This window comes from Acidovorax sp. (genome assembly GCF_046314175.1).
GTDB lineage: Bacteria > Pseudomonadota > Gammaproteobacteria > Burkholderiales > Burkholderiaceae_C > Acidovorax.
In genome coordinates, this window is record NZ_JBKBXG010000006.1 from 1 (window position 1) to 56,109 (window position 56,109).

Annotated in this window: 51 protein-coding genes; 23 read left to right on the forward strand and 28 right to left on the reverse strand. The window is 63.7% G+C overall.

Annotation, left to right across the window (positions count from 1 at the left end):
• Positions 1-233: 233 nt before the first annotated feature.
• Together nirD and nirB are read right to left on the reverse strand one after the other, a co-directional pair.
• Positions 234-617 (reverse strand): nitrite reductase small subunit NirD, encoded by a 384-nt coding sequence (gene nirD / locus ACK4OE_RS02735; RefSeq protein ID WP_409882828.1) that lies wholly within the window; start codon positions 615-617, stop codon positions 234-236.
• Positions 618-688: 71 nt separating this feature from the next.
• Complete coding sequence (gene nirB, locus ACK4OE_RS02740) at positions 689-3,136, reverse strand: nitrite reductase large subunit NirB (protein WP_409882829.1); 2,448 nt, start codon at positions 3,134-3,136, stop codon at positions 689-691.
• Between the two features lie 575 nt (positions 3,137-3,711).
• On the opposite strand from nirB, the gene ACK4OE_RS02745 reads away from it, so the two are divergent.
• Positions 3,712-5,358: a methyl-accepting chemotaxis protein gene (locus tag ACK4OE_RS02745; protein WP_409882830.1), complete on the forward strand. Its 1,647-nt coding sequence runs from the start codon at positions 3,712-3,714 to the stop codon at positions 5,356-5,358.
• Positions 5,359-5,571: 213 nt separating this feature from the next.
• Complete coding sequence (locus ACK4OE_RS02750; protein WP_409882831.1) at positions 5,572-5,937, forward strand: hypothetical protein; 366 nt, start codon at positions 5,572-5,574, stop codon at positions 5,935-5,937.
• A gap of 126 nt (positions 5,938-6,063) precedes the next feature.
• On the opposite strand, the gene ACK4OE_RS02755 is transcribed toward ACK4OE_RS02750, so the two are convergent.
• Entirely contained in the window at positions 6,064-7,107 is a 1,044-nt protein-coding gene (locus tag ACK4OE_RS02755; protein WP_409882832.1) for a LacI family DNA-binding transcriptional regulator, read from the reverse strand.
• Between the two features lie 169 nt (positions 7,108-7,276).
• Between ACK4OE_RS02755 and ACK4OE_RS02760 the strand changes: the two genes are divergently transcribed.
• Genes ACK4OE_RS02760 through ACK4OE_RS02775 form a run of 4 tightly spaced genes read left to right on the forward strand, consistent with a single transcriptional unit; the run spans position 7,277 to position 10,721 of the window.
• Positions 7,277-7,837, forward strand: coding sequence for a gluconokinase (locus ACK4OE_RS02760; protein WP_409882833.1), 561 nt, complete (start codon positions 7,277-7,279; stop codon positions 7,835-7,837).
• A 3-nt stretch (positions 7,838-7,840) separates the two neighbouring features.
• Positions 7,841-8,356: a TRAP transporter small permease gene (locus ACK4OE_RS02765; RefSeq protein WP_409882835.1), complete on the forward strand. Its 516-nt coding sequence runs from the start codon at positions 7,841-7,843 to the stop codon at positions 8,354-8,356.
• 7 nt (positions 8,357-8,363) lie between these two features.
• Complete coding sequence (locus ACK4OE_RS02770) at positions 8,364-9,641, forward strand: TRAP transporter large permease (protein WP_409882837.1); 1,278 nt, start codon at positions 8,364-8,366, stop codon at positions 9,639-9,641.
• A 60-nt stretch (positions 9,642-9,701) separates the two neighbouring features.
• Positions 9,702-10,721, forward strand: a complete 1,020-nt coding sequence (locus ACK4OE_RS02775; protein ID WP_409882838.1) for a TRAP transporter substrate-binding protein — start codon at positions 9,702-9,704, stop codon at positions 10,719-10,721.
• Between the two features lie 179 nt (positions 10,722-10,900).
• Here the strand turns inward: ACK4OE_RS02775 and ACK4OE_RS02780 are convergent, their stop codons facing one another.
• The 5 genes from ACK4OE_RS02780 to ACK4OE_RS02800 all read right to left on the reverse strand — a co-directional run bounded on the left by ACK4OE_RS02780 (position 10,901) and on the right by ACK4OE_RS02800 (position 14,403).
• Positions 10,901-12,235, reverse strand: coding sequence for a hypothetical protein (locus tag ACK4OE_RS02780; RefSeq protein ID WP_409882840.1), 1,335 nt, complete (start codon positions 12,233-12,235; stop codon positions 10,901-10,903).
• 20 nt (positions 12,236-12,255) lie between these two features.
• Positions 12,256-13,143 (reverse strand): hypothetical protein, encoded by an 888-nt coding sequence (locus tag ACK4OE_RS02785; RefSeq protein WP_409882842.1) that lies wholly within the window; start codon positions 13,141-13,143, stop codon positions 12,256-12,258.
• A 225-nt stretch (positions 13,144-13,368) separates the two neighbouring features.
• Complete coding sequence (locus ACK4OE_RS02790; protein WP_409882843.1) at positions 13,369-13,662, reverse strand: DUF4148 domain-containing protein; 294 nt, start codon at positions 13,660-13,662, stop codon at positions 13,369-13,371.
• Positions 13,663-13,729: 67 nt separating this feature from the next.
• Positions 13,730-14,023 (reverse strand): DUF4148 domain-containing protein, encoded by a 294-nt coding sequence (locus ACK4OE_RS02795; RefSeq protein WP_409882844.1) that lies wholly within the window; start codon positions 14,021-14,023, stop codon positions 13,730-13,732.
• Between the two features lie 32 nt (positions 14,024-14,055).
• Complete coding sequence (locus ACK4OE_RS02800; protein ID WP_409882845.1) at positions 14,056-14,403, reverse strand: hypothetical protein; 348 nt, start codon at positions 14,401-14,403, stop codon at positions 14,056-14,058.
• A gap of 103 nt (positions 14,404-14,506) precedes the next feature.
• On the opposite strand from ACK4OE_RS02800, the gene ACK4OE_RS02805 reads away from it, so the two are divergent.
• Positions 14,507-14,947, forward strand: a complete 441-nt coding sequence (locus tag ACK4OE_RS02805) for a CBS domain-containing protein (protein WP_409882846.1) — start codon at positions 14,507-14,509, stop codon at positions 14,945-14,947.
• A gap of 75 nt (positions 14,948-15,022) precedes the next feature.
• On the opposite strand, the gene ACK4OE_RS02810 is transcribed toward ACK4OE_RS02805, so the two are convergent.
• The 4 genes from ACK4OE_RS02810 to ACK4OE_RS02825 all read right to left on the reverse strand — a co-directional run bounded on the left by ACK4OE_RS02810 (position 15,023) and on the right by ACK4OE_RS02825 (position 19,294).
• Entirely contained in the window at positions 15,023-15,862 is an 840-nt protein-coding gene (locus ACK4OE_RS02810; RefSeq protein ID WP_409882848.1) for an ABC transporter ATP-binding protein, read from the reverse strand.
• The gene (gene ntrB / locus ACK4OE_RS02815; RefSeq protein ID WP_409882849.1) at positions 15,859-16,821 is read right to left on the reverse strand and encodes a nitrate ABC transporter permease; all 963 of its coding nucleotides are present in this window, start codon (positions 16,819-16,821) and stop codon (positions 15,859-15,861) included. The genes ACK4OE_RS02810 and ntrB overlap by 4 nt, the downstream gene beginning before the upstream one ends.
• 77 nt (positions 16,822-16,898) lie before the next feature.
• Entirely contained in the window at positions 16,899-18,143 is a 1,245-nt protein-coding gene (locus tag ACK4OE_RS02820) for a CmpA/NrtA family ABC transporter substrate-binding protein (RefSeq protein ID WP_409882851.1), read from the reverse strand.
• Positions 18,144-18,667: 524 nt separating this feature from the next.
• Positions 18,668-19,294, reverse strand: coding sequence for an ANTAR domain-containing response regulator (locus ACK4OE_RS02825; RefSeq protein WP_409882852.1), 627 nt, complete (start codon positions 19,292-19,294; stop codon positions 18,668-18,670).
• 208 nt (positions 19,295-19,502) lie between these two features.
• On the opposite strand from ACK4OE_RS02825, the gene ACK4OE_RS02830 reads away from it, so the two are divergent.
• Together ACK4OE_RS02830 and tsaD are read left to right on the forward strand one after the other, a co-directional pair.
• On the forward strand, positions 19,503-20,663 hold the full coding sequence (locus tag ACK4OE_RS02830; protein ID WP_409882854.1) for a branched-chain amino acid ABC transporter substrate-binding protein: 1,161 nt from the start codon (positions 19,503-19,505) through the stop codon (positions 20,661-20,663).
• 102 nt (positions 20,664-20,765) lie between these two features.
• The gene (tsaD, locus tag ACK4OE_RS02835; protein WP_409882855.1) at positions 20,766-21,806 is read left to right on the forward strand and encodes a tRNA (adenosine(37)-N6)-threonylcarbamoyltransferase complex transferase subunit TsaD; all 1,041 of its coding nucleotides are present in this window, start codon (positions 20,766-20,768) and stop codon (positions 21,804-21,806) included.
• A 65-nt stretch (positions 21,807-21,871) separates the two neighbouring features.
• Here tsaD and ACK4OE_RS02840 read toward each other — a convergent pair whose 3' ends face one another.
• From ACK4OE_RS02840 to ACK4OE_RS02865, 6 genes are read right to left on the reverse strand one after another with little or no spacing between them, the layout of a single operon-like run.
• Entirely contained in the window at positions 21,872-23,323 is a 1,452-nt protein-coding gene (locus ACK4OE_RS02840) for an aldehyde dehydrogenase (protein WP_409882856.1), read from the reverse strand.
• A gap of 45 nt (positions 23,324-23,368) precedes the next feature.
• On the reverse strand, positions 23,369-24,079 hold the full coding sequence (locus ACK4OE_RS02845; protein ID WP_409882857.1) for an ABC transporter ATP-binding protein: 711 nt from the start codon (positions 24,077-24,079) through the stop codon (positions 23,369-23,371).
• Entirely contained in the window at positions 24,076-24,837 is a 762-nt protein-coding gene (locus tag ACK4OE_RS02850; RefSeq protein ID WP_409882858.1) for an ABC transporter ATP-binding protein, read from the reverse strand. Before ACK4OE_RS02850 ends, ACK4OE_RS02845 begins: the two co-directional genes overlap by 4 nt.
• The gene (locus ACK4OE_RS02855; protein WP_409882859.1) at positions 24,830-25,762 is read right to left on the reverse strand and encodes a branched-chain amino acid ABC transporter permease; all 933 of its coding nucleotides are present in this window, start codon (positions 25,760-25,762) and stop codon (positions 24,830-24,832) included. Before ACK4OE_RS02855 ends, ACK4OE_RS02850 begins: the two co-directional genes overlap by 8 nt.
• A complete protein-coding gene (locus tag ACK4OE_RS02860; RefSeq protein ID WP_409882860.1) occupies positions 25,759-26,637 on the reverse strand; it encodes a branched-chain amino acid ABC transporter permease in 879 nt (292 codons plus the stop codon). The genes ACK4OE_RS02855 and ACK4OE_RS02860 overlap by 4 nt, the downstream gene beginning before the upstream one ends.
• Before the next feature lie 4 nt (positions 26,638-26,641).
• Positions 26,642-27,853, reverse strand: a complete 1,212-nt coding sequence (locus tag ACK4OE_RS02865; protein ID WP_409882861.1) for an amino acid ABC transporter substrate-binding protein — start codon at positions 27,851-27,853, stop codon at positions 26,642-26,644.
• Between the two features lie 218 nt (positions 27,854-28,071).
• Between ACK4OE_RS02865 and ACK4OE_RS02870 the strand changes: the two genes are divergently transcribed.
• The 5 genes from ACK4OE_RS02870 (at position 28,072) to ACK4OE_RS02890 (ending at position 34,144) form a co-directional block, all read left to right on the forward strand.
• On the forward strand, positions 28,072-29,055 hold the full coding sequence (locus ACK4OE_RS02870; protein ID WP_409882862.1) for a helix-turn-helix domain-containing protein: 984 nt from the start codon (positions 28,072-28,074) through the stop codon (positions 29,053-29,055).
• A 271-nt stretch (positions 29,056-29,326) separates the two neighbouring features.
• Entirely contained in the window at positions 29,327-30,706 is a 1,380-nt protein-coding gene (locus tag ACK4OE_RS02875) for an efflux transporter outer membrane subunit (protein ID WP_409882863.1), read from the forward strand.
• Positions 30,707-30,774: 68 nt separating this feature from the next.
• Entirely contained in the window at positions 30,775-32,157 is a 1,383-nt protein-coding gene (locus ACK4OE_RS02880) for an efflux RND transporter periplasmic adaptor subunit (RefSeq protein ID WP_409882864.1), read from the forward strand.
• On the forward strand, positions 32,154-32,939 hold the full coding sequence (locus ACK4OE_RS02885) for an ABC transporter ATP-binding protein (RefSeq protein WP_409882865.1): 786 nt from the start codon (positions 32,154-32,156) through the stop codon (positions 32,937-32,939). Before ACK4OE_RS02880 ends, ACK4OE_RS02885 begins: the two co-directional genes overlap by 4 nt.
• Entirely contained in the window at positions 32,939-34,144 is a 1,206-nt protein-coding gene (locus tag ACK4OE_RS02890) for an ABC transporter permease (protein WP_409882866.1), read from the forward strand. The genes ACK4OE_RS02885 and ACK4OE_RS02890 overlap by 1 nt, the downstream gene beginning before the upstream one ends.
• A 90-nt stretch (positions 34,145-34,234) precedes the next feature.
• On the opposite strand, the gene ACK4OE_RS02895 is transcribed toward ACK4OE_RS02890, so the two are convergent.
• Positions 34,235-34,627 carry an Hsp20/alpha crystallin family protein gene (locus ACK4OE_RS02895; RefSeq protein WP_306554807.1) on the reverse strand — a complete coding sequence of 131 codons (393 nt, stop codon included), beginning with the start codon at positions 34,625-34,627 and terminating at the stop codon, positions 34,235-34,237.
• A 92-nt stretch (positions 34,628-34,719) separates the two neighbouring features.
• On the opposite strand from ACK4OE_RS02895, the gene ACK4OE_RS02900 reads away from it, so the two are divergent.
• Positions 34,720-36,066 carry a branched-chain amino acid ABC transporter substrate-binding protein gene (locus ACK4OE_RS02900; RefSeq protein WP_409882867.1) on the forward strand — a complete coding sequence of 449 codons (1,347 nt, stop codon included), beginning with the start codon at positions 34,720-34,722 and terminating at the stop codon, positions 36,064-36,066.
• A 31-nt stretch (positions 36,067-36,097) separates the two neighbouring features.
• Here the strand turns inward: ACK4OE_RS02900 and ACK4OE_RS02905 are convergent, their stop codons facing one another.
• The 6 genes from ACK4OE_RS02905 to ACK4OE_RS02930 form a co-directional block, all read right to left on the reverse strand.
• Positions 36,098-36,868, reverse strand: a complete 771-nt coding sequence (locus ACK4OE_RS02905; protein WP_409882869.1) for an ABC transporter permease — start codon at positions 36,866-36,868, stop codon at positions 36,098-36,100.
• Positions 36,865-37,857: an ABC transporter ATP-binding protein gene (locus ACK4OE_RS02910; protein WP_409882870.1), complete on the reverse strand. Its 993-nt coding sequence runs from the start codon at positions 37,855-37,857 to the stop codon at positions 36,865-36,867. The genes ACK4OE_RS02905 and ACK4OE_RS02910 overlap by 4 nt, the downstream gene beginning before the upstream one ends.
• A 152-nt stretch (positions 37,858-38,009) precedes the next feature.
• Positions 38,010-39,104 carry a lytic murein transglycosylase B gene (gene mltB / locus ACK4OE_RS02915; protein ID WP_409882871.1) on the reverse strand — a complete coding sequence of 365 codons (1,095 nt, stop codon included), beginning with the start codon at positions 39,102-39,104 and terminating at the stop codon, positions 38,010-38,012.
• 157 nt (positions 39,105-39,261) lie between these two features.
• Positions 39,262-41,286, reverse strand: coding sequence for a DUF3488 and DUF4129 domain-containing transglutaminase family protein (locus ACK4OE_RS02920; protein WP_409882872.1), 2,025 nt, complete (start codon positions 41,284-41,286; stop codon positions 39,262-39,264).
• A 71-nt stretch (positions 41,287-41,357) separates the two neighbouring features.
• Positions 41,358-42,416 (reverse strand): DUF58 domain-containing protein, encoded by a 1,059-nt coding sequence (locus ACK4OE_RS02925; RefSeq protein WP_409882873.1) that lies wholly within the window; start codon positions 42,414-42,416, stop codon positions 41,358-41,360.
• Positions 42,416-43,336 carry an AAA family ATPase gene (locus ACK4OE_RS02930; RefSeq protein ID WP_409882874.1) on the reverse strand — a complete coding sequence of 307 codons (921 nt, stop codon included), beginning with the start codon at positions 43,334-43,336 and terminating at the stop codon, positions 42,416-42,418. Before ACK4OE_RS02930 ends, ACK4OE_RS02925 begins: the two co-directional genes overlap by 1 nt.
• Before the next feature lie 101 nt (positions 43,337-43,437).
• Between ACK4OE_RS02930 and ACK4OE_RS02935 the strand changes: the two genes are divergently transcribed.
• From ACK4OE_RS02935 to ACK4OE_RS02970, 8 genes are all read left to right on the forward strand, one after another.
• Positions 43,438-44,343, forward strand: a complete 906-nt coding sequence (locus tag ACK4OE_RS02935; protein ID WP_409882875.1) for a histone deacetylase family protein — start codon at positions 43,438-43,440, stop codon at positions 44,341-44,343.
• A gap of 141 nt (positions 44,344-44,484) precedes the next feature.
• Positions 44,485-45,279, forward strand: coding sequence for an enoyl-CoA hydratase (locus tag ACK4OE_RS02940; protein WP_409882876.1), 795 nt, complete (start codon positions 44,485-44,487; stop codon positions 45,277-45,279).
• Entirely contained in the window at positions 45,279-46,622 is a 1,344-nt protein-coding gene (locus ACK4OE_RS02945; RefSeq protein ID WP_409882879.1) for a mechanosensitive ion channel family protein, read from the forward strand. The genes ACK4OE_RS02940 and ACK4OE_RS02945 overlap by 1 nt, the downstream gene beginning before the upstream one ends.
• 199 nt (positions 46,623-46,821) lie before the next feature.
• A complete protein-coding gene (locus ACK4OE_RS02950; RefSeq protein ID WP_409882880.1) occupies positions 46,822-47,571 on the forward strand; it encodes an electron transfer flavoprotein subunit beta/FixA family protein in 750 nt (249 codons plus the stop codon).
• Between the two features lie 12 nt (positions 47,572-47,583).
• On the forward strand, positions 47,584-48,516 hold the full coding sequence (locus ACK4OE_RS02955; RefSeq protein WP_409882882.1) for an electron transfer flavoprotein subunit alpha/FixB family protein: 933 nt from the start codon (positions 47,584-47,586) through the stop codon (positions 48,514-48,516).
• A gap of 94 nt (positions 48,517-48,610) precedes the next feature.
• Positions 48,611-50,401 (forward strand): acyl-CoA dehydrogenase, encoded by a 1,791-nt coding sequence (locus ACK4OE_RS02960; protein WP_409882884.1) that lies wholly within the window; start codon positions 48,611-48,613, stop codon positions 50,399-50,401.
• Positions 50,402-50,536: 135 nt separating this feature from the next.
• Positions 50,537-51,490, forward strand: coding sequence for an NAD(P)H-dependent flavin oxidoreductase (locus ACK4OE_RS02965; protein WP_409882887.1), 954 nt, complete (start codon positions 50,537-50,539; stop codon positions 51,488-51,490).
• Between the two features lie 266 nt (positions 51,491-51,756).
• Positions 51,757-52,893 carry an ABC transporter substrate-binding protein gene (locus ACK4OE_RS02970; RefSeq protein WP_409882888.1) on the forward strand — a complete coding sequence of 379 codons (1,137 nt, stop codon included), beginning with the start codon at positions 51,757-51,759 and terminating at the stop codon, positions 52,891-52,893.
• Between the two features lie 17 nt (positions 52,894-52,910).
• On the opposite strand, the gene ACK4OE_RS02975 is transcribed toward ACK4OE_RS02970, so the two are convergent.
• The 3 genes from ACK4OE_RS02975 to ACK4OE_RS02985 are packed head-to-tail and all read right to left on the reverse strand — an operon-like array spanning position 52,911 to position 55,928.
• A complete protein-coding gene (locus tag ACK4OE_RS02975) occupies positions 52,911-53,918 on the reverse strand; it encodes a cytochrome d ubiquinol oxidase subunit II (protein ID WP_409882889.1) in 1,008 nt (335 codons plus the stop codon).
• Positions 53,919-53,945: 27 nt separating this feature from the next.
• Positions 53,946-55,334, reverse strand: a complete 1,389-nt coding sequence (locus ACK4OE_RS02980; protein WP_409882891.1) for a cytochrome ubiquinol oxidase subunit I — start codon at positions 55,332-55,334, stop codon at positions 53,946-53,948.
• A 3-nt stretch (positions 55,335-55,337) separates the two neighbouring features.
• A complete protein-coding gene (locus ACK4OE_RS02985; RefSeq protein ID WP_409882892.1) occupies positions 55,338-55,928 on the reverse strand; it encodes a GbsR/MarR family transcriptional regulator in 591 nt (196 codons plus the stop codon).
• Between the last annotated feature and the right edge of the window lie 181 nt (positions 55,929-56,109).

Consider the following 56,109-nt stretch of genomic DNA (forward strand, 5'->3'; position numbering starts at 1 on the left):
GCTCGCGATTGTCTGAGCGAAGCGAGTTCGAGCGAGACCCCGCTGGACGCGAGCACCGCAGGTTTCCCCACACGCCCGCAAGGGCGTGTGGGGACGCAGCGTGTAGGGTCGCCTTTTCTTTGGTGACTTTCTTTTGGCGACGCAAAAGAAAGTCACTGCGCTGCCGGGCGCACACCCCGGCCTCCGCCTTTTGCAAAGGCACAGAGTCAAAAAGAAGCGCGAACAAAGACATCTCAATCCACAGCAACGCGCCGCGCAGGCCCAGCCACAGGCCGGGTCAAATCAAGAGCCACAGACCCCAGCTCCAACGCATCCAGATACACCACCCCATCCTCCACCTTCACCGCAAACTTCGGCGTGCACCCCTCATCCGGCGCCGCCGCCTGCCCGTCGCACAACCCAATCGTCCAGTTGTGCAACGGACACGCCACATGCGTGCCAAACACAATGCCTTGCGACAGCGGCCCACCCTTGTGCGGGCAGCGGTCCAGCAGTGCAAAAACACCGCCCACGTCATTGCGAAACACCGCCACATCCAGCCCCTGCGGGCGCGTCACGCGGCGCGAACCCAGCACGGGGATCTCGTCCACGCGGCAGATCAGTTTCCATTCGCTCATTGCTATTCCTTTGGTAGCTTTTGGCGCTTATCCATCAAGCGCTGAAGGCATATTTGGTTTAATAAACGGGGTCAAGCCGCGGCAATCGGGATGAACTGGCGCGTGTCCACCGCGGCCTTGTCAAACTCGAACCACGGGTCGGGTTCGCCGTCCAGCGCAAACTGCAATTGCTCCCACAGCGCCTTGCGGCCTTCGTGGTCTTCCAGAATGCGCTTTTTCACATAGTCCAGGCCCACGCGGTTCACGTAGTGCACGGTGCGTTCCAGGTACCAGCCTTCCTGGCGGTACAGCTCGCAAAACGCGCCGGTGTACTCCAGCACTTCCTCAGCGGTTTTCAGCTTGGTAAAAAAGTGCGCCACCTCGGTCTTGATGCCGCCGTTGCCCGCCACATACATCTCCCAGCCGCTATCGACGCCGATGATGCCCACGTCCTTGATGCCGGCCTCGGCGCAGTTGCGCGGGCAGCCGCTGACTGCAAACTTCACCTTGTGCGGGGCGTACATGCGCCACATGGCGCGCTCCAGGTCCTTGCCCATTTGCGTGCTGTCTTGCGTGCCCATGCGGCACCATTCGCTGCCCACGCAGGTCTTCACGGTGCGCAACGCCTTGGCGTAGGCGTGGCCGCTGGGCATGCCAATGTCCTTCCACACGTTGACCAGGTCTTCCTTTTTCACGCCCAGCAAATCGATGCGCTGGCCGCCGGTGACCTTGATGGTGGGGATGTCGTACTTATCGGCGGCATCCGCAATGCGGCGCAGCTCGTCGGCTGTGGTCTCCCCCCCCCACATGCGCGGGATGACGCTGTAGGTGCCGTCCTTTTGGATGTTGGCGTGGCTGCGTTCGTTGATGTAGCGGCTTTGCGGGTCGTCCCTGGCCTCTTTGGGCCAGGTGCTGATGAGGTAGTAGTTGATGGCCGGGCGGCAGCTGGCGCAGCCGTTGGGCGTCTTCCACTCCATGAACTTGAAGACATCGGCAATGGTCAGCAGCTTGTTGGCGCGGATCGACTCACGCACCGCCTGGTGGCCGTGGTCGGTGCAACCGCACATGGCTTTGGTCTTGGGCGTGGCGCTGTAGTCGCCACCGGCGGTGAACATCAAAATCTGCTCGACCAGGCCCGTGCACGAGCCGCACGATGCGCTGGCCTTGGTGTGCTTCTTGACCTCTTCCAGCGTGAACAAGCCCTTGTCCTTGATGGCCTTGCAGATGGCGCCCTTGGTCACGCCGTTGCAGCCACACACCTCGTCGGTGTCGGCCATGGCGGACGCCTTGCTCTGGCCCTGGTGGCCCACGTCGCCGATGTTGCTCTCGCCAAACATCAGCTTGTCGCGGATGTCGCTCACGCTGCGGCCGTCGCGCAGTAGCTTGAAATACCAGCTACCGTCCACCGTGTCGCCGTACAAGCAGGCGCCGATCAGCTTGTCGTCCTTGATGACGAGCTTTTTGTACACACCGCCAAAGGGGTCGCTCATCACGATCTCTTCGGTGTTGTCGCCGCCCTGAAAGTCGCCTGCACTGAACAGGTCAATGCCCGTGACCTTGAGCTTGGTGGACGTGAGCGAGCCCTGGTAGCGGCCGATGCCGAACTCCGCCAAATGGTTGGCCAACACCTTGCCCTGCTCGAACAGCGGCGCCACCAGGCCATAGGCAATGCCCCGGTGCGCGGCGCATTCGCCCACGGCGTAGATGCGTGCGTCGGTGGTGGTCTGCAGCGTGTCGCTCACCACAATGCCGCGGTTCACGTGCAGGCGCATCTTTTCGGCAAGCTGCGTGTTGGGGCGGATGCCCACGGCCATCACCACCAGGTCGGCGGGCACCTCGGTGCCGTCCTTGAACTTGACGCTGGCCACGCGCCCGTCGGCGTTGCCCACCAGCTCTTGCGTCTGCGCACCCATCAAGAACCGCATGCCGCGGTCTTCCAGCGACTTCTGCAGCATCTTGCCCGCCACGTCGTCCAGCTGGCGCTCCATCAGCGACGGCATCACATGCACCACGCTCACCGTCATGCCGCGCTTCATGAGGCCGTTGGCGGCCTCCAGGCCCAGCAGGCCGCCGCCAATGACCACGGCGTGTTTATAGGTGGCGGCAGCATCGATCATGGCCTGCGTGTCGGCAATGTCGCGGTAGGCCAGCACGCCCTTCAGGTCTTTGCCGGGAATGGGCAGGATGAACGGGTTGGAGCCCGTGGCCATGATGAGGCGGTCGTATTCGGCGGTGATCACATCGCCCGCTGCGCCCGTGGCGCTGACCACGCGGCGCACGCGGTCCACGTCGGTCACGGTAAAGCCGGTGTGCAGGGTGATGTGGTTGTCGGCGTACCAGGTCCAGTCGTTCAGAATGATCTCGTCGATGGTCTGCTCGCCGGCCAGCACGGGCGACAGCAGGATGCGGTTGTAGTTGGGGTGCGGCTCGGCCCCGAACACCGTGATGTCATACAGATCGGGGGCAATCTTGAGCAGCTCTTCCAGCGTGCGCACACCGGCCATGCCGTTCCCCACCATCACCAGTTTGAGCTTTTTCATCGTGACGTACTCCGTCGGTTCATCGTCTGGGCAATTCGAAAAACAAAAAAGGCGTCCACACGATGCTGCTTCGATGTCAACTCGAAACCGCATGTGGGGACGCCTTCGTCCTTGCGACCCTTCTGTGCGCCGTTGCACGGGAGAATCGCGTGACCCTGCCGGGTCGTTGTGCTTTCCAAGCAATGGCCGTGCCAGATGGTTTGCACTGGTGTGGGGCGCAATCGGCCCGCAGCGCGTAGCGGCGGGCTGCGGTGTTTTTATCGTCGCCTGAGGTCAGGGTGGGTCAGGTGCTTCTAAAAGAATAGCTGATAGCGCTTTGCAGATAAGCGCTAGAGCCGATTTTTATCAATATTGCTACTCCGCCGGCTCCCACATTGGTGCGGTGCATCAAGTGTCGCCACCTGCCTTTGGAGGGCTGCACCAAACTGGAAGATGTGTGGCCGGAGCGATTTCCCTGTTTCAAATTGCGAAAAATCGAAATAGGATGTTCTCGGTTCTTCCACTGCCGTCGCTGCCGTCATTGCCGTGTTATCAGGTTCTGGAGTGACGACGCATCCATCAAAGAGGGGCTTCCTATGCGCGTCAATCTTCCCGTCAGCACGCAAGAATATGCGTTTCCCAAGGGCCAGACGTTGGTGTCCACCACCGATCTCAAGGGCCGCATCCTCTACTGCAACCCGATGTTCATCGAGGTCAGCGGTTACGAAAAAGAAGAGCTTCTGGGCCAGCCCCACAACATCGTTCGCCACCCCGACATGCCCGAAGAGGCGTACCGCGACATGTGGCACACCATCGCAAGCGGCATCCCCTGGTCCGCCCCGGTCAAGAACCGGCGCAAGGACGGCACGTTTTACTGGGTGATGGCCAACGTCACCCCGCTGATGCAGGGCGACCAACCCACCGGCTACATGTCGGTGCGCACCGAGGCCACGCGCGAGCAGATCCAGGCGGCTGATGCGCTGTACAAGCAGATGCAGGCCGAAAAACAGGCGGGCCAACTGGTGCACACCTTGCGCGCTGGTGTGCTGGTCAAAAACAACCTGTGGGGCAAGCTGTCGGGCGTGCTGCGCTTGGGTGCCATGGGCAAGATGATGGCGTGCACGCTGCTCCTGGTGGTGGCCTCGTGGTGCGCCGCGTTGGTGGGCGGCCACACGTTGACGCTGGGCTCGGGCGCTGCGTGGCTGGGTGTGGTGCTGCTGGCGCTGGGCATGGCGGTGTACCTGCATCAGGTGACTGTGGCGCCGCTTGCGCAGATGCTTCGCTGGGCCAACCGCATGGCGGCGGGCGACCTCACACAGAACATTTCCGCATCACGCAGCGACACGGTGGGCCACCTTCAAAAGGCGCTGGGCCAGCTCAATGTGAACCTGCTGTCCATCGTGCGCGACGCGCGCCAGGAGAGCGAAAACATGCAGGTCTCCACCCGCGAGATCGCTCAGGGCAACCAGGACCTGTCGTCCCGCACCGAAGCGCAGGCCAGCAATCTGGAGCAGACGGCGGCGTCGATGGAAGAGATCACTGGCACCGTCAAGCAGACGGCCGAATCGGCCCGCCAGGCCACGGTGCTGGCGACGCAGGCGTCCCAAGTGGCCGAGCGCAGCAGCGAAGCCGTGGACGGCGTGGCCATCACCATGAAGCAGATCCAGACGGCGTCGGGTCGCATCAGCGAGATCACGCAGCTGATCGACTCCATTGCGTTCCAGACCAACATCCTTGCGTTGAACGCTGCGGTCGAGGCCGCGCGAGCGGGCGAACAAGGCCGGGGCTTTGCCGTGGTGGCGTCTGAAGTGCGCAGCCTGTCGCACCGCACCCTGTCGGCCGCCAAGGAGATCCGCCAGCTCATCGACGACTCGGCCACCAAGGTGAGCGAAGGCCACGCAAAGACCGACGCCGCCCAGAAAACCATGACCGAATCGCTGGAGCTGGTGCGCCGCGTGAACACGCTGATCGGCGAGATCCACAGCGCATCGAACGAGCAGCTCAGCGGCATCTCGCAGGTCAACGCTGCCGTGGCGCAGCTGGACACCATCACCCAGCAGAACGCTGCGTTGGTGGAAGAAAACGCAGCCTCTGCCATGCAGCTCAACGGCCAGGCACAGACGGTGACCGAGACCGTCCAGGTGTTCCGCATCGACGTATCGGCAACGAGCCAGGCGCGTGATGCGGTGCAGATGCGCAAGGAGATCAGGGCGTCGTCAGAAAGGGCGCTGGCGCGCGCCTGACGTGACCGGGGTTTTGTACCGGAGTTTTGGTGTTTTTGGCCGCTAGCGCTTATGGGGTAAGCGCTGGCAGCTATTGTTTTGATAGTTTTCGACGGTTGGGGCAAGGTATTGGGTCAGTGCGACAGCGCACAGATGCCGTGCGTTCTGGCGGTCACGATGTGCGCAGTGTTGTATTTGCAACCGCCAGTGACCAAAAGACTGGGAGGAGCCCCCATGCCACGCGCCCAAGCGAACGTATTGCCCCTGGACCACCGGTTGCCCCGTGTTGATCCGCAAAGGACCGCCAGCCGGGCTGTTTTTATTCCAGTGGACGAACTGCTCACCCCCGGTTTTGTTGCCAGGCACACCATGTTCCCGGATTTCGGTGCGCTGCTGCGTGCCAGCGCGTTTGTTCCTGAGCAGGTTGTGTTTCTGGAGAGAACATCGGACGACGACTGGGAGAAGTTCATTCGCCGCGTGTCCAGTTTTTCAACCTGGAACGCGATGCTGAAAGACGCGCGGGGCGAGTGGATCATGCGCCGGATGGGCGTCTGCATCGACGCCTATCCCTCGTACAGCGAAGCCCCGGCAACGCTTTAAAAAATTTCAAAAATGATAGCTATCAGCGCTTATCCATCAAGCGCTAGGGCCTGAAAACACTCAAAAATCAGCCTGGTGTTTCGTGTGGATGCCCGCTGCGGCGTCGCTGGGTCTGCCCGGTTTGGCTCAGGTGCTTTCCCGTACCGTTAACTCAAATCCCAGATTCACCGAGTTCTTTGGTGGCACCTCGCCGCGCATCAGCGCCAGCAGCATCTGCGCACTCGCTTCGCCAATCGCCGAGCGTGGGGTGCGTACCGTCGTCAGTGGAGGCAGCATCTGGTCGCTGCCCGCCAGGTCGTTGAACCCTGCAATGGCCACGCGGCCGGGTACAGCCACACCGAGGCGCTGTGCGGCCAGCAGGCCACCCTGTGCCAGGTCGTCGTTGCAGAAAAACACGGCATCCACGCCGGGACGGGTGCGCATCACTTCCTCCAGCAGCTCTGCGCCCAGGCGGATGGAAGAAGGCTGGGGGCTGAGCAACTCCAGCCGCGGGTCGTACACACCGGCTTCGCGCAGGCAGCGGCGGTAGCCTTCGGCGCGCTGCATGGTGCGCGGGTCGAGCTGGGCCGCCACAAAGGCGATGTTCTTGTAGCCGCGCGACAGCAGGTGGGCCGTCATGGCGTGGCCTGCATCCTGCTGTGAGAAGCCCACGCAGAACACACCGGGTGCGGGCGTCATCTCCATCAGGTGCACGCAGGGCACGCCGCTGGCGGCAATCATCTGGCGCGATGCCTCGGTGCGGTCAAAACCCGTCACCAGCAGGCCTGCCGGGCGTTGCGCCAGGTAGGTGCGCAGCAGTTGTTCTTCTTCCAGCGGGTCGTAATGCGTCACGCCGATCAGCGCCTGGTAGCCGTGTGGGAAGAGGGTGCGGTGCACGGATTCGAGCACGTCCACAAACAGCGCGTTGGACAACAGCGGCACCAGCACCGGCACCTGCACGCTGCGCTGCGATGCGAGGGCGCGCGCAGCGGGGTCGGGCACGTAGCCCAGTTGAGCGGCGGCGTCTTTCACGCGCTGCACCAGTTCTTGCGCCACGCCGCGTTCGCCGCGCAAGGCGCGGGACGCGGTGATGGGGCTGACCCCTGCGGCCCTGGCCACATCGCTCAAGGTAGTGCGGCCACTGGAGCGGCGTCTGGACTCGGATTTGCCGGGGCTGGAAGGGTTTGACAAGGGTTTTCCCTCGGTGTTGTGGGCGCGTAAATGAATAGGATAGCGCTGTCCGAAACGGGCGACAAGCTACATCTGCAGGTGCTGATGCAGGTTCGATACGGTCTCGATTCTTTTTCTCAGACATCCGGCCTGGATGTTTTTTTGGGTTTCATTGGATAGCGCTACCAATATGAGTTTTGTGCCCTCAACAGTGTTTTTGGTGGTCATGGGCGTGGCCGGCTGCGGCAAGTCCAGCCTGGGCCAGGTGTGCGCTGCGCACCTGGGGCTGCCGCTGCTGGAAGGCGATGACTTCCATTCCTCCAGCAACGTCAACAAGATGCGCAGCGGAGTGCCCTTGAGCGACGACGACCGCCAGACCTGGCTGGACACGCTGGCCGCCCAGCTTCAGGCCCACCCCGGCGGTGTCGTGCTGACCTGCTCTGCGCTAAGACAGCGCTACCGTGACCGCCTGCGCGCTGCCGTGCCGGGTTTGCGCTTTGTGTTCTTGAGCCTCACGCAAGACCAAGCGCGCGAGCGGGTGGCCGCGCGCCCCGGTCATCTGTTTCCTGTCAGCCTGGTGGCCAGCCAGTTTGAAACGCTGGAAGACCCGAGCAGCGAGGTCGGAGTGCTCCGCGTGGATGCCACCCGCCCACTGGCAGAACTGGGCGCGCAGGTTGAGCAGTGGCTGCAAGGCTCGCCTGTTGTGGCTCCGGTGGCCGCGTCTGTGTCCAACCCCAGCCTGGAGGTCTAAGCCATGGCGATTCGCAAATTCTTGAAGCACGTGGTCGAGGCGCTCATGGCGCTGAGCCTGCTGGGCATGGTGATTGCCGTGTTTGGCAACGTGGTGCAGCGCTATCTGTGGGGCACCGGCTGGGTGGTGTCTGAAGAGCTGTCGCGCCTGCTGTTTGTGTGGCTGGTGTGCCTGGCGGCCACGCTGGCGTTTGGCGAAGGGCAGCACCTGGGGTTCGACCTGGTGACGGCGCGGCTCAAGGGCGCGCCCGCTGCGGTGCTTCGCTGGCTGTCGCGTGGGTTGATGGCGCTGGCGCTGTACTTTTTGATATCGGGCGCCTGGCAGCAGGTGGTGGTGGGCATGGACAGCCGCAGCCCCGTTATGAACTACCCGCTGGCGCTGGGCGCGGGCGGCATCTTGCTGATGGGCGTGTGCATGGCCGCCATCCTGCTGCTGCAAGCCTGGCACGACCTGCGCGGCACCACGCCGCCTGATTCCCACACAGCCCCGCACAACGCCGATACGGCCACCAAAGGCTGAAGCTGCTATGACGATTGCCCTGTTTCTCTTCGTGCTGTTCGCCACCATGACGCTGGGGGTGCCCATTGCGTTTGCGCTCATGCTCACCGCGCTGGCGCTGATGGTGCACCTCGACTTTTTCGATGCGCAGTTGCTTGCGCAGAACATGCAGGCCGGGTTTGACAGCTTTCCGCTGTTAGCCGTGCCGTTTTTCATTCTGGCCGGTGAGCTGATGAACGCCGGTGGCCTGAGCCGCCGCATCATCGACCTGGCGCGCACCTTTGTGGGTCACATCCCTGGCGGCCTGGGCTACGTGGCGATCGCCGCGTCGCTGATGCTCGCGTCCATGAGCGGCTCGGCCATTGCCGACACTGCCGCGCTGGCCACGCTGCTGCTGCCCATGATGCGGCGCCAGAACTACCCGGATGGATCCAGCGCCGGGCTGATTGCGGCGGGCGGCATCATCGCGCCCATCGTGCCGCCGTCCATGCCCATGGTGATCTACGGCGTGACGACCAACACCTCCATCAGCAAGCTGTTTCTGGCGGGCATCGTGCCCGGCATCATGATGGCCGTGGCGTTGGTGATGGTGTGGCGCTGGGTGGCCAAAGACAATAGTCTGTCGGTGGCCGAGAAGACCACCTGGCCCGAGCGCCGCCGCGCACTGGTGAGCAGTGCGTGGGCGCTGATGATGCCGGTCATCATCATCGGTGGTCTGCGCATGGGCGTGTTCACACCCACCGAGGCCGCAGTGGTGGCGGCCATGTATGCGCTGCTGGTGGCCACGCTGGTGTACCGCGAACTCAACCTGGCGGGTATCTACAAGGTGTTTGTGGCAGCCGCCAAGACGACGGGGGTGGTCATGTTCTTGTGCGGCGCGGCCACGGCCGCGTCTTACATGGTGACGCTGGCGGACCTGCCCAACCAGCTGGCGCAAAGCATGGGCCCGCTGCTACAAAGCCCCATTTTGTTCATGGCCGTGGTGTGCACCTTCTTGCTGGCAGTGGGCATGGTGATGGACCTCACGCCCACCATCCTCATCCTCGCGCCGGTGCTGGCGCCCCTGGCCGCCAAGGCCGGTATTGACCCTGTGTACTTCGGCTTCGTGTTCATTTTTGTGGGCTGCCTGGGGCTGCTGACGCCGCCTGTGGGCACGGTGCTGAACGTGGTGGCTGGCATCGGGCGGCTGCGTATGGAGCCCGTCATCCGTGGGGTCATGCCGTTCTTGCTCATCTACATGACCATGCTGGTCCTGCTCATCCTGTTCCCCGCCATCGTGCTCTGGCCGCTCAAGCTGATGTTTTAACGCGCGCTGCTGTTTGGTTTCCCGTTTTTTCACCCTGCCATTTCATCAAGGAGACAACCCATGAAAACTTTCCGTCGCACCCTGCTGGCCGCCCTCTCGGTGGCTGCCATCACCTGCTCGTTCCAGGTCGCCGCGCAAGACATCAAGCCGCGCCTCATCCGTTTTGGCTACGGCCTGAACGAAGTGTCCAACCAGGGCCGCGCCACCAAGGTGTTTGCTGAAGAGGTCGAAAAAGCCTCGGGCGGCAAGATGAAGATCCGCGCCATCGGCGCTGCAGCGCTGGGCTCGGACGTGCAGATGCAGCAGGCGCTGATTGGTGGCGCGCAAGAGATGATGGTGGGCTCCACCGCCACGCTGGTGGGCATCACCAAGGAAATGGCGATCTGGGACACCCCCTTCCTCTTCAACAACGCCAAGGAAGCCGATGTGGTGCTGGACGGCCCCGTGGGCCAGAAGGTGATGGACAAGCTGCAGGAAAAGGGCCTGGTGGGCCTGGTGTATTGGGAGAACGGGTTTCGCAACCTGACCAACAACAAGCGCGCCATCACCAAGCTGGAAGACATGGACGGCATCAAACTGCGCGTCATGCAGAACACCGTGTTCCTCGACAGCTTCAAAACCTTGGGCGCCAATGCAGTGCCGCTGCCGTTCTCAGAACTCTTCACCGCCTTGGAAACCAAGACAGTGGACGGCCAGGAGAACCCCTACAACACCATCCTGTCGAGCAAGTTCTATGAGGTGCAAAAGTACCTCACGGTCACCAACCACGTCTATAGCCCCTGGATTGTTCTGGTGAGCAAGAAATACTGGGACGGTTTGTCGAAGGCAGAACAAAAGGTGCTGCTGGACGCCGCCAAAAAGAGCCGTGATTTTGAACGCCAGGACACCCGCGCCGAAGCCGACAAAGCGCTGGCAGACCTGAAAGCCAAGGGCATGCAGATCAACGAACTGTCCGCCGCCGAAGCCAACCGCATGCGCGAAAAGCTGGGTGCGGTCAACGCCAGCATTTCGGCCAACGTGGGCGAAGCGCTGTGGAAAGACGTGCAGGGCGCTGTGGCGCAGGCACGGGCTGGCAAGTAACTGCAAGACAGACGCTCGCTGGTGATGGCGACTCCGCGTAAAGGCGTGGAGTCGCCGCTCTTCTGAAGGCGAATGCACGCAAAAAAAGGGCTTCCAGTTGGAAGCCCTTTTGTTTGCAGATCAGGCCCAATGTCAAACCAGTTCGTGCAATTGATCGCCGTCAGAGTTGTCGGTTGACATCAAGGTTTTGCATGCCACAAGGCGCCTTGCAAACGCATATTGGGGCCGCTACTGTGCAGCACCAGCCAGTAGTGGCCATCGCTGGAAACTCCCTGCAAATCAAATTCGCCAGGGGGCGGGGTCAGCTCTTGCAGGCGCAATGGGTTGCTGTGCAGATCTACCCGGTACAGCTGGCGACCCGCCTGCAGCCCCATCCAGCGGCTGTTGGCCGAGAACACCGCCCGGCGTCCCCCCGTGCTTTGGTTGATGTTTCCCTGATAGGGCCCATGTGCAAGCGTGGCCACTTGCTGCATGTCCGGACTTTTATGCATCCTGATGGTTTGATCGCTACCCCACTCGGCCAGCCAATTTCCGTCGGGTGATGTCCCCGGCTTCGCCTTGGGCAAAGTTGCTACCAGCGCGGATGCGGGCTGGCCACACGGCAGTTCGGCGCACGGATAGGGCTCGTTGTTGGGATTCTTTGCGAAAGCGCTTTCAGCGAGAGGCAGCGCAAACAGTTTGCTTTCTTGCCAATCCGATAGTCCGAGCAGGCGGGAACCGCTCGCATGCACCATCAGCCACCGACCTTGTGGGTCCAGCGTGGGCGTGACAGTGCGAGCATCGCCGAACGGCATGATGAGAGCACGCCCGGTGGCCATCTCGCACAGAGCCAATGGTTTGGGCGGCTGAGGGCCTGTGAATGCCAATTGAACGGCAAACCAATCCGCAGTGAATGCTGCGTTCGTCACCCATCCAATGGCCGGAAACTGGCATACGCTGCGCTGTTCCTGCAGGTCGTACACATCGCTCGTGGCGTTGTAGAACTGCGGTGCAAAACCATCTTCGCCTTCGCGCAGTCCGGTACGCACCGCATAGCGCCCATCCGGGCTGATGAGATCTGCCTTGCCACCCATGCCACGTTGTAGATCAGGTGTGATCCACGCGTGTTTTCGGCCATCGATGTAGTTCAGTTGGCCGTGGGGATTGAATTGCACTTGGCGAATACCGAGTCCTGATGTCTCCGGGGCACTGGTCAGTCGCTTGAGCGGTTGGCTTTGCCACAGCTCCAGCCCGCGGTCATGCACATGAGCGAACCGATCGCCCTTGGGCGAAAAAACAAGCTGAAGACTCCTGTGATCGTTGTGGATGGCGCCTGCCGACTCCAGCCGCGTGGGCTGGATGCTGGTACCCGGCATGTCCCCTGGCGGCGACGATGCGCGTGCTGTTTGGTCGGGCAGCGGGGTAGCGGAGTGCACGCTTGTGCCGACCAGTAGCGCCATGGCACTAGCAATGGCACGGAATCGCCAAGCAGTCGCTGGAGAAGAGCGGGCGAGAGCGTGAAGGAGCGAGGGCATGAAGCGATCCTGCAAAGCGATTACGGAATGGATGAAAAGGCAATGCCCCCATGGAAGCACTTGAGAAAATGCGACAGATGGGGCAGCGACTTGGTGGTGGCCAGGCCCTGCGACTCATTTCCCCACGTGAACACCCTGGCCTGGATCGAGGCTGTTTCAAGGTCGGGTTTGTTGGTCTTGTTGTAGATGCTGATAGGCCTGCCATTGACCGAAATCGGGCCGTTCAGCACCACCCAGTGATTTTTGTAGGTGTTGCCACCCGCTCCCTGAAACATTGCCGCGGAAACCAGCATGACCACCCATCCACTGGCCTGGTAGGGCGCCAGTTCCAGCAACTCGTTCCAATCTGCAAGCGGAACTATTTCATTGGTGTTGTCGAGCAAGGTGGTGGCGCCTGCAGCATGGAACCAACCTTGCATGTATCTGGGACGGGTGATTGCCGACACCGTCGCACTCGGATGGTCATAGTCCGCGAAGGGATTCAGGTCAGGGCTGTCGTTGCGCAGGCTTGCCATGCTGATCCAGTCCACCGCATTGATATTGGCTGCTGCGGGCAATGTTTGCTGTGAGTTCGGCACCATAGTTTCTGCTGTGGTTCGGACTTGGGCGTTGGGCCTGACACTGCGCTGCCCCAGGGTGGCAGGTCGGCCTGCCCACAAATCGATGATGTGCCCCACATAGAGGTCGGGCCGGTCGTGAATCAGACAGAACATGAAAGCTGCGGGTCCGCACAGGCTGGTGCCCCCTTGGTTGGGCCAAGAGGTGCTTCCGCCGCTGATCCTCTCACCCAGTTGATTGGCAAGTTCCACGTTGTTGACGCCCCATGCCTTGTAGCCGTCGAATTGGCGGCTGGTTCTGAGTTCAGCAAGGAGGGCAGTGGCTTTGGACAGCGCGGCAGCGTTGATCATGAAAACGTTCGGGTCGATTGGGGTGGTGATTTGCGAGCGGATTGCGATGTCGCGCGGGCATTCTATGGACGGGTTTTCTGGCTCCAGATGTAAGGTCTGTTTCGATTTGCCGTGGCCAGGCAGAATTTTTGGTGCCTGAAAGCGCGAAAGGCCGGGGCCCCCTTTCGGAGCCCCGGCCTTTTGCCAGAGTCGCTGCAGTGCGAGCTGCAGCGAGAAGTCGGCGATTTACAGAGAGCCGATTTCGCCAGCAGAGATCTTGCCGGTGCGCAGGGCGTCCACGGCCTGGGCGTTCACGGCACTGCGGTCAGCCGTAGAGGTGTAGACCAGAGCACGCGAACCTACGGGGATGGCGCCGCTGGTTTGCGACACGGTGGAGGCTTCCGCCATCACTTCAGCGCGGGTGCGGCTGGTTTCGAACTTCGTAGCGAACTGCGAAGCGTCGGCTTCATCAGCCTGGGCGCCGAAAGCAGTGAAAGCAGCAACAGTAGCGATGGAGAGGAAACGAGCGGTCTTGTTCATGGTGAAACTCCTGAAGAGATTAAAAACTGGGTGTGATGAAAACGGACTGAATCAAGCGGTGCGGCAATTACATGGAGCCGATTTCGCCGTGGGGGATCTGGCCGGTTCGAACCGCCTCAGCGGCCTGGGCACGCACTGCAGCGCGGTCAGCCGTGGACGAATACGTCACCACGCGCGAACCTGCTGGCTCAGTGCTGCGGGTTTGTGCCACGCTGGCGGCTTCGGCTTGCACTTCGGCGCGGGTGCGGTTGGTTTCAAACTTGGTGGCGAACTGCGAAGCGTCCGCTTCGTCAGCCTGGGCACCAAAAGAGGCAAAAGCAGCAACAGCGGCGATGGAGAGGAAGCGTGCGGTGGTGTTCATGATTGATAAGTCCTTGAAGTTAAAAAAGCGTCTCAAAAAATCCGGGGAAAAGCGACATCGAAAACTGCTTCAACCCGGGTTCGGTGAGTCGCCTTGCGGGTTCGGCTCATCGATGGGTTGAACTGTACGCCGGGGGTGTTCAAAGAAAAACCACCCCGTCGCAAACTGACTGTTCCGGTATTGGAAACAATCGAGCGGCCTTTTCTGTGCACACAGAGGGTGGAGCCGAGGGATTGTTTGCAAATCGCGTTGAACATGACCGCAATGGTGCCGGTCGGTGCGGCCAGCGTCTTCTCGTCGCGGTTTCGGTTCTTTTCGGTTTGTTTCGCGCTCCAGCGAATGCAACAGAGGCGAAACAATATGTGTTGAGTGGGCGGCAAGCCCCCTCAACGCGTGGCGAATCAAACGTGCGCGGGTTGCGCTAGCGGGGCTTATAGGCTGAAATCTGGCTGTACCTGTTCCAGGTTTTACGAGGGAGGTTCCATGACCGCAGTTGCCAAGATTCTTCAGTCCAAGCCAGACACCACTGTCCACACCATCGCGCCCACGGCATCGGTGTTTGATGCGCTCCAACTGATGGCCGACAAGCACATCGGGGCCTTGGTGGTGACCGAGGGGGATGCGATTGTGGGCATCTTCACCGAGCGCGATTACGCCCGAAAGATCGCCCTGCTGGGCCGTACGTCAGCCGCCACGCTGGCGCGCGACGTGATGACCACCGCCGTGCGTTTTGTACGGCCCGAGCAGACCAGCGAACAGTGCATGCAGATCATGAGCACCGGCCGCCTGCGCCACCTGCCCGTGGTAGACAACAGTGGCAAGCTGGTGGGCATGATCTCCATCGGCGATTTGGTCAAGGACATCATCTCCGAGCAGAAATTCATCATTGAGCAGCTGGAGCAATACATCACCGGAAGCCATTGAACGTAAAAAAGGCTCTGACCGATCCGGTCAGAGCCTTTTTGTTTTGGGTGCCTGGGCCGCCGCCGACCCGGCGGCTCAAGCGGCTTTTTCTACGTGCCCTTGACGCGTGTACAGGAAGTCGATCACCGCCTTGCGGTATTGCACGTACTGTGGGTCTTCGGCCAGTTCCACGCGCTTGCGGGGGCGGGGCAGGTCTACCGACAGCACCTCGCCAATCGTCGCAGCAGGGCCGTTGGTCATCATCACGATCTTGTCGGACAGCAGCACGGCCTCGTCCACATCGTGGGTCACCATCACGACTGTGCTCTGGGTGCGGGCGACGATCTCCAACAGCTCGTCCTGCAGCTTGGCGCGGGTCAACGCGTCCAGTGCACCGAAGGGTTCGTCCATCAGCAGCACCTGGGGCTCCATGGAGAGGGCCCGGGCAATGCCTACGCGTTGCTTCATGCCGCCCGAGATTTCACCGGGGCGTTTTTGCCCAGCGGGCGTGAGGCCCACCAGGGCCAGTGCGGCGTCGGTGCGGGCCTTGAGCTGGGCCTTGTTCTCCTTGCCGCCAAACACGCGCTCCACAGCCAGGTAGATGTTGTCAAAGCAGGTCAGCCAGGGCAGCAGCGAGTGGTTCTGGAACACCACCGCGCGCTCTGGCCCAGGGCCCTTGATTTCCTTGTTGGCGCACAGCAGCACACCGTTGGTGGGCGTGGTCAGCCCGGCGATCAGGTTGAGCAGCGTGGATTTGCCGCAGCCCGAGTGACCAATCAGCGCCACGAACTCGCCCTTGGCAATCGTCAGGTTGATGTCGCGCAGCGCGGGGAACAGGCCCTTGGCCGTCTTGAAGGTCTGCTCGACGCCGTGGACCTCGATGAACTTGGTGCTCATGGAGGGGTGTGCGGATGCTGCTGTGGTGGTCGTGTTCATGCTTTTACCTCTTCAAACGTGAATGCCGTGGCCAGCTTGATGAGCGCGAACTCCAGCACCAGCCCCACGATGCCGATCACGAAGATGGCGATGATGATGTTCTTGACGTTGAGGTTGTTCCACTCGTCCCACACCCAGAAGCCAATGCCCACGCCGCCCGTCAGCATCTCGGCCGCCACGATCACCAGCCACGCGGTGCCCACGGCCAGGCGCACGCCGGTCAGCATGTAGGGCAGCACGGCAGGGAACAGGATCTTGGTGGCGATCTTCCATTCGGAGAGGTTGAGCACGCGGGCCACGTTCATGTAGTCTTGCGGCACGCGCTGCACGCCCACGGCGGTGTTGATGATCATGGGCCAGATGGAGCAGATGAAGATGGTCCAGATGGCGGCCGGGTTGGCACCCTTGAACACCAGCAAACCAATGGGCAGCCATGCCAGGGGCGACACCGGGCGCAGCAGGCTGATGAGCGGGTTGAACATGCGCGACAAAAAGTTGAACCGCCCGATCACGAAGCCCGCCGGAATGCCTACCAGCGCCGCCATGCCAAAGCCGATGGCCACGCGCTGCAGGCTCATCAGCACATTCCAGCCCACCCCCTGGTCGTTGGGACCGTTGCTGTAGAACGGGTTGCTGAACACCTCCAGCGCCTGCAGCCACGTGTCCTTGGGGCTCGGAATGCTGCCCCCCGTGGTGGTGGACACCACCGCCCACAGGCCCACCAGCAAGCCCAGGCCACACAGCGGCGGCAACACCGCCATCCAGAAGCTGCGCGACAACGCGGCCCAGTCGCGGGCGGGGGCTGCCGCGTTGGCGGTCACCGTACCTGCGGCTGCAGGATTGGGGTGTTTTTGGCCTCTAGCGCTTGCAGGTATTGCGCTGCCAGCTACATTATTCATAGCATTTTTTGCAGCCACGGGGGCTGCATCTAACGGGGGGTGAAAAACGGCACTGACCATGGTTTTCTCCTGTGTGCAGGGCTTGCTGGAGCGGGGGCTGGCGGGCTGTGCGGCGATGCGAAGGGAGCGATTTGCGCTTAAGCCTTGATCTTGAAACCGTCCGCGTACTTGGCGGGGTCCTTGCCGTCCCACACCACGCCATCGATGAGCTTGCTGGTGCGCATCACGTCCTTGGGCACGTTGATCTTCATGGCGCTGGCGACGGACTTGTACAGATCGACCTGGTTGACCTGTTTCGCCACGGCCAGGTAGTCGGGGTGGCTCTTGAGCAGGCCCCAGCGCTTGTGCTGGGTCAGGAACCACATGCCGTCTGACAGGTACGGGAAGTTCACCGCGCCGTCGTTGAAGAACTTCATGTGGTTGGGGTCGTCCCAGGTCTTGCCCATGCCGTTCTGATAGCGGCCCAGAATGCGCTGGTTGATGGCATCCACACTGGTGTTGATGTAGGACTTCTGGGCCACGGTCTCGGCCATCTTCATCTTGTTGGACAGGCTGGCGTCAATCCACTGGCTGGCCTCCAGCACAGCCATCATCACGGCGCGGGTGGTGTTGGGGTTCTTCTTGACGAACTCGGCCGACGTACCCAGCACCTTCTCGGGGTGGTCCTTCCAGATGTCCTGCGTGGTGTTGGCGGTCACTCCGATGCCGTCCATGATGGCGCGGTGGTTCCAGGGCTCGCCCACGCAGAAACCGTCCATGTTGCCTACGCGCATGTTGGCCACCATCTGCGGTGGCGGCACGGTGATCAGCTTGGCACCCGACAGCGGGTTGATGCCCGCAGCCGCCAGCCAGTAGTGGAGCCACATCGCATGCGTGCCAGTCGGGAAGGTGCCCGCGAAGGTGTATTCACGCTTTTCCTTGGCCATCAGCGCGGCCAGCGATGGGCCGTCCACGGCGCCCTTGTCTGCCAATGCTTTCGACAGGGTGATGGCCTGGCCGTTGTGGTTCAGGTTCATCAGCACGGCCATATCCTTTTTGGGGCCGGCGGTGCCCAAGTGCACGCCATAGATCAGGCCGTACAGCACGTGGGCAAAGTCGAGTTCGCCGTTCACCAGCTTGTCGCGCACACCGGCCCAGCTGGCCTCCTTGGTGGGGATGATGGTGACGCCGTACTTCTTGTCAAAGCCCAGCACCGAGGCCATGACCACGCTGGCGCAGTCGGTCAGCGGGATGAAGCCGATCTTGACTTCCTTCTTCTCGGGGGCGTCTGAGCCCTGGGCGTGGACAAGTGCGCGCAGCGCGGGGCTGACGCCCACGGCGCCCACACTGGCGGCCTGCAGCACGGTGCGGCGGTTGAGGCTGGTTTTGAGCAGATCGGTCATGGGGCTTTCCTCCTGGCGTGAAAAACAAAAAAGGCGTCCTCACACCGCGCTAGGTGCTGCTTACATGGGTACATGCCAGCAGCGCCGAGTGCGGGTGGGGACGCCTTTGTCCGGTGCGGAGCCTTTGAACGGGTTCTGGGGCTCCTTGGCAGCACCGGCCCGCCATTGGGTCAGTGCTGTTCGTGGTGAGACCATCGTTGGTCTTGCTTGTGTAATGCAAGCTGCGTGCCAGCCTTGTCGGCGCTGTTTTCCAACCTGATTGCTTTAATTTTGATAGCTGCTAGTGCTTTGCCATCAAGCGCTAGAGGCTAATTTGGCTTGAATTTTGTTGGGTTGGGGCAGTCTGGCGGGCCGCACTGCAGTTGTGCGTTGCACCATGAAGTGCGTGGGCAGACGGTTGTAGTGCTGCAGATCGGTGCGGCTGGCCGAGCTGGGCCGAAGCGGGCTCAGAGGCTGGGAGTTTTTTAGCCGAGCCGGGGCGTTTTGGTGCGCAATGCGGGCATGGATAAAAGACTCTCGGCCTCTCAGGCGAGCAGGTCCATCACATCCAGCATGCGCTGCGCCACATCCACCAGCTTCAGGCCCTTGTCCATGGCGGTCTTGCGCAGCTTTTCGTAAGCGGCCTGTTCGGTCAGGCCCTGGCGCTCCATCAGCAGGCCCTTGGCGCGGTCGATGGTCTTGCGGTCTTTCAGCTCGGTCTTGGCGTCGGCCAGCTCGGCGCGCAAGGCCTGCTCGTGCTGGAACCGCGCCATGGCCACGTCCAGGATAGGGCGAATGCGCTGGGGCGAAAGACCCGCCACGATGTAAGCAGACACTCCAGCCGCCACCGCGTCCTTCACATGCGAGGTGTCTTCATCGTTGGTGAACATCACGATGGGGCGGCGCTCGTCGCGCGTGGCCATCACCACATGTTCGAGCGCGTCGCGGGCCTCGCTCTCGGCGTCCACGATGATCAGGTCGGGTTGCAACTGGGCCAGCCGGTCGCTCAAGAACACGTCAGCGGGCAGCGTGGCCACCAGGTTGAAGTTGTTCTCCAGCAACCCAATGCGCAGCGCCCGCGACCGCTCTGCCTGCAGCAGGGCGTGTTCGTCGTCAGGGTCGGTCACGGCCAGATCCGGGGCCACCACCACGATGCGCAAAGCCTCATTCATGCCGTGAGCATAAGCAATTTTTACGCCACAAATTGGTGCATCGAAGCGGTGCATACCCTCGGGAACAGGCCCCGCACGCGGCCCGCTGGCTTGCGGGGCCTGAAACTTGCTAATAGTTTGAAGCGCGGCAGGGCATTCCCGGTAGCCGCAAGAAACAGCGTCGCATATACATCCGGTCACATTGACATATTGCTATGGAGTTTTCTGCATGAACCAACACCTCGACCGGCGCCGATTCTCGGCCAGTCTGGCTCTCACGGCCATCGCCACGGCCGTTCTCCTGGCGGGTTGCAGCAAAGTGCCCGACACCATCAAGATCGGTGTGGCCCAACCCCTGAGCGGCCCACTGGGTGCTTTGGGGCAAGACTTGCTCAACGGCGTGAACCTGGCCGTGGCCGAGCTGAACAAGGGGGGCTACACCGTAGACGGCAAGCGTGTGACGCTGGAGGTGGTGTCGGTGGACGACAAGGCCGACGCCGCCACCGGCAAGACCGTGGCCCAGCAACTGGTAGATGCCGGTGTGGTGGCGGTGGTGGGCCACCTCAACTCGGGCGTCAGCATTGAAACCGCGCCCATCTACGCCGCCAAAAACATCGCGCAGATCGCTATCTCCACTAACCCCAAGTTCACGCAGCTGGGTTTCCCCACTACCTTCCGCATGGTGGCCAACGACACCCTGCAGGCGCGCGCCATTGGCTCGTTTGCGGCCACGCAATTGGGCGCCACCCGCTATGCCGCGCTGGACGACGGCACGCCCTACGGCAAGGGCCTGGCCGACGGCGCGGCAGAGCAGCTCAAGGCCGAGAAGAAAGAAGTGCTGGTGCGCAAGTCGTTTGACGACAAGACCGTGGCCTTTGATGAACTGGCGGGCGAGCTGAAGGCCGCCAAGGTCGAGGTGATCGTCTCCACCCTCAACGACTTCCAGGCCCTGGCCCTGCTCGAAGCTCTGCGCAAGGTCGACCACACCAAGGTCAGCCTGCTGGGCGGCGACACCATCAAGACCACCGACATGACCAAGGCCATGGGCATGGTCGAAGGCATCTACGCCACGTCGCCCGTGCTGGAGGCCAAAGAGTTCACCACCGGCAAGCCCTTCCTCGAAAAGTACATCGAGGCGTACAAAAAGCCGCCCGCTTATGGCGGCCACTACAGCTATGACAGCATGTACGTGCTGTCTGCCGCCATCCAGAAGGCCAAGTCGGCCGACCCCAAGGACATCACCAAGGCCATGCACAGCATCAACGGCTATGCACCGGTGATCGGCACCATGACCTGGGACGACAAGGGCGAGCAGCGCTACGGCGCCGTGGGCGTGTACGAGCTGCGCGGCGGGGCCTGGGAGCTGCGGATGCGGTCGGACCGCTGGTAACTACAAAGCACAGCCAAGTTTCTCCGCTCAACCCCTGTCGGTCACCGCCCGCAGGGGTTTTTGCATCCGGCCCGGTGAAGGGTCGGGTTTTACACTCGGGGCATGAGCTTGCTGATCCTGGGTATTGAATCTTCGTGTGACGAAACGGGCGTGGCGTTGGTCCGCTCCACCGGCAATGCCGTGCCGACCTTGCTGTCGCACGCGCTGCACAGCCAAATCGACATGCACCAGGCCTACGGCGGCGTGGTGCCCGAACTGGCCAGCCGCGACCACATCCGCCGCGTGCTGCCCCTGACCACGCAGGTGCTGAATGAGTCGGGCCAGTCGCTCGCCGATGTGGATGTGGTGGCCTACACCCGAGGGCCCGGCTTGGCTGGTGCGCTGCTGGTGGGCGCGGGCGTGGCCTGCGCACTGGGCGCAGCCCTGGGCAAGCCGGTGCTGGGCGTGCACCACCTGGAAGGGCACTTGCTCTCGCCGTTCCTGAGCGCTGATCCGCCTGAATTTCCTTTCGTCGCTTTGCTGGTGTCCGGCGGTCACACCCAGCTGATGCGTGTGGACGGCGTGGGCCGCTACGAAATCCTGGGTGAAACCATTGACGACGCCGCCGGAGAGGCGTTCGACAAGTCCGCCAAGCTCATGGGCCTGGGATACCCGGGCGGCCCGGCGCTGTCGCGCCTGGCCGAGCAGGGCGACCCGGCGGCCTTCAAACTGCCGCGCCCGCTGCTGCACAGCGGCAACCTCGATTTCTCTTTTGCCGGGCTCAAGACCGCCGTGCTGACGCAGGCCAAAAAGCTGGGTGACGAACTCGAAACCCGCAAGGCAGACCTAGCGGCCAGCACCGAGGCGGCCATTGTGGACGTGCTGGTGAAAAAGACGCTCACGGCGCTCAAGCAGACCGGCCTGACGCGCGTCGTGGTCGCTGGCGGCGTGGGCGCCAACCGGCACCTGCGCGCGCAGCTCAACGCTGCCTGCGCGCAAAACAAGGTGCGCGTGCACTACCCCGAGCTGCACCTGTGCACCGACAACGGCGCCATGATCGCCATGGCCGCCGCCATGCGCCTGCAGGCGGGGCAGCAAGAGGCCAGAACCGACTACGCGTTTGACGTGAAGCCGCGCTGGCCGCTGGATGCGATTGCCGCTTGAAGAATATGGCAAAAAGTGCCGCTAGCGCTTATCCATAAAGCGCTAGCAGCTATCTTTTTTGATATTTAGAACGGATAGTGGCGCGGCGTAGTCTGCACCGTGATCCAGCGCAACTCGGTGAACTCGCGCACACCGGCCATGCCGCCAAAGCGGCCATAGCCCGAACTTTTTACGCCGCCAAAAGGCATCTGGCCTTCGTCGTGCACGGTGGGGCCGTTGATGTGGCAGATGCCTGATTCGATGCGCGCCGCCACGTTCCAGGCCTTGGCCACGTCGCGGCTGAACACGGCGGACGACAGCCCGAACTCGTTGTCGTTGGCGCAGGTAATCGCTTCTTCCACACCGTTCACGCGCACCACGGGCTTGACGGGGCCGAACGACTCTTCTCGGTAGATGTCCATCTCGGCCGTCACATGGTCGAGCACCGTGGCCTGCATCAGCGTGCTATCGCTCTTGCCGCCGCAGACCAGCGTGGCACCCTTGGCCAGTGCGTCGTCGATCAGCGCGTTGCAGCGGTGCACGGTGGCCATGTCCACCACCGATCCCAGCACCACCGGGCCCTTGCGCGGGTCGCCCAGGGGCAGGGATTGGGCGCGTGCGCCCAGCTTGGCCACGAACTCGTCGGCCACGGCGTTGTCCACGATGATGCGTTCGGTGGACATGCAGATCTGGCCCGAGTTGGCGAACGCGCCAAACACCGTGCCCGCCACGGCGGCGTCGATGTCGGCATCGTCCAGCACCAAGAGAGGCGCCTTGCCGCCCAGCTCCAGCACCACCGGCTTGAGGTACTTGGCGCAGGTCTGCGCAATGATGCGGCCCACCTTGGTGGAGCCCGTGAAGTTGATGCGGCGCACCGCAGGGTGGGCCACGATGGCCTCGACTACAGCGCCTGCGTCAGCGGGGGCATTGGTCACAAAGTTCACCACACCGGCAGGCAAACCGGCCTCCTGCAGCGCCTCGATGATGAGGCCGTGTGTGGCGGGGCACAGTTCGGAGCCTTTCAGGATGACCGTGTTGCCGCAGGCCAGCGGCGTGGCGATGGCACGCACACCCAGGATGACCGGCGCGTTCCACGGTGCAATGCCCAGCACCACGCCCGCCGCCTGGCGCACGCCCATGGCCAGGCTGCCCGGCACGTCGGAGGGGATCACCTCGCCTGCGATCTGCGTGGTCAGTGCCGCAGCCTCTTGCAGCAGGCCCGCAGCAAGGTGCACGTTGAAGCCCGCCCACATGCCAGACGCTCCGGTTTCTGCTGCCATGGCGGCAGCAAAGTCGGCGGTGCGGGCTTCGAGTGCGTGTGCGGCCTTGAGCAGCAACGCCCGGCGTGCATTGGGCCCCATCGACGACCAGGCAGGGAAGGCCTTGGCGGCCGCGTCGGCGGCGGCTTTGGCATCAGCAACCGTTGCGGCGGGCGCGGTGGTGGCTACTGAGCCGTCCAGTGGGTTGCGGCGCTCGAATGTGGCACCACCGGTGGCTTGCACGCGCTCGCCGTTGATCAGCATAGAAATGGCAGTCATGGAAGAAAGCTCCTGAAAAAGAACAGAGAAAAGGGGAAAGGGTGTTCAAGCGACGCCGAGGTAGGCCTGGCGCACCACGTCGGACTTCAGCAAGTCGGAGGCTGCGCCGGACGCCACGATGCGCCCGCGCTCCAGCACATAACCGCGCTGCGCCACCTGCAGCGCCTTGCGCACGTTCTGCTCCACCATCAGCACCGTCACGCCCTGCGCGGCAATGCGCTGCACGATGGCCAGCAGCTCATCGACCATGCGCGGCGCCAGGCCCAGCGAGGGCTCGTCCAGCATCAAGAGGCGCGGGCCGCTCATCATGGCGCGGGCCACGGCCACCATCTGCTGCTCGCCGCCGCTCATGGTGCCTGCCAGCTGCGTGGCGCGTTCCTTGAGACGCGGAAAGTCCTCGAACGCCTGGTGCAACCGCTCGGCACGCACCCGCGATGGCACCAGCCAGCCGCCCAGCTCCAGGTTCTCGGTCACTGTCATCTGCGGGAACAGCTGGCGGCCTTCTGCCACCAGCGCCAGGCCGCGTTGCACGCAGGCCGTGGCATTCATTGCAGGCACGGCCTGGCCGTCGAGTTGCACGGTACCCTGGCGCGGCAGCAGGCCCGCGAGGGCCTTGAGCAGCGTGGTCTTGCCCGCACCGTTGGGGCCCACGATCACGGTGATGCCGGGCGCGGCCTCCAACGTCAGGTCCTGCAGCACCTGAAAGCCATGGTAGCCGGTGGTCAGGTTCTGCACGGTGAGGTGTGCGCCGCTCATGCCGTGGCTCCTTGTTCCTTGCTGCTGGCCATTTCGTCACCCAGATAGGCTTCGATCACCTGCGGGTCGCGCACCACCTCGGCGGGCGCGCCGTCGGCAATCTTGCGGCCCTGGTGCAGTACCAGCACGCGCTCCACGTACTTGAGTAGCGTAGTCACCGCGTGCTCGATCCACACCACGGTCAGGCCATAGTCGTCGCGCAGGCGGCGGATGCGCTGGGCCATGGCATCGACCTCGGACTCGGTGAGGCCCGCGGCCACCTCGTCGAGCAGCAACAGGCGCGGGCGTGTGCCCAGGGCCATGCCGATCTCCAGCAGGCGCTGCTGCGACGGCGTCACATCGGCGGCAGGGCGGTCCGCCAGGTGCGCCAGGCCCAGCATGGCCAGGATCTCGTCTTCGTTGCGCAGGCCCACGGGGCCCTGGCGGTGGCGGCCCGCGAACTGCATGCCAAAGCGCACGTTGTCGCGCACTGTCATGTCGGGGAACACGCGGGGCGTCTGGAAGGTGCGTGCAATGCCGTGCGCGGCATAGTGGTGCGGGCCTTTGCAGGTGAGGTCGTCGGCACCGCAATGCAGCGTGCCCGAGGTGGGCGGCTGCACGCCCGAGATGGCGTTGAAGAACGTGGTCTTGCCTGCACCGTTGGGGCCGATGATGCCGATGAGCTCGCCCGTGTGCAGTGTGGCGCTCACCCCGTCCACGGCGGTGAGGCCGCCAAAGCGCACGGTCACGCTGTCAATGGTTAAAAGGGCTTCAGCCATGGTGCGCCCCTGCAGCAGGTTTGCGCCGCTGCCACAGCGTGGCCAGGCCGTTGGGCAAATACATCACGCACAGAATGAGCAGCAGGCCCAGCACCATCATGTAGCCGTAGGGCAGCTGCAGGCGCAGCGTTTCGGCAAGCAGGCTGAACACAATGGCAGCGAGCACCGGGCCGCCAATGCTGGTCGCGCCGCCGATGAGTGCGATCAGCACCGTCTGAAAGCCGATGAAGGGGCTGAACACGGCTGCGGGCTCGATGTAGGTCCAGCGCACGGCCATGGCCGCGCCCACGGCGCCCGCAAAGGCAGCGGTGATGCCAAAGCCTGCGATCTTGGCCAGACGCGTGTCTACGCCCAGGGTCTGCGCACGCTGCTCGTCGGCACCGATGCCCGACAGCGCTAGTCCAAAGCGGCTGCGCTGGATGGCGATGGATGTGGCGATGGCAGCGGCCGCAATCAGCAGCACGGTGAGGTACACGGTTTCGTTGCTGGGCACCACCGTCAGCACGCGGCCGACGGTGCCCGAGACCTGTTTTTCGACAAAAGTCACGGCGTGGCGGATCAGCTCCGTCATGCCGAAGGTCAGCACGGCAAAGTAGGTGCCGCGCAGGTGCAGCACGGCAGCTCCCATCACCACCGCCACCACGGTGGCAATCAGCGCGCCGCTCAGAATCACCAGCGGCCAGGGCAGCACTGCCAACAGCGTGGCGCTGGTGTAGGCGCCGATGCCGAAGAAGGCAGATGTAGCCAGCGACAGATACCGCGTGGCCCCGCAGAACAGCGACCAGCTGGTGGCCAGCGCGATGTACATCAGGCAGCTGAGCAGCACGGAAGCCATGAACTCAGACACCATCCACGGCAGGGTGGCGACAACCGCCCCCCCCGCAGCCAGCGCCAGCCAGGGCTTGTTGGAATGAAGGGAAGTCATTTTTTCGAAAAGAGTCCGTTGGGGCGCCATATGAGCACGCCGATGAACACCGCATAGCTCAGCAGCATCTTGAGAGACGGGCTGCTGAAGTGCATGCCCAGGGCTTCGACCACACCCAGCAGCAGGCCGCCAGCCAGGCTACCCGCCAGGCTGCCGAAGCCGCCCAGCGTGATGACGATCAGCGCCGTCACGGTGTAGGGCTCGCCCATTGATGGGGATATCTCGTAGGTCATGGACAACAGTGCCCCCGCCACGCCCGACAGACCCAGGCCAATGCCAAACATCATGGGGTGCAGTCGCCGCGTGTTGATGCCCACCAGCTGCGCCCCGGTGGGCGATTGCATCAGCGCCCGCACCGCCTTGCCCAGCAGCGTGAGCTTGAGCAGCGCAATCAGCGCTGCCGACAGCGCCAGTGCCACGCCAAACAGCACCAGCTTGTTCTCGGTGAAGCGCATGCCCGCAATCTGCACCGGGTCGGACAGGTATTCATACCCGCGCAGGTCACCACCCCAGATCAAGAGGGCGGTGTTCTGCACCAGAAACATCAGGCCGAAGCCCACCATCAGGCTGCGCGCCTCGAACACATCCACGTTCGGCGCGCGCGCCGCCAGGCGCTTGAAGCACAGCGCGTGCACCACCACACCCAGCACAAACAATGCGACAAAAGCCAGCGGCATGAGCAGCAAAGGCGAGATGCCCCACAGGGTGTGCGCCGACCAGGTGAGGAAGGCGCCGAGCATCAGAAACTCGCCATGCGAGATGTTCATGATGCGCATCAGCCCGTATTGCAGATTCAGGCCCATGGCCACCAGCGCATAGATGCCGCCGGTAATGAGGCCACTGGCGACCAGTTCGGCCCAGGAAGTCAAAGACACTTTGTTATTTCCAAGCGGGTTTGGCGGTATTGAGCTGTGCTGTAGCGCGGTCCTTGGGCCAGACGACTTCAAAGTCGCTGCCCTGCCACTGGCTCACTGTGCCCGGGATGGAGGCGTTCTCGCTGCCCGCAAAGCGGATGCCGCCCAGGATGGTCTTGAACTCGTTCTTGGCGATGTGCTCGCGCAGTGCCTTGCGGTCCAGGCCCGCCTTTTCCACCGCCTGCTGCAGGATCTGCAGCGCGGCCCACGAGTGGCCGCTGGCCCAGCGATCCGGCTCCTTGTTGAACTTCTTCACGTGTGCGTCGAAGTACGCCTTGGCCTCGGGGCTGGTCTTCACGCTCCACGAGCCCATGCCGATCACGCCTTCGGTGTTGGCCTGCATCACGTTCTTGTAGAGCTGGAAGGCCGTGCCCACCGAGGCATAGAAAAACTTGGGGTTCAGCCCCACCTCGCGCGCCTGGCGGCTGGCCAGGATGGTGTCGGGCGGGTAGGTGATGCCGATAAAGGCGTCGGGGTTCTGGTCCTTGATGCCGCGCAGCACCGGCGCGAGGTCCTTCACGCCCAGCGGGTAGCTCTTGCGCTCCACCACCTGGATGCTGGTCTTCTTGAGCGCTGCGTTCAGCGCTGCGAAATTTTCCAGGCCAAACAGGTCGTCCATGTAGACGATGGCAATGGTCTTCACGTTGTTGGCCACCAGCATGTCCACCAGCGCGCCCATCATCTTGTCGGGCTGCTGCAGCAGCGAGAAGAAGTAGGGCAGGTTCATGTCGATGAGCTTGCGCGACAGTGCCGTGGGCGCCAGCAGCGGGTAGCCGAAGCGGTTGGCCAGCGGCGCGATGGCGAAGTTGGCGCCCGAGCCCCAGGGCGGGAGGATCAGATCCACCTTGTCGCTGCCCATGAGCTTTTCGTAGGTGCGCACGCAGGTCTCGGTTTCGCTGCGGTCGTCGTAGCCGATGAGTTCGATGGGGCGCTTGGAGCCTTTCACGCTGAGGCCCCCCGCTGCGTTGACCTGCTCGGCCCACAGCAGATAGTTGGGTTCCTGACTGACCTGCGCGCCGGCTGCCCAGGGGCCTGTGCGGGCGATGGCGTAGCCAATGCGAACGGGGCCGCTGCTACTGCCTTGGGCCCACAGTTGCGGCGCCACGGCCAGGGTGCCTACTGTGGCGGCGGCTCCCTTGATCCACTGACGCTTGGATGGTTGATGCTGCTGTGTCATTTGTTGTCTCCTCGGATGGAGGCCTGCGTGGTGCAAACCGTCACTGGATCGTAGGCAGACGGGCCGTTGTGCGCTGCGCTGAGCGTGCACAAAACGCTTGCCTCAGCGTGCAGGCGGCAGCGGGTTTACCCGGATTTCCCCGGACGGCACGGGATACCCTTGCAGTCGATAATTCAGCCGCATAACGATCTGGTTCGCGCAACCCCCTTGGAGACACCATGGCCCACCCCCTGACCGAGGTATCGACCGACGCCGTGCCTGCGCGCGACCGCCTGCATCTGTGGGGCGACGCGGTCTGGCGACTCATTGGGGGGCTGGAGTCGGATGCGTTTGGCGATGAGGCCTTTGCGGGCCACATCACCTCGGGCCAGGCGGGCTATGTGAATCTCTGCCAGCTCAACGTCAGCCGCCACCGTGTGGTGCGCACACCTAGCTTGATTCGTGGCAGCGACCGGGCCTATATCAAGGTGGTAGCGCAGCTCGAAGGGCGCGCGTGTTTTGAGCAGAACGGCCGCCAGGTGTGGTTGTCACCCGGCGAATGGAGCGTGTATGACACCACGCGCGCGTACGCCGTGAGCAACCCCGAGGCCGTGCGCCAGATGGTGCTGATGATCCCCAAAGAGCAGCTGCCCGAGCGCAAGCTCAAGCTCGACGACCTGATGGTGCAGCGCTTCTCGGGCACGTCGGGCGTGTCGCGGCTTGCGTGGGACACCATGCGTGCCGCGTTCTCCGAGCTGCCCACCATGTCCGATGCTGCTGCCGACGGGGTGGCCGATGTGATCACACACCTGGTGCAGCTGTCGCTGTTGGAGCGCAATGGGCAAGAGAGCATGCTGTCGCAGCGCGAGGCCCTGCGCGACCGCATCAGCCAGTACATCGACCGCCATCTGGGCGACCCTGATCTGACCATCGACCGCATGGCCCAGGCGCTCAACTGCAGCAAGCGGCACCTGTACAACGCGGTCTCTGACGATGAGGAAACGCTGGCCGCCATGATCCAGCGCCGCCGCCTGGAGGCCTGCCTGCGCGACCTGCGCCACCCGGCCCATGCACAGCGCTCGGTGACTGACATTGCGCTGTCCTGGGGGTTCAGCAACAGCGCGCATTTCAGCCGGGCATTTCGCGCGCATGTGGGGTGCAGCCCTAGCGAGTACAGGGTGCGCGCGGGGCTCTCCCATCTGGGACTCGTCCACGCGCACTGATTGGTGCAGGGCGACGGGCGCTGCGTTTCGGCCGTCTGTCCGCTGGCGAACCGACAAGCCGGATTGTTTGGTGAGCCCGCCCTGGTGGAGGGGCCAAGCTTTGCGCTGCATCAATTCTTTACCTGGGGTTGACCTTTTCGGTACGTTTTGACTTGAATGGCTGCTCACAATCGGGTTTTCCCTTGAGCGATGCCTTTCCATGAGTCCTATCCATCGGGTCACTGCAGATGTTTTGCGCACCCACCCCAGGCGCAGCGCACCGCGTGTGCAGATGGCACTCACCACACTGCTGGCATTGCTGGTCTCGGGCTGTGCAAGCCTGGCGCCCACGGAGGGGCTTTTACCCGCAGTGGCCCTGCCGTCTGCGTGGGCGGGCTCCAGCGGCAACGCTGCTTCCAACGGCGCGGCAACGGCCTTGGCCCGGTGGTGGACGCGGTTCGATGACCCTCAACTCACCGCGCTGGTCGAGCAATCTCTGAACGCGAACACCAGCGTGCGCACCGCCCAGGCGTCGCTACAGCAAGCGCGCGCCCAGGTGGATGTGCAATCGGCCGGTCTGGCGCCGAGCGTGGGGGCCTCGGGCTCGGCGCAGCGCAGCCGGGCCAGCAACAACACGGGCAACACCTTCCAGGCCGGTTTTGATGCGAGCTGGGAGCCCGACGTGTTTGGCCGCCTGCGCAGCGGCGTGAACGCCAGCGAGGCCGACGCCCGTGCGGCCGAGGCCAGCCTGGCCGACGTTCAGGTGTCGCTGGCGGCTGAGGTGGCCGTCAACTACATCGAGCTGCGCGGACTGCAGCAGCGGCTGGCCATTGCACGCAGCAACCTCGCCAGCCAGCAAGAGACCCTGCAGATCACGCAGTGGCGCCTCCAGGCCGGGTTGACCACCTCGCTCGTCACGGAGCAGGCCCGTGCAGCGGCCGAGCAGACCGCCGCGCAGATTCCCAGCCTCGAAGCCAGCCTGGCACAGTCGCGCTACAGCCTGGCCGTGCTGACAGGCCAGGTGCCCGGGGCGCTCGACGCTACCTTGCGCGCCAGTGCCCCCGTACCGCAGCCAACTGCAGAACTGGCGCTGGCGATCCCAGCCGAGACGCTGCGCAAGCGGCCCGATGTGCGTGCGGCCGAGCAGCGCACTGCTGCCGCCCTGGCGCGGGTGTCGCAGGCCGATGCCGCGCGCTATCCCAGCTTCTCCCTCGGTGGTTCGCTGGGCCTGCGCGCCCTCACGCTGGGGGCGCTGTCGGGTGGCGGTGCGGTGACCAGTGCCTTGCTGGGCAGCGTGTCCATCCCCCTGCTGGACGGAGGCGCCGCGCGCGCCCAGGTGCGTGTGCAGTCTGCGGCGCTGGAGCAGGCGCGCGTGGCCTACGAGGCCACGGTGCTTGCGGCCCTGCAGGATGTGGGGAACGCACTGGTGGCCCTGCGCGGCGACCGCGAGCGGCTCACGCGGCTGGTGGCCGCAGCGGACGCGGCCAACAACGCGGCGCTGCTGGCGCAGCAGCGTTACAGCAGTGGTCTCATCGACTTTCAATCGGTGCTGGAGACGCAGCGCACGCTGCTGTCCACGCAAGAGAGCGTGGCCATCACCACCGCTGCCGTCGCGGCAGACCATGTGCGCCTCTACAAGGCGCTGGGGGGCGGCTGGGCGGTAGCCGAATGAATAGCTGACAAGCCCTTCCACACGCCCACTCCATTGCCTGCCAGCCCCCATTTTCTGATTCACGTCCCATGCCAAATATCGACACACCCGTCACATCCACACCCGCCAAAGCTTCCCCTGCCGATCTGAGCGCCTTGCTGGGGGCCGACCGCCCTCGCCGCTGGTGGCAACGCACCTCCCTGTGGCTGGGCGTGGCCGCGCTGGTGGTGGTGGGCGGTGGTCTCTACGCCTGGCAGACGCGCCAAAGTGCCAGCACCGCGCCCACCTACGTGACCGAAGAGCTGCGCCGGGGCAATCTGACGCTCACCGTGTCGGCCAACGGCACGCTGCAGCCTACGCGCTCGGTCACCATTGGCAGCGAGCTGTCGGGCACCGTGCGCAAGGTGCTGGTGGACGTGAACGACAAGGTGAAGAAGGGGCAGCTGCTGGTAGAGCTGGATACCGCCAAGCTTGAATCGCAGGTGCTGCGCTCACGCGCCTCGCTGGCGTCGGCGCAGGCCCGCCTGGCCCAGGCCGTGGCCACCACCAAGGAGGCCATTGCCAACTTTGGCCGGTTGGAAGAGGTGGCCCGCCTGTCCGGCGGCAAGGTGCCATCAGCCTCCGAGCTGGACGCTGGCCGCGCCACGCTGGACCGTGCCCGCGCCGATGAAACCAGCGCCCGCGCCACGGTAGAAGACGCACGCGCCGCGCTGTCCACCGACGAGACCAACCTGTCCAAAGCCTCCATCCGCTCGCCCATTGACGGCGTGGTGCTGACCCGCACGGTGGAGCCTGGTAATGCCGTGGCCGCATCGCTGCAGGCCGTCACGCTATTCACCGTGGCCGAAGACCTTACGCGGCTGCGGCTGGATGTGAGTGTGGACGAGGCCGATGTGGGCTCGGTCAAGGTGGGGCAGGGTGCAAGCTTCACGGTCAGTGCCTACCCCTCGCGCCGCTACCCGGCCCAGGTCACGCGCGTCTCGTTTGGCTCCACCAAGACGGACAACGTGGTCACCTACATCACCTGGCTGGAGGTGAACAACAGCGACATGAGCCTGCGCCCCGGCATGACGGCTGCCGCCACCATCACTTCCACCGAACGCAAGGATGTGCTGCTGGTGCCCAACACGGCCCTGCGCTTCACGCCCGCACAGGCTGCGGGTGCGCAGGCCACGGCGGGTGCGGGTGGTGCCAAGCCCGCTGCATCGGGCAGCAGCGGCGGCATCATGTCGCAGCTCATGCCGCGCATGCCACGCTCTGGCTCGGGTCCACGCAAACCGGGCGCGGGTGCCGAGGCGGGCGATGGCGCGGGCAAGACGCGGCAGGTGTGGGTGCTGCAAGACGGCGCCGCAAAGTCCATCGACGTGCAGGTAGGCATCAGCGACGGCCGCAACACCGAGGTCACGGGCGAAGGCCTCATGCCCGGCATGGCCGTGATTACCGACCAGCGCGCGGCAGGGGCCAAGCGATGAGCGTGGTGGGCGACACCCCCATCATCCGCCTGCGCGGCGTGACCAAGGTCTATGGCGAAGGTGCGCTGGCCTTCCAGGCGCTGAAGGGCGTGGACCTTGACATCGCCCAGGGCGACTTCGTGGCCATCATGGGCCCCAGCGGCTCGGGCAAGTCCACCGCCATGAACACGCTGGGCTGTCTGGACCGGCCCACCACGGGCGAATACCTGTTCAAGGGCGTGCATGTGGAGTCGCTCTCGCGCGACGAGCGGGCGCGGCTGCGGCGGCGCTACTTTGGCTTTGTGTTCCAGGGCTTCAACTTGTTGGCGCGCACATCGGCGCAAGAGAACGTGGAGCTGCCCCTGCTGTACCGGGGCGAGTCAGCCACGGCGCGCCATGCGGCGGCGGCGCGGGCGCTGGCGGCCGTGGGCCTGACAGGCTGGGAACACCACACGCCCGCCGAGCTGTCAGGCGGGCAGCAGCAGCGCGTGGCCATTGCACGCGCCATCGTCACCGAGCCCGATGTGCTGCTGGCCGACGAGCCCACCGGCAATCTCGACACGCAGCGCAGCTTCGAGATCATGGAGCTGCTCTGGCGCCTGAATGTGGACCACGGCATCACCGTGCTGATGGTCACGCACGAGCCCGACATGGCGCAGTACGCGCGGCGCATTGTGCGGTTTGTGGACGGGGTGGTGGACAGCGATGCCCCCAACCCGCACCCCAAGGGGCTGGACGCTGATTCGGTATCGAACGTATCGAAGGTACCTACCGTGGTCAGTTCCGATTCAGGAGGCCGCTGATGCTGCTTAACACTTTGCTGCTGGCGTTGCGCTCCATCCGGCGCAACCTCATGCGCTCGTTCCTCACCATCCTGGGCATCGTGATTGGCGTGAGCGCCGTCATCACCATGGTCACGCTGGGCAATGGAGCCACGCTGGCCATTCAGAACCAGATCTCGGGCCTGGGCACCAACCTGCTGCAGGTGCGCCCTGGCCAGCGCATGGGGCCCGGCGGCGGCACGGGCGCTCCGGCCTTCAAGGACACCGATGCCGACATGATCGCCCAGCAGATCGGCGGCATCCTGGCTGTGGCGCCCGAGGCGCGCGCCGCCGCCACGGCGGTGGTGGGCGGGCGCAACTGGACGACCAGTGTGATCGGCAGCACCAACGCCTGGCTGGAGACCGGCAACTGGACGGTGCGCACTGGCCGCGTCTTTACCGACGCCGAGTTGCGCGCCGGTGCCGCCGTGTGCCTGATCGGCGAGACCGTGCGGCGCGAGCTGTTTGGCACGGCCGATGCCGTGGGCGCCCAGCTGCGCGTGAAGGCGTTTTCGTGCGAGGTGGTGGGCGTGCTCGCCTCCAAAGGGCAGGGTGCATTTGGCAACGACCAGGACGACACCGTGCTGGTGCCTCTGCGCACGCTGCAGCGCCGCGTGACGGGCAACACGCGGGTGAATACGCTGCTGGTGTCGATGAAGGACGGCAGCGACCCCGAGCGTGTGAAGGCCAGCCTCACCCAACTGCTGCGCGAGCTGCGCAAGCTGTCGGATTCGGACGAAGACAACTTCAACGTGCTCGACACCAAGCAACTGGCCGACACGCTCTCGGGCACCACCAAGGTGCTGACCACGCTGCTGGGCGCCGTGGCCGCCGTGAGCCTGCTGGTGGGCGGCATCGGCATCATGAACATCATGCTGGTGAGCGTGACCGAGCGCACGCGCGAGATCGGCCTGCGCCTGGCCATTGGCGCGCTGGAGCGCGAAGTGCTGCTGCAGTTTTTGATCGAGGCGGTGGTGCTGGCCGCACTAGGCGGGCTCATCGGCATCGTGCTGGCCACGGGCGCGTCGCTGGCCATATCGGGCTTGATGGGAGTGCCCCACCTGTTCAATCCGGGCGTGAACCTGATGTCGTTCGTGTTCTCGGCCGGGATCGGTGTGGTGTTTGGCTACTTTCCGGCGCGGCGCGCGGCGCGCATGGACCCGATCGATGCGCTGCGGCATGAGTAACGAGTAACGAGCTGGGGCTGGAACGCGATTTTGAATAAAAAACGCCCGTACCGATTATGGTACGGGCGCTAGTAGCTATTATTTTGATAGTTACTGAATCGTGAGCGTGGTGGCCTTGCTGGCGGGCTCCACCTTGGCCAGGGTCAGAGTCAGCACGCCGTTTTCCAGCTTGGCGCTGCTGTGGGCGGCGTCGATATCAGCGGCCAGCTCCCACGCGCGCTGCACTTGGCGGGGGGCGCCTTCCACACTTTGAAGGCGCACTACGTTGCCTTCAATGCTGATCTGCAACTGCTCACGGGCCAGGCCGGGCACATCCAGCTGGAGCGTGGTGGCCTTGTCGTCCTGCGTCACGGTGCAGCCTGCTGCAGAGCGCGCGGCAGCGGGGTCGGCCAGCGTGCCCATCAGAAAACGCTGCAGTGCCTGGTCGGCGGAACGGGGGGCTTGGGCGTAGGCGGCGCGGCGGATCACGGGGGCGAAGATCATGGGGTACTCCTATACACTGCGCGGCTCTCGACGTGGTCGCCGCATGCCAAAGAGGTGTGTACGGCCACGCCGCATTTCAAGGGAAAAATGGCATGAATAAATTGCGCTCCGTGGGCTTGAAAACAGGCGCAGCGGCATTACGTCAATCCGCTTTGGCTGCAACCGCCGCGCTGTGTTGCGTGCTGCTGCCCATCTCTGCGAGCCATGCCCAGGCTGTAGCGCCTGGCACTGCCGTGGCGCAGGCCAAGCCCGTGAAGGTGGCGCTCATCGAAAGCCTGTCGGGCGCGTTTGCCAACACGGGCGAAGCGGTTTACCGCAACATCTACTGGGCCGTGGAACGTGTGAACGCGCGGGGTGGTGTGCAGCTGCCTGCCGCTGTGGGCGGCCCCCGCCCGCTGGCGCTGGAGCGCTACGACAGCAAGGGCCAGAACGAAGAGGCGCTGTCAGCACTGCGCGCGGCCATTGACGACGGTGCTCAGGTCATCCTGCAGGGCAATTCATCGGCCACGGCGGCGGTGCTGATCGAGGCAATCAACAAACACAACGAGCGCGAGCCGAACAAACGTGTGATCTTTCTGAACTACTCGGCGGTGGACCCGATCCTCACCAACGAAAAATGCAGCTTCTGGCACTTCCGCTTTGATGCCCATGCCGACATGCGCATGGCCGCGCTGATGGAAGTGATGCGCGAAGACAAAGCCATCAAGAGCGTGTACCTCATCGGCCAGGACTACAGCTTTGGCCAGGCCGTGCTGCGCGAGGCCAAGAAGCAGTTGGCCGCACAACGACCCGATGTGGCCGTGGTGGGCGACGAGCTGCACCCCATCGGCCGTGTGAAGGACTTTGCGCCCTACGCCGTCAAGATCAAGACCAGCGGCGCGCAGGCGGTGGTGACGGGCAACTGGGGCAATGACCTGACCCTGCTTGTGAAAGCCGCGCGTGAAGTGGGCTACGAGGGCAGCTTCTATACCTTCTATGGCAACGCGCTCGGCGCGCCCGCTGCCATGGGCGACGCGGGCATTGGCAAGGTGGTGGCGGTGGCTGACTGGCTGCCGAATGTGCCAGGCGCGCAAAGCGAGGCGTTCTACCAGTCTTTCCGTACGCGCTTCCCCAAGCCGCAGGACGACTATGTGCATATGCGCATGCAGCTCATGGTGGAGGCGCTGGCGCAGTCTATCGAGCGGGCGGGCAGCACGGACGTGGTGGCCATTGCGCGGCAGATGGAGAGCGCCAACGTGCAGCTCTCAGGCCAGGGCGGCAGCATGCGTGCGGCGGACCACCAGTTTCAGCAGGCGCTGGTGGTGGGCGTGATGGACAAGAAGGGCGCGCCGGGCGTGAAGTTCGACGTGGAAGGCTCGGGCTACGGCTTTCGCGTGGTGCGACAGATTCCGGCGGCCAAGGCGCAGCAGCCGCACAGCTGCAACATGCAGCGCTATTGAACGGCGGCCCGCTGATGCGGGCGGCGCACCATCAACGCCGGATGCGGTGTCCAGTCTTGAACACCCACCACACCACCACGAGGCACAGGGCCATGAAGCCGAGCGTCATGCCGGTACTCACGCCGATGTGCACGTCGGCCTGGCCGTAAAACGCCCAGCGCAAGCCGCTGATGAGGTAGACCACGGGGTTGAATAGCGAGACCGTTTGCCAGAACGGGGGCAGCATGCTGATGCTGTAGAAAGCGCCACCCAGAAAGGTCAGCGGCGTCACGATCAGCAGCGGAATGACCTGCAGCTTCTGAAAGCTGTCGGCCCACAAACCGATGATGAAGCCGAATAGGCAGAACGTGATGGCGGTGAGCATCAGGAACCCCACCATCCACACCGGGTGCGCCACCTCATAGGGCACAAAAAATCGCGCGGTGGCGAGGATCAGCACCGACACCAGCAGCGACTTGGTGGCCGCTGCGCCGACATAGCCCAGCAGCACCTCGACCCAGTTCACGGGTGCGCTGAGCAGCTCGTAGATGGTGCCGGACCACTTGGGCATGTAGATGCCGAAGGCTGAGTTGGAAATGCTCTCGCTGAGCAGCGAGAGCATGAGCAGGCCGGGGATGATGTAAGCCCCGTAGCTCACGCCGCCGATGTCGCCCATGCGCGAGCCGATGGCCGAGCCAAACACAATGAAGTACAGCGCCGTAGTGAGCACCGGGGCGATGAGGCTTTGCATCCAGGTGCGAAACGCACGGTGCATCTCAAAGCGGTAGATGGCGCTGACGCCATGCCAGTTCAGGCCGTTCATGCTTGGGGTGCTTTCTGTGGCGAAAGGGTGTCCGTTGGGTCCTGGTGCACCAGGCTCACGAAGATGTCTTCGAGCGAGCTTTCGCTGGAATGCAGGTCCTTGAAGTCAATGCCGTGCTCGGCCAGCGCGCGCAACAGGGCGGCGATGCCCGTGTCCTCCTGCTGCGTGTCGAAGGTGTAGGTCAGCGCGGTGCCGCCCTGGCTCAGCACCAGGGGCCAGCGTGCCAGTGCATCTGGCACCCGGTCCATGGGCTGCTGCAGGGTCAGTGTGAGCTGCTTCTTGCCAAGCTTGCGCATCAGCACGTCCTTGTCTTCCACCACGATCAGTTCACCCTTGCGGATCACGCCGATGCGGTCGGCCATGTCTTCGGCTTCTTCGATGTAGTGGGTGGTCAGGATGATGGTGGTTCCCGCGTCGCGCAACTCGCGCACCAGGCGCCACATGTCATGGCGCAGCTCCACGTCCACACCTGCGCTGGGCTCGTCCAAGAACAAAATCTTGGGCTCGTGCGACAGCGCCTTGGCGATCAGCACGCGGCGTTTCATGCCGCCCGACAGCGCGAGGATCTTGCTGTCTTTCTTGTCCCAGAGCGACAGGTCCTTGAGTATCTTTTCGATGAACGCCGGGTTGGGCGCCTTGCCAAACAAGCCCCGGCTGAAGTTGACGGTGGCCCACACGGTTTCGAACGAATCGGTGTGCAGCTCTTGCGGCACCAGGCCAATGGCGGCGCGGGCGGCTCGGTAGTCGTGCACGGTGTCATGCCCGTCGGCGGTGATGCTGCCCTCGGTGGCGTTGCTCATACCGCAGATCACGCTGATGAGCGTGGTCTTGCCTGCACCATTGGGGCCCAGCAAAGCGAAGATTTCTCCGCGCCGAATGTCCAGGTCGATGTTCTTGAGCGCCTGAAAGCCGCCCGCGTAGGTTTTGCTCACGCCGCGCACGCGGACGATGGCGTCTGCGGCAGGTGTTGTTGTAGGTGTTGCAGGCATAGGGCAGGGCTCAGATTGGAGGCTGGCTGCCGCCGTGACGTTGTCGGTCACCGCAGCACGCCAAAGCGCACGATTGTGGACCGACTGGCGCTGTCGTGCACAAGCGCGGGCTGGGCGATTGTCATAGCCTACAAAGCCTTGCCGTCCGGTTGTCATTTCTCCCGCGCCGCTGCCACCTCGCGGCCCAGCTCGATCACGGCCATGGCGTAGTAGCTGGACCAGTTGTAGCGGGTGATGGCGTAGAAGTTTTCGGTGCCTGCCACGTAGCTTGGCGCATCGGGCCCGTTTTGCAGCTCTACCAGAGCCAGGGGGCCACGGTGCTGTACCCCGGCGGCATCCAGCAGGGCACCTTGCGCCTGCATGTTGGCAGCGCTGAAGGTGGGCAGGATGTCAGGCAGCAGCAAGTCGTCCAGCTGCAGTCGGCTGGCGTCGAATTGCACGCCAAAGTGGGTGGGCATGCCGGGCGTCCAGCCGTGGCCGATGAAGTAGTTGGCCACTGAACCGATGGCATCCGTGGGGCTGTTGAAAAGGTCGACCCGGCCGTCGCCGTCGAAGTCGATGGCATAGCGCACCCAGCTGGACGGCATGAATTGGCCCAGGCCCATGGCGCCCGCGTAGCTGCCTTTGAACGCAAAAGGGTCGGTGTTGCTGCGGTTGGTTAGGCTCAGAAACTGCTCCAGCTCGCGGCGGAAGAACTCGGTGCGCTCTTTGGCGCGGGGGTGCGCCGAGGGGAAGTCAAAGGCCAGCGTGGCCAGCGCATCCATTACGCGGAACGTGCCCATCTGCTGGCCGTAGATGGTCTCCACGCCGATGATGCCCACAATGATTTCGGCGGGCACACCGTACTCACGCTCGGCGCGCTCCAGCGCAGTACGGTGTTCTTGCCAGAACCGCACGCCCGCGCGGATGCGGATGGGGTCGATGAAGCGGCTGCGGTACACGCGCCAGTTTTTGGCCGTGCCCTTGGGCGGCGGCAGCATCAGCCTTGGCACCTGCGGCAACAGGCGCGCCTGGCCGATGGCCTGGCGCACCCACTCGCGGTCCAGGTCGCGGCGCGCAGCAAGGTCATCGGCAAACTGCAGCGCGTCAGGGCGCGAAGCGTAGAGCACGGCAGGTTGTTGCTGCCGCTGTTGCTTTGTGGTGGAAGATTTTGAGCTATTTTGGGCTCTGGCGCTTGCTGGTATTGCGCAAGCAGCTATCAAAAATATAGTGATGGCGGCCCATTCGGCTCTTGTTGTCTTCTTCATTTCAATGGTTTCGTGTTTTGTACGGTCCCGGCGCCGGGAGGCGGGTGTGCTCTAAAGCCACGGATTGCAGGCAAGGTCTCTTCGCAGCCAGGGCATCCTCCCACGTCCCTGTGAGACCGGGGCAAGTGGGAGCGATGTATTCACTCAGGGCGGCGAATCACGCTTGCGGCCACGGCAGCGAGCTGAACTCGCGCCGCAGTTTGTGCAGTTCGGTGGCGGGGTGGGGGGCGTAGCGCAGTTGTTCCAGGCGCAGCAGCCAGTCGGCCACGCCTTGGGCGGGTGCGCCAAATTGTGCGCTCACCCGTTGCGCCATCGCACGGGGTGGCATGGTGTCGGGCAGCGGCAGGCCCGCGCGCTCCAGGCGTTGGCGCGTGCGGGCCAGCAGGCGCAGCCACGGGTCGTGCTGGCTGCGCTCCCACAGTGTCCAGGCGCCACCGCCCAGAGCTGCCGCCATGATCAGGATGCCGAGCACGGTGGTCAGGTCCTGCCAGCTGGGCGACTCAAAGCCCAGGGCCTTGAGCAGGTCGAACTGGCGGCTTTGGCTGTAGTTGAGCACCCATTGGCTCCAGCCATTGTTGACGGCTTCCCATACCGCCCGCAGGTTCTGGATCATGCCAGGGCTGAGGGTGCCCATGGCATTGGCAAATGCTCCCTGGGGCGGGCGAAGGCGCTGAAATGCTCCCACGCGGCCTGGCGAGACGGCACCCGTGGGGTCTACACGCACCCAGCCGCGCCCCTCCATCCACACCTCGGCCCAGGCATGGGCATCGGCATTGCGCACGGTCCAGTAGCCATCGACGGGGTTGCGCTCGCCCCCCTGGTAGCCCGTGACGATGCGCGAAGGTACGTCCAGCGCGCGCATCAGCACCACAAACGCAGACGCAATGTGCTCGCAAAAGCCTTCCTTGCGGTCGAACCAAAACTCGTCCGCCGTGTGCTCGCCAAACACGCCGGGCTCCAGCGAATAGTTGTAGCCACCCGTGCGCAGGCGTTGCAGCACCGCATTGACCAGCACCTCGGTGCTGGCGGTGGCCAGCGCGGGGTCTGCACGCATCTGCGCCGCCAGTTCAAGCGTGCGGGGGTTAAACCCAGGCGGCAGCTCGGTGTACACGCGCAACTGCTGAATGGATTCTTGCGGGCCGTGGCGGAACTCGGGGTAGCTCACGGCCTTGTAGCGCAGCACGTCGGTGATGGGGCGCGTGGTCATCCACTGCAGGTCCTGGGTCATGTAGGCCTGCATGTTGGACAGCTGCGGCGCCTCGGGCGTGGCCTCCAGCACCATCAGCCAGGGCTGGCGCTGGGGTTCCAGCGTCACCTCGTAGCGCACCGCAGGGCCGCTGACCTGCAGGTTGGCGGGCACGGCCACGCGCGCTGCCCAGGCACTGTCTTCACGGAAGGGCTCTGCCTTCCACTCCCGGCCATCGAACGCTGCCATCACCGGTCCGCGAAAGTACAGCGCCGATTGCGGTGGCACATCGGTGTCCGCCCCTTCAAAACGCAGGCGGATCGCTATGCGCTCATCCAGGGCGATCTCGGCCATTTCGCCGATTTTCATCGTGCCCGACAGTCCGCTGTGCCCGGTGAGGTTTTCGCCCGGCATGCCCCACAGTGGCGACATGCGTGGGAACAGCATGAACAGCGCCACCATGATGGGCGCACCCAGCAGTGCCATGGTGCCTGCGATGCGAAAGGTCTGGGCCAGGGGCGGTCGTCCCACCGGCATGTGGGCGTTGACCAGCGCCATCAGCAGGCCCAGCAGGGCTACCAGCATGGCAGCCGCCGTCAGCAGCGATTGCGAAAAGAAGAAGTTGCTGAGCATCGTGAAGAAGCCCAGAAAGAAGACCACCATTGCGTCCCGCCGCGCGCGCAGCTCCAGCGTCTTCAGGGCCAGCATCATCACCATCAGGGTGACGCCAGCGTCCCGTCCCAGAATCGTTCGGTGGGTCATCAGCGTGCCCGCCACGGCCACCACCACCAGCGCGGTAAGCAGCCAGCGGCCAGGCAGGGGGCGGCTCTTGAGTGCCATCCACCCGCGCCACAGCAGCATGCCCCCCGCCATTGCCGCCGCCCAGCCCGGCAGGTTGGAGGCCTGGGGCGCAATCACCCAGGCGATGACGAACAGCAGGAACAACGTATCCCGCGCGTCGCGTGGCAAGGTGGCAAGGGTTTGGCGCAAGCTCATGGAGCGACAGTGTTCCGGGTGGACGTGGGGCAATGGATGCGAATGCGGGGCAACGGTTCAGCAGGCAGGTGTCAGCACAGGGCCAATGCTTCCAGGCAGCGGCGGCGGTGCGCGGGGCCGTTGTCTGGCGCGACCTCCACGCCGGGCAGCCGCAGGCCATAGTCCAGGCCCAAGCGGTCGGCCTGCAGCACCCACGCGGTCAGACGCGAGATTCGCGCTTCCGGGTCGGGCAGCGATGCCAGAACCGGGTCCAGCCACAGTTCATGACGCTGGGCTTGTTGCGAATCGCGGCTGACCAGGTCGTCCGTGCCGGTGCCCAGGGACTTGGCGGCCTTTTTCCAGACCACCAGCTTGAGAGGGTCGCCGCGTCGGTAAGCGCGTACGCCGTCGAACTCGCCAATGCCCTGCGAGGGGGCGCTGCCCGTGCCCGCGCCCCGGGGTTCACCTGCGGGCAATGGCGGTGCGGGCATTTCGGGTGCGGGGTACACCAGCACCTGGGCCGCAGGGCGCCAGTAGGTCCACACGCGGAACGTACCGAGCGGAAACCGCGTCTCGGCCGTCAGCGTGGGAATGCGGTGCAGCCCGCGCCGCGCCGGTGCAAAAGCGACCTGTACGCTGGCTCGCCCCTGGGCGGGCACGTCGGTCCATGCCCAGTGGTGGGGCTCGCCCACCGTGCCATGCACTGCCAGGCCGATGCCGTAGCGGGGCGTCTTGCGTTCGCTGGACACCTGCACCTCCAGCGTGGCGCTGGTCCCCATGAAACGGGGCTCGGGTGCCTTGAGGTGCAGTGTGATGCCGCGCAGAGTGGCGTGACAGATGTGCATGCCCACGACGGCGCTGCCCGCCAGTAAAAAGGTCAGCAGATAGCCCAGATTCAACTGGTAGTTGATGGAAGCCACCAGCAGGACCAGCAGCGTCAGCGCCAGCATCCAACCCGACCCGGTGGGCAGGATGTAAACATTGCGCTGGGTGAGCGTCAGCGTGTCGCTCAAAGGGCGGCGAGCCATCCACCAGTTCTCAAAGCGCTTGCGAACCGGTGTCAGCGGGTTGAGCGACGCGATGGCGGCCCGCAGCCTGCCGGCCGATGTGGCAGGAGTGGAGTGCGATGCGAGTGGGGCGTTAGGGGACATCAGGGCAGAGGGACGGATTCGGCCATGGCGCGCACTTGTTCTACAGCGCCGCGGCCCGCGTCCCCCACCGGCACCAGACGGTGCGCAATGGTCTGGGGCAGGACGGCTTGCACGTCGTCAGGCGCTACATAGTCGCGCCCGCTGATGAGTGCCTGCGCCTTGGCAGCGCGCACCAGGGCAATGCCGGCGCGCGGCGACAGTCCCTGCAGGAACCAGCGGCCCGAGCGCGTGGCCGCGATCAGGTCCTGCACGTAGTTGAGCAGCGGGTCAGCGGTGTGGATGGCTTGCACCTGGCGCTGCAGTTCGGCCAGTTCGTCGTCAGACAACATCGGCAGCATGCTGTCCACCATGTCGCGCCGGTCGGCACCTGCCAGCAGCACGCGCTCGGCCGCGCGGTCGGGGTAGCCGATGGAGATGCGCATCAAAAACCGGTCCAGTTGTGATTCAGGCAGCGCAAACGTGCCTAGCTGGTCGTGCGGGTTTTGCGTGGCAATCACGAAGAACGGGTGGGGCAGGGCGCGGGTTTCGCCTTCGACTGACACCTGCTTTTCTTCCATGGCTTCGAGCAGTGCGCTCTGCGTCTTGGGGCTGGCGCGGTTGATTTCATCGGCCAGCAGCACCTGGGCGAACACTGGGCCGGGGTGGAACACGAAGGCCTCCTTGCCGCGCTCGTACACGGACACCCCGGTAAGGTCGCTGGGCATCAGGTCGGCCGTGAACTGCACGCGCGAGAACTGCAAGCCAAAGGTGCGCGACAGGGCGTGGGCCAGGGTGGTTTTCCCCACCCCCGGGACGTCTTCGATGAGCAGGTGCCCGCCTGCCAGCAGGCAGGCCACGCAGTCCTGTACCTGGGCCTGTTTACCCACGATCACCGTGTTAAGCTGATCGAGTAACGATTTGATCTTGTGCTGTGCATTCATAGCGCGACGTTATCCGAAAAACTCCAATTAATGCGAGACGCGGGGACAAGACTGTGAGCAAGACGGGCTATTTCACCCATCGGGATTGTTGGAAACACGAGATGGGCCCGGGCCACCCCGAGTGCCCCGAACGGCTGGATGCCATTGAAGACCGCTTGCTGATCACCGGCGTGGCCGATGCGTTGGAGCGGTACGACGCCCCCGAAGCGTCGCTGGCCGACATCGAACTGGCCCATGGCCGTATGCACATTGCTGCACTGCGGGGCATGTCAGACCGGTTGAACGAGGAAATGATGGCCGGTGGCCCCAGCTACGCGCAGATTGACACCGACACCTCCATCAACGCCCATACCTGGAACGCTTCCTTGCGGGCGGCGGGTGCAGCGCTGGCCGCGACCGACGCGGTGATGGCAGGGGAGATCGAGAACGCGTTCTGTTCGGTTCGCCCGCCTGGGCATCATGCCTGTCGCGACAAGGCCATGGGGTTTTGCTTCTTCAACAACGTGGCGGTGGCTGCCAAATATGCGTTGCAGCGCTACAACCTGCAGCGCGTGGCGGTGGTCGATTTTGATGTGCATCACGGCAATGGCACCGAAGACATTCTGGCGAGCGACCCGCGCGCGCTGATGGTCAGCATCTTTCAGCACCCTTTCTATCCCTACAGCGGCGACCACGATCCTGCGCCCAACATGGTGAACGTGCCTGTCGCTGCCTACACGCGCGGCATGGACATCCGCGAGATCATCGAGATGTTGTGGGTGCCCCGGCTGGAGGCCTTCAAGCCCGAGATGATTTTTGTGAGTGCAGGCTTTGATGGCCATCGCGAGGACGATATGGGCCAACTGGGCTTGACCGAGCAGGACTATGCCTGGATCACCCAGCGTGTGAAGGACATAGCGCGCCGCCATTCCAAGGGCCGCATCGTGTCGTGCCTGGAGGGCGGCTATGTGATGGGCCCACTGGCGCGCAGCGTGGAAGCGCATTTGCGCGTGCTGGCTGATCTTTGACTCCCCCTGAGCCGCCTGCGGCGTCTTCCCCCAGAGGGGGACGCCACCCGTGGCCTGGCAAAGCCAGTTCCACGGTGGCTCTGGGTTGGGATCGCGCCAGTTTTGGGCGCCCTGACGCCTGCAAAGCCTAGGAGTAATGACATGATGACTTCGAATTCTGATGAGCTGCTGCAGATCACCCGCGATGCGCGCGGCGTGGTCACCCTCACCCTGAACGACCCCGCCCGCTTCAATGCGCTGGGCAGCGAGATGCTCACTGCGCTGCAACAAGCGCTGGAAGCTGCTGGCCGCGACGAATCTGTGCGCGTAGTGGTGTTGGCCGCTGCGGGCAAGGCGTTTTGCGCAGGCCATAACCTTAAGGACATGGCTGCCAATCCGGATTTGGCCTACTACCAGAAGCTGTTTGCGCAATGCAGCCGCATGATGCTGACGATCCACAAGCTGCCGGTGCCCGTTGTCGCGCGGGTGCAAGGCATGGCTACGGCTGCGGGTTGTCAGTTGGTCGCACAGTGTGACTTGGCGGTGGCAGCGGACAGCGCCAGTTTTGCCACCAGCGGAATTCACTACGGCCTGTTTTGCGCTACACCCAGCGTGCCTTTGGTGCGCAACGTGCCAGCCAAGCGTGCCATGGAGATGCTGCTCACGGGCGATTTCATCGACGCGCCCACCGCCCTCGCGCAAGGGCTGGTGAACCGCGTGGTGCCTATGGATGCGTTGGACGCCGAGGTCGAAAAATTGGTGCACTCCATTGTGCAAAAGCCGCGTGTAGCAGTGGCCATGGGCAAGGCGCTGATCTATCAGCAACGCGAATTGGGCTTGGAGGCTGCCTACCAGTTGGCAGGCCAGGCCATGGCCACCAACATGATGGACGATGCCGCGCAAGAAGGTGCCCGCGCCTTTGCCGAAAAACGCGTACCCGCCTGGAAGCAATCCTGATGACCGGCCTGACCAACAACAGCCCCGTGCTCGACGACGTGGGTCGCTGGCTGCAGGCTTTTGTGCAGCCCACGGTACTCATCGAACTGGCGGCGCTGGTGGTGTGTGTGGCGCTGGCGTGGGGTGTTGTGACGGCGCTCAGCCGGGGGCTGGGGCAGGCCGACTCACGCTCTATTCTGTTCGGCACCCGGGTGGTGGATGGCGTGCTGTTCCCCATCATGCTGCTGGGCCTGGGTTACCTTGCGCGCATGTTGCTGGTCACATGGGTGCCGCTGGCGGCTTTCAAGGTGGTGATACCGGTGCTCATGTCGCTGGTGGTCATCCGCATTGGTGCCAAGGTGCTGCAGGTCGCGTTTCCGGATTCGGCCTGGGTGCGCCCGATTGAGCGGTCTATCTCGTGGATGGCCTGGCTGGCAATGGTGTTGTGGGTTACGGGCTTGCTGCCCCGGGTGCTTGAAGAGCTGGACAAAATCACCTGGAAGGTGGGGGCCTCCACCCTGTCGGTTCGCACCATGATTGAAGGCGCACTGACTGCCGGTGCGGTGTTGCTGTTGGCACTGTGGATTTCCGCGGCCATCGAGGCGCGCTTGCTGCGCTCCGCCACCGGCGGCGAGTTGTCGCTGCGCAAGGCGGTCAGCAATGCCATGCGTGCGCTGCTGGTGTTCGTCGGGCTGATCATGGCGCTGTCAGCGGTGGGTATTGACCTGACCGCCCTGTCAGTGTTGGGTGGCGCGGTGGGCGTTGGCATTGGTTTTGGCCTGCAGAAGTTGGCCGCCAACTACGTGAGCGGGTTTGTGATCCTGGCCGAGCGGAGCATGCGCATTGGCGACAACGTCAAGCTGGACACCTTCGAGGGGCGTATCACGCAGATCAATGCCCGCTACACGGTGATCCGATCACCCTCCGGGCGGGAATCCATCGTGCCCAACGAGCTGCTCATCACCCAGCGCGTAGAGAATCTGTCGCTGTCAGACCCCCGTGTGTGGATGTCTACCGTGGTGAACGTGGCCTACGAGAGTGATGTCGATCTGGTCGCTCGCCTGTTGTCAGAGGCGGCTCTCGTCAGTCCCCGTGTGCTGAGAGATCCTGAACCCAGTGCGGCGTTGTCTGCGTTTGGCGCCGACGGGCTGGAGTTCACCCTGGGCTTCTGGATTGCCGACCCGGAAAACGGATTGCTGGGCTTGCGCTCGGCCATCAACCGGGCCATCCTTGATGCGCTGCGCAGCCACCAGATCGAGATCCCCTACCCGCAGCGGGTGATGCACGTGCAGGCGCACGATCTGCCATTGATGCCGGCGAGAAGACCATCTCCAGCAGAAGGGGATGCAGGGCCGGCAGCCTGAACAACCGCACGCGCACCAATGTGACAGCGCTCTCTAGACCGTGCGCCGGTGCACTGGCCTATAATCTCGAAAAAGAACGATCGTGCTTTTTTGATCGGTCTCTCTCAGGTTTCGGGCCGCAGCGCTCTCCGTTGCACTGCGGCATAGAATGTTCCAGTTTACGTAAACGTCAATTCAACCAACTCTAGGAGCCGCAGCAATGAAGGTCTTGGTCCCTGTCAAACGCGTGGTGGACTACAACGTGAAGGTCCGCGTCAAATCGGACAACACGGGTGTGGACATCGCCAACGTGAAGATGAGCATGAACCCCTTTGACGAAATCGCCGTTGAAGAGGCCGTGCGCCTGAAAGAAAAAGGCCTGGTGACCGAAGTCATCGCAGTGTCCTGCGGCGTAACGCAGTGCCAGGAAACCCTGCGCACCGCCATGGCCATCGGTGCCGACCGCGCCATCCTGGTGGAAACCGACGTCGAACTGCAGCCCCTGGCAGTTGCCAAGATCCTCAAGGCCCTGGTCGACAAAGAGCAGCCCGGCCTCGTGATCCTGGGCAAACAAGCCATCGACGACGACGCCAACCAGACCGGCCAGATGCTGGCTGCATTGGCCGACCTGCCCCAAGCCACGTTCGCCAACAAGGTAGAACTCTCGGCGGACAAGGTCAGCGTGACCCGCGAAGTGGACGGCGGCCTGGAAACCCTGGCCCTCACACTGCCCGCAGTGATTACCACCGACCTGCGCCTGAACGAGCCCCGCTACGTCACCTTGCCCAACATCATGAAGGCCAAGAAAAAGCAGCTCGACATCGTCAAGCCCGAAGACCTCGGCGTAGACGTGGCGCCCCGCCTCAAGACCCTGAAAGTCACCGAGCCCGCCAAGCGCGGCGCAGGCATCAAGGTGGCCGACGTGGCCGCTCTGGTCGAAAAACTCAAGAACGAAGCCAAAGTCATCTAAGGAGCACAAGAAATGACCGTACTCGTTATTGCCGAACACAACAACGCATCCATCAAGGGCGCTACCCTGAACACCGTGACCGCCGCAGTGGCATGCGGTGGCGACGTGCACGTGCTGGTCGCTGGCCACAACGCGGGTGCCGCCGCACAAGCAGCCACCCAGATCACTGGCGTCGCCAAAGTCATCCACGCCGACGCCCCTGGCCTGGAACACGGCCTGGCCGAGAACGTGGCCGCGCAAGTGCTGGCCATCGCATCCAATTACAGCCACATCCTGTTCCCCGCCACCGCCAGCGGCCGCAACGTCGCCCCCCGCGTGGCCGCCAAGCTGGACGTGGCGCAGGTCAGCGACATCACCAAAGTGATTTCTGCCGACACCTTCGAGCGCCCCATCTACGCCGGCAACGCCATTGCCACCGTACAAAGCACCGACAGCGTGAAGATCATCACCGTGCGTGCCACCGGCTTTGATGCCGCAGCCGCCACCGGTGGCTCTGCCGCCGTAGAAACCGCTGTAGCCACCGCCGACGACGGCAAGAGCCAATTCATGGGCAGCGAAATCGCCAAGAGCGACCGCCCTGAGCTGACCGCCGCCAAGATCATCGTCTCCGGTGGACGCGCTTTGGGCAGCAAAGAAAAGTTCGACGAAGTCATGACCCCGCTGGCCGACAAGCTGGGTGCTGCCCTGGGCGCCAGCCGCGCTGCAGTGGACGCAGGCTACGCCCCCAACGACTGGCAAGTGGGCCAGACCGGCAAGATCGTGGCGCCGCAGCTGTACATCGCAGCCGGTATCTCGGGCGCCATTCAGCATCTGGCCGGCATGAAGGACTCCAAGGTGATCGTGGCGATCAACAAGGATGCCGAGGCACCGATCTTCAGCGTGGCCGACTATGGGCTGGAGGCGGACCTGTTTGCGGCTGTGCCGGAACTGGTCAAGGCCCTGTAAGACGTGTACTGAGGCTGCGTTTGTGCTGCGGCCCAGGCACTGAAAGGCATCGCTCGCGATGCCTTTTTTTTGACGAAATTTCCCGGAGACACCCATGAGCTACACCGCCCCCGTCAAAGACATGCTGTTCGCCATCGAGCATCTGGCCAATATTGAACAGATTGCGCAGATTCCTGGCTTTGAAGATGCCGGCCTGGACACGGCCGCCGCCGTGCTGGAAGAATGCGCCAAGTTCAATGAAGGCGTGCTGGCCCCGCTCAACTGGGAAGGCGACAAGAACCCGTCGAGCTTCAACGCAGGCGTAGTGACGACCACGCCCGGTTTCAAGGAGGCCTTCCGCCAGTACGGCGAAGGCGGCTGGCAGGGCCTGCAGCACCCGGCCGACTTCGGCGGCCAGGGCCTGCCCAAGACGATTGGCGCGGCCTGTATCGAGATGACCAATAGCGCCAACATGAGCTTTGCGCTGTGCCCGCTGCTGACCGACGGCGCCATCGAGGCGCTGCTGACGGCGGGCAGCGATGAGCTCAAGGCCAAGTACCTGGAAAAGCTGGTCACCGGCCAGTGGACGGGCACCATGAACCTGACCGAGCCGCAGGCCGGCTCCGACCTGGCCCTGGTGCGCACGCGCGCAGAACCACAGCCTGATGGCACCTACAAGATTTTCGGCACCAAGATCTACATCACCTACGGTGAGCACGACATGGCCGAGAACATCATCCACCTGGTGCTGGCCCGTGTTCAGGGCGCGCCCGAAGGCGTCAAGGGCATCAGCCTGTTCGTGGTGCCCAAGTTCATGGTGAACGACGACGGCAGCCTGGGCGCGCGCAACGATGCGCATTGCGTGAGCATCGAACACAAGCTGGGCATCAAGGCATCGCCCACGGCGGTGCTGCAGTTTGGTGACCACGGCGGTGCCGTCGGCTACTTGGTTGGCCAGGAAAACCGTGGCCTTGAATACATGTTCATCATGATGAACGCAGCCCGCTACGCTGTAGGCATGCAGGGCATCGCGATCTCCGAGCGCGCCTACCAAAAGGCCGTGCAGTACGCCAAAGACCGTGTGCAGAGCCGCCCCGTGGACGGCAGCATCAACGCCAGCGCCGCCATCATTCACCATCCCGACGTCAAGCGCATGCTCATGACCATGCGCGCCACGGTAGAAGGCTGCCGCGCCATGGCAACCGTTGCGGCGGCCGCGTTTGACGCCGCTCACCATCACCCTGATGCCGAGACGCGCAAGCAGAACCAGGCGTTCTACGAATTCATGGTGCCGCTGGTCAAGGGCTACAGCACCGAGACCAGCCTGGAAGTGACCAGCCTGGGCGTGCAGGTGCATGGCGGCATGGGGTTCATTGAGGAAACCGGCGCTGCCCAGTACTACCGCGACGCCAAGATCCTGACCATATACGAAGGCACCACCGCCATCCAGGCCAACGACCTGGTGGGCCGCAAGACGGCGCGCGATGGCGGGCAGGTGGCCAAGGGCATTGCCGCGCAGATCGAGAAGACCGAGGCCGACCTGCTGGCCAGTGGCACGCCCGCCGCGCTGGTGGTGGCCAAGCGGTTGACAGCTGCACGCAAGGCGCTGCTCGATGTGATCGACTTTGTGGCGGGCGGCACCAAGGCCCAGCCCAATGCGGTGTTCGCGGGCAGCGTGCCCTACCTGATGCTGGCGGGTAACGTGGTGGCGGGCTGGCAGCTGGCGCGCAGCTTGCTGGTGGCGCAAGACCTGTTGCACAAGGGACAGGACGAAGCCTTCATGCGCGCAAAAATCACCACGGCCCAGTTTTATGCCGACCACATTCTGGTGAAGGCGCCGGGCTTGCGTGATTCGATTGTGGAAGGTGCGGCCAGTGTGACCGAGCTGGCACTGGAATCCTTTTGAGATCGAGCGTGCTGTGACGAGACGGCTGCCCGCAGAGTGGGCAGTTCGTTGATATAAAAATGATAGCTGCTAGCGCTTGATGGATAAGCGCTAGAGCCCTATTTCATCCAAAAACCTGTTCAGGAAGTTGTTGCCATGTCCAAATTGCCCGCCGCGCTGCAAAACCTGTCGCTGCCCATCATCGGCTCGCCGCTGTTCATCATCAGCAACCCCAAGCTCGTGATCGAGCAGTGCAAGGCTGGCGTAGTTGGCTCCATGCCTGCGCTCAACGCCCGCCCTGCTGAACTGCTGGACGAATGGCTGGCCGAGATCACCGAGACCCTGGCCGCCTACAACAAGGCCAACCCCGACAAGCCCGCCGCGCCCTTTGCCATCAACCAGATCGTTCACAAGAGCAACGACCGCCTGGACCACGACATGCAAGTCTGCGCCAAGTACAAGGTGCCGATCATCATCACCAGCCTGGGCGCGCGCGAAGATGTGAACCAGGCCGTGCATGCCTGGGGTGGCGTGGTGCTGCACGACATCATCAACAACAAGTTTGCGCACAAAGCGATTGAAAAGGGCGCCGATGGCCTGATCGCCGTGGCCGCTGGTGCGGGTGGCCATGCGGGTGTGAAGAGCCCGTTTGCGCTGATCCAGGAAATCCGCCAGTGGTTCGACGGCCCGGTAGCGCTGAGCGGTTCCATCGCCAGCGGTGATGCCGTGCTGGCCGCTCAGGCCATGGGCGCAGACTTTGGCTACATCGGCTCGGCCTTCATCGCCACGCATGAGGCGCGCGCCAGCGATGCCTACAAGCAGGCCATCGTGGACGGCAACTCCGATGACATCGTCTATAGCAACCTGTTCACCGGAGTGCACGGCAACTACTTGGCCCCGTCGATCCGCGCGGCCGGCATGGACCCCGACAACCTGCCCGAGTCCGACCCGAGCAAGATGAACTTTGGCGGCGACGCCAAGAAGGCCTGGAAAGACATCTGGGGCTGCGGCCAGGGCATTGGCGCCATCAATGCCGTGACCAGCACGGCCGAGCTGGTGGCCAAGCTGCGCAGCGAGTACGAGGCTGCGCGCGCGCGCCTCAAGCTCTGATGGCGCGCTGACGGCCTTCCTCGTGCCGCCCACCGGACACGGTGCGGAGCGGTTGTGAGAGGTGCTTCATTCGCCCGCCGTGTGCCTGCTGCGCACGGCGGGCGAAGTCGTTTGGGGTGTGCCCAGGCAAGGGCAAACCCCATAAGCCCACCGCAGCGCGCTGCAGATAATGGTGATCATCAATAACCAAAGTGGCGTGCATGCTGATGTGCGCGTCGGCACGCTTTGGCATATCGGTCAGCCATTCTTAGCAAGGTAAGCGCGTGATGTTTTTTCGATCATTTGTGTTGCTGCTGGTTGCCCTGGGCGCCAGCGGCTTGGGCCATGCGCGTAACGAGGGCGTGACAGCTGACGAGATCCGGCTGGGCGCGTCCGCCGTGCTCTCTGGCCCGCTGGGCCCGCAGACGGCGCAATATGGAGAAGGCTCGCGGCTGATGTTCGATGCCGTCAATGCGCAGGGCGGCGTGCACGGCCGCATGATCCGCTACACCACGCTGGACGACGCTTTCGATGCGCAAAAGGCCGTGGAGAACACCCGCAAGCTGCTGGAGGCTGACAAGGTTTTCATGATCTACAACAGCACCGGTACGGCGCAGACCGCAGCCATCTTGCCGTTGATCAAGGAGCACCGCACCTTGTTGTTCGGCCCTGTGACGGGTGCATCGGCCTTTCGGGAGACGCTCAACCCCTTGGTGTTCCATGTACGCGCGGGTTATGCCAGCGAGGCCAGCAAGATCGTCTCGCAGCTGCGCCAGCAGGGCATGAGCCGTGTCGCGGTGTTCTACCAGGACGACGGCCTGGGCAAGACCTTGGCGGCAGAGCTGAAGAAAGCGTCGGACGAGGAGAAGTTCCCTTTCATTGCCGAGATCAAGGTAGACCCCAAGCAGCCCGACTTTGTAGCGGCCGCAGCCGCTACCGAGAAGGCGCAACCCCAGGCGGTGATCGTGGCCACGGCCGGTGCAACCTTCACCCACTACATCAAGGCAGTGCAGCAGACGGCCGCACGGCCTGCCTATTACGGCTTTTCTGTCGCCAGCCTGGACGTGATCAACCGCGAACTCAAGGACAAGGCGCGCGGCATCATCCTGGCGCAGATCATGCCGTCGCTGCGCAACACCACCATCCCCGTGGTGGCCGAATACCTGAGCCTGCTGCGCGCCAAGTCACCCACGGCGCAGCCCTCGGCGTCGCAGTTTGAGGGCTTTGTGCACGCGCGCCTGCTGGTGGAGGGGCTGCGCCGCACCGGGCGCAATCTGACCACCGAGTCCTTCATCAAGACCATGGAAGACGCTGGCGAGATATCGTTCGGGCGCTTCAGCGTGAAGTACTCGCCCAAGAGCCACAACGGCTCCACCTATGTGGAGCTGGCCATTGTGGATGCAGAAGGTGGCCTGCGGTATTGATCGATCGACGAAGAAGATCAGAGCCCGTAGGTCAGCTCCCGCGCCTTGCCCCAGAACACGCGGTACATGAAGATGGTGTAGACGATGATCGCGGGCAGCGTGATCGCCACGCCGACGCCGATCACCACCAGCGACTCTGTGGCGCTGGCGGCGTCCCACACGGTCAGCCGGTCGATCACGATGTAGGGATAGATGCTGTACGCCAGGCCAAAAAAGGCCAGCACAAAGATCACCACGGTGGCCACGAACACGATCCAGCCATAGCCGGCCTGCACCACGCGCGGGGTGGCCAGCACGTGGCGAATGGCAAAAAACGCTGCCACGCAGGCCAGCGGGATGGGCAGCAGCGCAAACAGCTCGGGCAGCACAAACCACTTGGCAAACACCGTCTGGCTGACCAGCGGCGTGGCCAGCGAGATGCCTGCCAATGCAAGCCCCATGGGCCACAACACGCGCTGGCCCCAGCGCGCGGCCTTGTGCTGCAGGTCGCCATCGGTCTTCATCAACAGCCAGCCCACGCCGAGCATCGCGTAGGCGGCGGGCAATGTCAGCGCAATGCCGGCAGAAAACAGCAGACCCCAGGCATCGTTCTGAAACCCGGTGACATACGCACCCAGCATCCAGCCCTGGGCCATGGTGGTTACCAGCGACCCGCCCGCGAACAGGCGGTTCCACGTGGCCTTGTGCGAGTCGCGTGCCTTCACGCGAAAGTCAAACGCCACGCCCCGCAGCGTGAGACCCAGCAGCATGACTGCCACGGGCAGGTACAGGGCGGTGAGCACGATGCCGTGCGCCATCGGAAAGCAGATCAGCAGCACGCCCACGCCCAGCACTAGCCAGGTCTCGTTGGCGTCCCAGAATGGGCCGATGCTGGACACCATCACGTCTTTTTCTGCATCGCTGGCAAAGGGCAAAAGAATGCCCACGCCCAGGTCGTAGCCGTCCAGGATCACGTACGCCAGCAGCGCCAGGCCCATGATGGCCATGAACACTAGGGGAAGGGTATGGGCCAGAGTCAAGTCCATGGGGTACTCCTTTGAACCGGGTTCGTTTCAGACCGATGGGCGATGTGGACGTTGTGTCAGCGGCTGTGGCGACGGCGGCGGCACGGCGGGCACGGGCATGGTGGGGTGTTCTGACATGTACTTGATCACGCCCACATAGGCGGCCAGCAGCAGGACGTACACCGTGAGGTATGCGACCAGCGTGGTGGCCACCATGGCCGGTGCATGCGGCGCCACCGCATCGGCGGTCTTGAACAGGCCATAGACAAGATAAGGCTGGCGGCCGATCTCCGTCACATACCAACCAGCCAGCGTGGCCACCCAGCCAGAGAACGTCATGCCCACCAGCGTGTACAGCAGCGGACGGGGCAGGGTGGCCAGGTCTTGCTTGCGGCGGCGGAACAGCACAAACGCCCCCACCCAGGCCACCGCCAGCATGAGCATGCCCATGCCCACCATCACGCGAAAGCCCCAGAACACCGGCGCCACGGGGGGATGGGCGCCCGGAAACTCATTGAGCCCCTTGAGTTCGGCATTGATATCGTGCGCGAGAATCAGGCTGGCGAACTTGGGGATCTGCAGTGCGTAGTCGGTGCGGCCTTCCTTCTCGTTGGGCAGACCAAACAGGGTGAGCGGCGCGCCTTTTTCGGTGTGCCAGATGCCTTCAATGGCTGCGATTTTGGCGGGCTGGTGCTCCAGGGTGTTTAGTCCGTGCAAGTCGCCCATGAAGATCTGCAGCGGTATCACCAGGGCCACCGCAGTGATGGCCGTACGCAGCGCCTTGCGTGTGCCCTCGTTGGCCGTGCCTTTGATGAACTGCCAGGCGCTGACGCCCGCAATCAAGAAGCCCGCCGTGAGGGCCGATGCCAGCAGCTTGTGGCCCAGCCGGTAGGGGAACGACGGGTTGAACACAATGGCCAGCCAGTCCACCGCATGGAACTTGCCGTCAATGATTTCGTAGCCTACGGGCGTCTGCATCCACGAGTTCAAACTCAAGATCCAGAACGCGGACAGCGTGGTGCCAAACGCCACCATCAACGTGGCGGCCAGGTGCACGCGCTCGGATACGCGGCCCCGGCCAAACAACATCACACCCAGGAACGTGGCCTCCAGAAAAAACGCCGTCAGCACCTCGTAGCCCAGCAGCGGCCCGGCAATGTTGCCCACATGCTCCATGAAGCCCGGCCAGTTGGTGCCGAACTGAAAGCTCATGGTGATGCCCGACACCACTCCCAGCGCAAACGTCAGCGCGAACACCTTGGTCCAGAAGTAGTACGCCTGCTCCCACCCCAGCGCCGCTGGTGTGCCGCGGGTTGCCGTGTAGCGCAGCCGAAAGAACACCAGAAACCAGCACAGCGCAATCGTGATGGTGGGGAACAGGATGTGAAAGCTGATGTTGGCGGCGAACTGGATTCGCGACAGCATGAAGGCGTCCATGGCTCAAGCTCCTTGATTGTTGCTCTTAGCGGTACCGGCGCTTTTGCCGGTCAATCGGTCTTTGAATTCGAGCACCCGCGTCACGGCGGTGCCCATGCCCATCAGCTGCATGGCTGTTTCGGGGGCCAGGCGCTGCACATCGTCAAACCAGGTCATCAGGCGATCGATCAGCTCGTGCATCTCGCGCATGCGCTCTTGCGCATGGCGCTCCTGGTCGGAGCTGGGTTCTTCCAGCAGGGCCATGCGCAGCATCGACAGCGTGGGTTCGATCTCGCGGCGGCGGCGCTCTTCGGCCAGAACGCGAAAGATATCCCACACATCTTTGGGCGCTTCAAAGTATTCGCGCCGATCCCCCGGCTGGTGGCTCAGCTTGACCAGGCGCCAGGCCTGCAGTTCCTTCAGGCCCATGCTCACGTTGGACCGCGAGAACTCCAGCGTTTCGGCGATCTCGTCCGCGTTGAGCGGGCGCGGCGAAAGAAAGATCAGCGCATACATCTGGCCGACGGTGCGGTTGATGCCCCAGCGGCTGCCCATCTCGCCAAAATGGGCCACAAACTGGCGGTTGAGAGGTGGTAGTTGGTTGACGTAGGTCATATGGGAAGGAATTGTGCACCTTATTTACTGAATTTTCAGTAATTACTGAAAATCCAGTATTGTCTGGAGGGTGGATGCGCCGTTAGGGCGTTGCGCAAAAGACCTCGTTCTGCGCCTCCCAAGAAAGCGGCTGCAGATGACAATCGAAGGTTTTAGCCAACCGAGCCCTCAGGGCGGATGG

Bases quoted from the DNA above. Each gene is read 5' to 3' on its own strand.
- nirD (WP_409882828.1), bottom strand. From the start codon at position 617: ATGAGCGAATGGAAACTGATCTGCCGCGTGGACGAGATCCCCGTGCTG.
- nirB (WP_409882829.1), bottom strand. From the start codon at position 3,136: ATGAAAAAGCTCAAACTGGTGATGGTGGGGAACGGCATGGCCGGTGTG.
- ACK4OE_RS02745 (WP_409882830.1), top strand. From the start codon at position 3,712: ATGCGCGTCAATCTTCCCGTCAGCACGCAAGAATATGCGTTTCCCAAG.
- ACK4OE_RS02750 (WP_409882831.1), top strand. From the start codon at position 5,572: ATGCCACGCGCCCAAGCGAACGTATTGCCCCTGGACCACCGGTTGCCC.
- ACK4OE_RS02760 (WP_409882833.1), top strand. From the start codon at position 7,277: ATGAGTTTTGTGCCCTCAACAGTGTTTTTGGTGGTCATGGGCGTGGCC.
- ACK4OE_RS02765 (WP_409882835.1), top strand. From the start codon at position 7,841: ATGGCGATTCGCAAATTCTTGAAGCACGTGGTCGAGGCGCTCATGGCG.
- ACK4OE_RS02770 (WP_409882837.1), top strand. From the start codon at position 8,364: ATGACGATTGCCCTGTTTCTCTTCGTGCTGTTCGCCACCATGACGCTG.
- ACK4OE_RS02775 (WP_409882838.1), top strand. From the start codon at position 9,702: ATGAAAACTTTCCGTCGCACCCTGCTGGCCGCCCTCTCGGTGGCTGCC.
- ACK4OE_RS02780 (WP_409882840.1), bottom strand. From the start codon at position 12,235: ATGCCCTCGCTCCTTCACGCTCTCGCCCGCTCTTCTCCAGCGACTGCT.
- ACK4OE_RS02785 (WP_409882842.1), bottom strand. From the start codon at position 13,143: ATGATCAACGCTGCCGCGCTGTCCAAAGCCACTGCCCTCCTTGCTGAA.
- ACK4OE_RS02790 (WP_409882843.1), bottom strand. From the start codon at position 13,662: ATGAACAAGACCGCTCGTTTCCTCTCCATCGCTACTGTTGCTGCTTTC.
- ACK4OE_RS02795 (WP_409882844.1), bottom strand. From the start codon at position 14,023: ATGAACACCACCGCACGCTTCCTCTCCATCGCCGCTGTTGCTGCTTTT.
- ACK4OE_RS02805 (WP_409882846.1), top strand. From the start codon at position 14,507: ATGACCGCAGTTGCCAAGATTCTTCAGTCCAAGCCAGACACCACTGTC.
- ACK4OE_RS02810 (WP_409882848.1), bottom strand. From the start codon at position 15,862: ATGAACACGACCACCACAGCAGCATCCGCACACCCCTCCATGAGCACC.
- ntrB (WP_409882849.1), bottom strand. From the start codon at position 16,821: ATGGTCAGTGCCGTTTTTCACCCCCCGTTAGATGCAGCCCCCGTGGCT.
- ACK4OE_RS02820 (WP_409882851.1), bottom strand. From the start codon at position 18,143: ATGACCGATCTGCTCAAAACCAGCCTCAACCGCCGCACCGTGCTGCAG.
- ACK4OE_RS02825 (WP_409882852.1), bottom strand. From the start codon at position 19,294: ATGAATGAGGCTTTGCGCATCGTGGTGGTGGCCCCGGATCTGGCCGTG.
- ACK4OE_RS02830 (WP_409882854.1), top strand. From the start codon at position 19,503: ATGAACCAACACCTCGACCGGCGCCGATTCTCGGCCAGTCTGGCTCTC.
- tsaD (WP_409882855.1), top strand. From the start codon at position 20,766: ATGAGCTTGCTGATCCTGGGTATTGAATCTTCGTGTGACGAAACGGGC.
- ACK4OE_RS02840 (WP_409882856.1), bottom strand. From the start codon at position 23,323: ATGACTGCCATTTCTATGCTGATCAACGGCGAGCGCGTGCAAGCCACC.
- ACK4OE_RS02845 (WP_409882857.1), bottom strand. From the start codon at position 24,079: ATGAGCGGCGCACACCTCACCGTGCAGAACCTGACCACCGGCTACCAT.
- ACK4OE_RS02850 (WP_409882858.1), bottom strand. From the start codon at position 24,837: ATGGCTGAAGCCCTTTTAACCATTGACAGCGTGACCGTGCGCTTTGGC.
- ACK4OE_RS02855 (WP_409882859.1), bottom strand. From the start codon at position 25,762: ATGACTTCCCTTCATTCCAACAAGCCCTGGCTGGCGCTGGCTGCGGGG.
- ACK4OE_RS02865 (WP_409882861.1), bottom strand. From the start codon at position 27,853: ATGACACAGCAGCATCAACCATCCAAGCGTCAGTGGATCAAGGGAGCC.
- ACK4OE_RS02870 (WP_409882862.1), top strand. From the start codon at position 28,072: ATGGCCCACCCCCTGACCGAGGTATCGACCGACGCCGTGCCTGCGCGC.
- ACK4OE_RS02875 (WP_409882863.1), top strand. From the start codon at position 29,327: ATGGCACTCACCACACTGCTGGCATTGCTGGTCTCGGGCTGTGCAAGC.
- ACK4OE_RS02880 (WP_409882864.1), top strand. From the start codon at position 30,775: ATGCCAAATATCGACACACCCGTCACATCCACACCCGCCAAAGCTTCC.
- ACK4OE_RS02885 (WP_409882865.1), top strand. From the start codon at position 32,154: ATGAGCGTGGTGGGCGACACCCCCATCATCCGCCTGCGCGGCGTGACC.
- ACK4OE_RS02890 (WP_409882866.1), top strand. From the start codon at position 32,939: ATGCTGCTTAACACTTTGCTGCTGGCGTTGCGCTCCATCCGGCGCAAC.
- ACK4OE_RS02895 (WP_306554807.1), bottom strand. From the start codon at position 34,627: ATGATCTTCGCCCCCGTGATCCGCCGCGCCGCCTACGCCCAAGCCCCC.
- ACK4OE_RS02900 (WP_409882867.1), top strand. From the start codon at position 34,720: ATGAATAAATTGCGCTCCGTGGGCTTGAAAACAGGCGCAGCGGCATTA.
- ACK4OE_RS02905 (WP_409882869.1), bottom strand. From the start codon at position 36,868: ATGAACGGCCTGAACTGGCATGGCGTCAGCGCCATCTACCGCTTTGAG.
- ACK4OE_RS02910 (WP_409882870.1), bottom strand. From the start codon at position 37,857: ATGCCTGCAACACCTACAACAACACCTGCCGCAGACGCCATCGTCCGC.
- mltB (WP_409882871.1), bottom strand. From the start codon at position 39,104: ATGAAGAAGACAACAAGAGCCGAATGGGCCGCCATCACTATATTTTTG.
- ACK4OE_RS02920 (WP_409882872.1), bottom strand. From the start codon at position 41,286: ATGAGCTTGCGCCAAACCCTTGCCACCTTGCCACGCGACGCGCGGGAT.
- ACK4OE_RS02925 (WP_409882873.1), bottom strand. From the start codon at position 42,416: ATGTCCCCTAACGCCCCACTCGCATCGCACTCCACTCCTGCCACATCG.
- ACK4OE_RS02930 (WP_409882874.1), bottom strand. From the start codon at position 43,336: ATGAATGCACAGCACAAGATCAAATCGTTACTCGATCAGCTTAACACG.
- ACK4OE_RS02935 (WP_409882875.1), top strand. From the start codon at position 43,438: ATGGGCCCGGGCCACCCCGAGTGCCCCGAACGGCTGGATGCCATTGAA.
- ACK4OE_RS02940 (WP_409882876.1), top strand. From the start codon at position 44,485: ATGATGACTTCGAATTCTGATGAGCTGCTGCAGATCACCCGCGATGCG.
- ACK4OE_RS02945 (WP_409882879.1), top strand. From the start codon at position 45,279: ATGACCGGCCTGACCAACAACAGCCCCGTGCTCGACGACGTGGGTCGC.
- ACK4OE_RS02950 (WP_409882880.1), top strand. From the start codon at position 46,822: ATGAAGGTCTTGGTCCCTGTCAAACGCGTGGTGGACTACAACGTGAAG.
- ACK4OE_RS02955 (WP_409882882.1), top strand. From the start codon at position 47,584: ATGACCGTACTCGTTATTGCCGAACACAACAACGCATCCATCAAGGGC.
- ACK4OE_RS02960 (WP_409882884.1), top strand. From the start codon at position 48,611: ATGAGCTACACCGCCCCCGTCAAAGACATGCTGTTCGCCATCGAGCAT.
- ACK4OE_RS02965 (WP_409882887.1), top strand. From the start codon at position 50,537: ATGTCCAAATTGCCCGCCGCGCTGCAAAACCTGTCGCTGCCCATCATC.
- ACK4OE_RS02970 (WP_409882888.1), top strand. From the start codon at position 51,757: ATGTTTTTTCGATCATTTGTGTTGCTGCTGGTTGCCCTGGGCGCCAGC.
- ACK4OE_RS02975 (WP_409882889.1), bottom strand. From the start codon at position 53,918: ATGGACTTGACTCTGGCCCATACCCTTCCCCTAGTGTTCATGGCCATC.
- ACK4OE_RS02980 (WP_409882891.1), bottom strand. From the start codon at position 55,334: ATGGACGCCTTCATGCTGTCGCGAATCCAGTTCGCCGCCAACATCAGC.
- ACK4OE_RS02985 (WP_409882892.1), bottom strand. From the start codon at position 55,928: ATGACCTACGTCAACCAACTACCACCTCTCAACCGCCAGTTTGTGGCC.